The organism is Anabaena sp. FACHB-83 (assembly GCF_014697485.1).
Lineage (GTDB): Bacteria > Cyanobacteriota > Cyanobacteriia > Cyanobacteriales > Nostocaceae > Nostoc_B.
Genome location: NZ_JACJRY010000015.1, coordinates 57,672 through 115,342, shown reverse-complemented (window position 1 = coordinate 115,342; position 57,671 = coordinate 57,672). Strand labels below are relative to the sequence as shown.

The 57,671-nt window shown below is 41.2% G+C and carries 50 protein-coding genes (1 of these 50 only partly in view); 31 read left to right on the top strand and 19 right to left on the bottom strand.

The window, feature by feature from the left end:
- On the bottom strand, positions 1-1,076 hold the 5' end (the start) of the coding sequence (locus H6G79_RS18845; protein WP_190592712.1) for a cation-translocating P-type ATPase. The gene continues 1,951 nt to the left of window position 1, outside the view; 1,076 of the gene's 3,027 nt are visible here — the first part of the coding sequence; the start codon lies at positions 1,074-1,076; its stop codon lies beyond the left edge, outside the window.
- An 836-nt stretch (positions 1,077-1,912) separates the two neighbouring features.
- Here H6G79_RS18845 and H6G79_RS18840 point away from each other — a divergent pair.
- From H6G79_RS18840 to H6G79_RS18825, 5 genes are all read left to right on the top strand, one after another.
- Positions 1,913-2,365: a pyridoxamine 5'-phosphate oxidase family protein gene (locus H6G79_RS18840; RefSeq protein WP_190592713.1), complete on the top strand. Its 453-nt coding sequence runs from the start codon at positions 1,913-1,915 to the stop codon at positions 2,363-2,365.
- Positions 2,366-2,398: 33 nt separating this feature from the next.
- A complete protein-coding gene (locus H6G79_RS37750) occupies positions 2,399-2,536 on the top strand; it encodes a ChaB family protein (RefSeq protein WP_199331661.1) in 138 nt (45 codons plus the stop codon).
- Positions 2,537-2,806: 270 nt separating this feature from the next.
- Complete coding sequence (locus H6G79_RS37370; protein WP_277877274.1) at positions 2,807-2,941, top strand: hypothetical protein; 135 nt, start codon at positions 2,807-2,809, stop codon at positions 2,939-2,941.
- 704 nt (positions 2,942-3,645) lie between these two features.
- A complete protein-coding gene (locus tag H6G79_RS18830) occupies positions 3,646-4,011 on the top strand; it encodes a Mo-dependent nitrogenase C-terminal domain-containing protein (protein ID WP_190592714.1) in 366 nt (121 codons plus the stop codon).
- Between the two features lie 22 nt (positions 4,012-4,033).
- A complete protein-coding gene (locus H6G79_RS18825) occupies positions 4,034-4,306 on the top strand; it encodes a cupin domain-containing protein (protein ID WP_190592715.1) in 273 nt (90 codons plus the stop codon).
- Between the two features lie 229 nt (positions 4,307-4,535).
- Here H6G79_RS18825 and psaK read toward each other — a convergent pair whose 3' ends face one another.
- Positions 4,536-4,796, bottom strand: coding sequence for a photosystem I reaction center subunit PsaK (psaK, locus tag H6G79_RS18820; protein WP_190592716.1), 261 nt, complete (start codon positions 4,794-4,796; stop codon positions 4,536-4,538).
- Between the two features lie 593 nt (positions 4,797-5,389).
- Between psaK and H6G79_RS18815 the strand changes: the two genes are divergently transcribed.
- Positions 5,390-7,114, top strand: coding sequence for an ABC transporter ATP-binding protein (locus H6G79_RS18815; protein WP_190592717.1), 1,725 nt, complete (start codon positions 5,390-5,392; stop codon positions 7,112-7,114).
- Positions 7,115-7,164: 50 nt separating this feature from the next.
- Here H6G79_RS18815 and H6G79_RS18810 read toward each other — a convergent pair whose 3' ends face one another.
- From H6G79_RS18810 to H6G79_RS18800, 3 genes are all read right to left on the bottom strand, one after another.
- Positions 7,165-8,553 (bottom strand): CHAT domain-containing protein, encoded by a 1,389-nt coding sequence (locus H6G79_RS18810; protein ID WP_190592718.1) that lies wholly within the window; start codon positions 8,551-8,553, stop codon positions 7,165-7,167.
- Between the two features lie 209 nt (positions 8,554-8,762).
- The gene (locus H6G79_RS18805; RefSeq protein WP_190592719.1) at positions 8,763-9,485 is read right to left on the bottom strand and encodes a peptidylprolyl isomerase; all 723 of its coding nucleotides are present in this window, start codon (positions 9,483-9,485) and stop codon (positions 8,763-8,765) included.
- A 108-nt stretch (positions 9,486-9,593) separates the two neighbouring features.
- Positions 9,594-10,370, bottom strand: coding sequence for a hypothetical protein (locus H6G79_RS18800; protein ID WP_190592720.1), 777 nt, complete (start codon positions 10,368-10,370; stop codon positions 9,594-9,596).
- Between the two features lie 367 nt (positions 10,371-10,737).
- Between H6G79_RS18800 and H6G79_RS18795 the strand changes: the two genes are divergently transcribed.
- The 4 genes from H6G79_RS18795 (at position 10,738) to H6G79_RS18780 (ending at position 15,299) form a co-directional block, all read left to right on the top strand.
- Positions 10,738-11,961 (top strand): HhoA/HhoB/HtrA family serine endopeptidase, encoded by a 1,224-nt coding sequence (locus H6G79_RS18795; protein WP_190592721.1) that lies wholly within the window; start codon positions 10,738-10,740, stop codon positions 11,959-11,961.
- Between the two features lie 612 nt (positions 11,962-12,573).
- Positions 12,574-13,437, top strand: a complete 864-nt coding sequence (locus H6G79_RS18790; protein WP_190592722.1) for an alpha/beta fold hydrolase — start codon at positions 12,574-12,576, stop codon at positions 13,435-13,437.
- 311 nt (positions 13,438-13,748) lie between these two features.
- Positions 13,749-14,210, top strand: coding sequence for a pentapeptide repeat-containing protein (locus tag H6G79_RS18785; RefSeq protein ID WP_190592723.1), 462 nt, complete (start codon positions 13,749-13,751; stop codon positions 14,208-14,210).
- A gap of 651 nt (positions 14,211-14,861) precedes the next feature.
- Positions 14,862-15,299 (top strand): CAAD domain-containing protein, encoded by a 438-nt coding sequence (locus H6G79_RS18780; RefSeq protein ID WP_190592724.1) that lies wholly within the window; start codon positions 14,862-14,864, stop codon positions 15,297-15,299.
- Positions 15,300-15,536: 237 nt separating this feature from the next.
- On the opposite strand, the gene H6G79_RS18775 is transcribed toward H6G79_RS18780, so the two are convergent.
- From H6G79_RS18775 to petH, 3 genes are all read right to left on the bottom strand, one after another.
- Positions 15,537-16,628, bottom strand: a complete 1,092-nt coding sequence (locus H6G79_RS18775) for an S-layer homology domain-containing protein (protein ID WP_190592725.1) — start codon at positions 16,626-16,628, stop codon at positions 15,537-15,539.
- Positions 16,629-16,856: 228 nt separating this feature from the next.
- Positions 16,857-18,146, bottom strand: a complete 1,290-nt coding sequence (locus H6G79_RS18770; RefSeq protein ID WP_190592730.1) for a homoserine dehydrogenase — start codon at positions 18,144-18,146, stop codon at positions 16,857-16,859.
- A 419-nt stretch (positions 18,147-18,565) separates the two neighbouring features.
- Positions 18,566-19,840: a ferredoxin--NADP reductase gene (gene petH, locus H6G79_RS18765; RefSeq protein WP_190592731.1), complete on the bottom strand. Its 1,275-nt coding sequence runs from the start codon at positions 19,838-19,840 to the stop codon at positions 18,566-18,568.
- 1,042 nt (positions 19,841-20,882) lie between these two features.
- On the opposite strand from petH, the gene H6G79_RS18760 reads away from it, so the two are divergent.
- From H6G79_RS18760 to H6G79_RS18745, 4 genes are all read left to right on the top strand, one after another.
- Positions 20,883-21,887 carry a phosphoribulokinase gene (locus H6G79_RS18760; RefSeq protein ID WP_190592726.1) on the top strand — a complete coding sequence of 335 codons (1,005 nt, stop codon included), beginning with the start codon at positions 20,883-20,885 and terminating at the stop codon, positions 21,885-21,887.
- Positions 21,888-22,275: 388 nt separating this feature from the next.
- Positions 22,276-22,959 carry a 2-C-methyl-D-erythritol 4-phosphate cytidylyltransferase gene (ispD, locus tag H6G79_RS18755; RefSeq protein WP_190592761.1) on the top strand — a complete coding sequence of 228 codons (684 nt, stop codon included), beginning with the start codon at positions 22,276-22,278 and terminating at the stop codon, positions 22,957-22,959.
- A gap of 250 nt (positions 22,960-23,209) precedes the next feature.
- Positions 23,210-23,764: an SMC-Scp complex subunit ScpB gene (gene scpB / locus H6G79_RS18750; protein WP_190592762.1), complete on the top strand. Its 555-nt coding sequence runs from the start codon at positions 23,210-23,212 to the stop codon at positions 23,762-23,764.
- Positions 23,765-23,970: 206 nt separating this feature from the next.
- Positions 23,971-24,318 carry a DUF760 domain-containing protein gene (locus H6G79_RS18745; RefSeq protein WP_062287000.1) on the top strand — a complete coding sequence of 116 codons (348 nt, stop codon included), beginning with the start codon at positions 23,971-23,973 and terminating at the stop codon, positions 24,316-24,318.
- A 57-nt stretch (positions 24,319-24,375) separates the two neighbouring features.
- Here H6G79_RS18745 and H6G79_RS18740 read toward each other — a convergent pair whose 3' ends face one another.
- Positions 24,376-25,581 carry an HhoA/HhoB/HtrA family serine endopeptidase gene (locus H6G79_RS18740; protein ID WP_190592763.1) on the bottom strand — a complete coding sequence of 402 codons (1,206 nt, stop codon included), beginning with the start codon at positions 25,579-25,581 and terminating at the stop codon, positions 24,376-24,378.
- A 390-nt stretch (positions 25,582-25,971) separates the two neighbouring features.
- Between H6G79_RS18740 and H6G79_RS18735 the strand changes: the two genes are divergently transcribed.
- The 4 genes from H6G79_RS18735 (at position 25,972) to H6G79_RS18720 (ending at position 32,221) form a co-directional block, all read left to right on the top strand.
- Positions 25,972-26,184: a hypothetical protein gene (locus H6G79_RS18735; protein ID WP_190592764.1), complete on the top strand. Its 213-nt coding sequence runs from the start codon at positions 25,972-25,974 to the stop codon at positions 26,182-26,184.
- The gene (locus H6G79_RS18730) at positions 26,171-28,120 is read left to right on the top strand and encodes a sensor histidine kinase (RefSeq protein WP_190592765.1); all 1,950 of its coding nucleotides are present in this window, start codon (positions 26,171-26,173) and stop codon (positions 28,118-28,120) included. Before H6G79_RS18735 ends, H6G79_RS18730 begins: the two co-directional genes overlap by 14 nt.
- Before the next feature lie 12 nt (positions 28,121-28,132).
- Positions 28,133-31,504, top strand: coding sequence for a PAS domain S-box protein (locus tag H6G79_RS18725; protein ID WP_190592766.1), 3,372 nt, complete (start codon positions 28,133-28,135; stop codon positions 31,502-31,504).
- A 339-nt stretch (positions 31,505-31,843) separates the two neighbouring features.
- Positions 31,844-32,221, top strand: coding sequence for a response regulator transcription factor (locus H6G79_RS18720; RefSeq protein ID WP_190592767.1), 378 nt, complete (start codon positions 31,844-31,846; stop codon positions 32,219-32,221).
- 626 nt (positions 32,222-32,847) lie between these two features.
- Here the strand turns inward: H6G79_RS18720 and H6G79_RS18715 are convergent.
- The 5 genes from H6G79_RS18715 to H6G79_RS18695 form a co-directional block, all read right to left on the bottom strand.
- Positions 32,848-35,157: a tetratricopeptide repeat protein gene (locus H6G79_RS18715; RefSeq protein WP_190592827.1), complete on the bottom strand. Its 2,310-nt coding sequence runs from the start codon at positions 35,155-35,157 to the stop codon at positions 32,848-32,850.
- Positions 35,158-35,229: 72 nt separating this feature from the next.
- Entirely contained in the window at positions 35,230-35,688 is a 459-nt protein-coding gene (locus tag H6G79_RS18710; protein WP_190592768.1) for a hypothetical protein, read from the bottom strand.
- Positions 35,689-35,942: 254 nt separating this feature from the next.
- Positions 35,943-37,322 carry an LLM class flavin-dependent oxidoreductase gene (locus H6G79_RS18705; RefSeq protein ID WP_190592769.1) on the bottom strand — a complete coding sequence of 460 codons (1,380 nt, stop codon included), beginning with the start codon at positions 37,320-37,322 and terminating at the stop codon, positions 35,943-35,945.
- 44 nt (positions 37,323-37,366) lie between these two features.
- The gene (ssuD, locus tag H6G79_RS18700) at positions 37,367-38,503 is read right to left on the bottom strand and encodes an FMNH2-dependent alkanesulfonate monooxygenase (protein ID WP_190592770.1); all 1,137 of its coding nucleotides are present in this window, start codon (positions 38,501-38,503) and stop codon (positions 37,367-37,369) included.
- 320 nt (positions 38,504-38,823) lie between these two features.
- A complete protein-coding gene (locus tag H6G79_RS18695) occupies positions 38,824-39,579 on the bottom strand; it encodes a dienelactone hydrolase family protein (RefSeq protein WP_190592771.1) in 756 nt (251 codons plus the stop codon).
- A 172-nt stretch (positions 39,580-39,751) separates the two neighbouring features.
- Between H6G79_RS18695 and H6G79_RS18690 the strand changes: the two genes are divergently transcribed.
- The 4 genes from H6G79_RS18690 (at position 39,752) to H6G79_RS18675 (ending at position 43,320) form a co-directional block, all read left to right on the top strand.
- Positions 39,752-40,117, top strand: a complete 366-nt coding sequence (locus tag H6G79_RS18690) for a VOC family protein (protein ID WP_190592772.1) — start codon at positions 39,752-39,754, stop codon at positions 40,115-40,117.
- 3 nt (positions 40,118-40,120) lie between these two features.
- On the top strand, positions 40,121-41,143 hold the full coding sequence (locus H6G79_RS18685) for an NADP-dependent oxidoreductase (protein WP_190592773.1): 1,023 nt from the start codon (positions 40,121-40,123) through the stop codon (positions 41,141-41,143).
- A 313-nt stretch (positions 41,144-41,456) separates the two neighbouring features.
- Positions 41,457-42,473 carry an iron ABC transporter permease gene (locus H6G79_RS18680; RefSeq protein ID WP_190592774.1) on the top strand — a complete coding sequence of 339 codons (1,017 nt, stop codon included), beginning with the start codon at positions 41,457-41,459 and terminating at the stop codon, positions 42,471-42,473.
- A gap of 70 nt (positions 42,474-42,543) precedes the next feature.
- The gene (locus H6G79_RS18675; RefSeq protein ID WP_190592775.1) at positions 42,544-43,320 is read left to right on the top strand and encodes an ABC transporter ATP-binding protein; all 777 of its coding nucleotides are present in this window, start codon (positions 42,544-42,546) and stop codon (positions 43,318-43,320) included.
- Between the two features lie 78 nt (positions 43,321-43,398).
- Here H6G79_RS18675 and H6G79_RS18670 read toward each other — a convergent pair whose 3' ends face one another.
- Entirely contained in the window at positions 43,399-45,591 is a 2,193-nt protein-coding gene (locus H6G79_RS18670; protein WP_191049367.1) for a hypothetical protein, read from the bottom strand.
- A 998-nt stretch (positions 45,592-46,589) separates the two neighbouring features.
- Positions 46,590-47,618, bottom strand: a complete 1,029-nt coding sequence (locus H6G79_RS18665) for a 1-acyl-sn-glycerol-3-phosphate acyltransferase (protein WP_190592777.1) — start codon at positions 47,616-47,618, stop codon at positions 46,590-46,592.
- A 239-nt stretch (positions 47,619-47,857) separates the two neighbouring features.
- Here H6G79_RS18665 and H6G79_RS18660 point away from each other — a divergent pair, with 239 nt between their 5' ends.
- A complete protein-coding gene (locus H6G79_RS18660) occupies positions 47,858-48,334 on the top strand; it encodes a hypothetical protein (RefSeq protein WP_190592778.1) in 477 nt (158 codons plus the stop codon).
- 35 nt (positions 48,335-48,369) lie between these two features.
- On the opposite strand, the gene H6G79_RS18655 is transcribed toward H6G79_RS18660, so the two are convergent.
- Complete coding sequence (locus H6G79_RS18655; protein ID WP_190592779.1) at positions 48,370-48,768, bottom strand: nuclear transport factor 2 family protein; 399 nt, start codon at positions 48,766-48,768, stop codon at positions 48,370-48,372.
- A 145-nt stretch (positions 48,769-48,913) separates the two neighbouring features.
- On the opposite strand from H6G79_RS18655, the gene H6G79_RS18650 reads away from it, so the two are divergent.
- Positions 48,914-49,366, top strand: coding sequence for a hypothetical protein (locus H6G79_RS18650; RefSeq protein ID WP_190592780.1), 453 nt, complete (start codon positions 48,914-48,916; stop codon positions 49,364-49,366).
- A gap of 58 nt (positions 49,367-49,424) precedes the next feature.
- A complete protein-coding gene (locus tag H6G79_RS18645) occupies positions 49,425-50,402 on the top strand; it encodes a DUF4437 domain-containing protein (RefSeq protein WP_190592781.1) in 978 nt (325 codons plus the stop codon).
- 75 nt (positions 50,403-50,477) lie between these two features.
- Here the strand turns inward: H6G79_RS18645 and H6G79_RS18640 are convergent, their stop codons facing one another.
- Complete coding sequence (locus H6G79_RS18640) at positions 50,478-51,272, bottom strand: aspartyl/asparaginyl beta-hydroxylase domain-containing protein (RefSeq protein WP_190592782.1); 795 nt, start codon at positions 51,270-51,272, stop codon at positions 50,478-50,480.
- A gap of 270 nt (positions 51,273-51,542) precedes the next feature.
- Here H6G79_RS18640 and H6G79_RS18635 point away from each other — a divergent pair, with 270 nt between their 5' ends.
- The 3 genes from H6G79_RS18635 to H6G79_RS18625 all read left to right on the top strand — a co-directional run bounded on the left by H6G79_RS18635 (position 51,543) and on the right by H6G79_RS18625 (position 54,511).
- The gene (locus H6G79_RS18635; protein ID WP_190592783.1) at positions 51,543-53,021 is read left to right on the top strand and encodes an amidohydrolase family protein; all 1,479 of its coding nucleotides are present in this window, start codon (positions 51,543-51,545) and stop codon (positions 53,019-53,021) included.
- Positions 53,022-53,297: 276 nt separating this feature from the next.
- Entirely contained in the window at positions 53,298-53,996 is a 699-nt protein-coding gene (gene plsY / locus H6G79_RS18630; RefSeq protein ID WP_190592784.1) for a glycerol-3-phosphate 1-O-acyltransferase PlsY, read from the top strand.
- Positions 53,997-54,247: 251 nt separating this feature from the next.
- A complete protein-coding gene (locus tag H6G79_RS18625; RefSeq protein ID WP_313933929.1) occupies positions 54,248-54,511 on the top strand; it encodes an element excision factor XisI family protein in 264 nt (87 codons plus the stop codon).
- Between the two features lie 7 nt (positions 54,512-54,518).
- Here H6G79_RS18625 and H6G79_RS18620 read toward each other — a convergent pair whose 3' ends face one another.
- Positions 54,519-55,193, bottom strand: a complete 675-nt coding sequence (locus H6G79_RS18620) for an N-acetylmuramoyl-L-alanine amidase (protein WP_190592785.1) — start codon at positions 55,191-55,193, stop codon at positions 54,519-54,521.
- A gap of 18 nt (positions 55,194-55,211) precedes the next feature.
- On the opposite strand from H6G79_RS18620, the gene H6G79_RS37365 reads away from it, so the two are divergent.
- The 3 genes from H6G79_RS37365 (at position 55,212) to crtC (ending at position 57,563) form a co-directional block, all read left to right on the top strand.
- Positions 55,212-55,337: a hypothetical protein gene (locus H6G79_RS37365; protein ID WP_277877271.1), complete on the top strand. Its 126-nt coding sequence runs from the start codon at positions 55,212-55,214 to the stop codon at positions 55,335-55,337.
- Between the two features lie 707 nt (positions 55,338-56,044).
- Entirely contained in the window at positions 56,045-56,653 is a 609-nt protein-coding gene (locus H6G79_RS18615) for a hypothetical protein (protein WP_190592786.1), read from the top strand.
- A gap of 37 nt (positions 56,654-56,690) precedes the next feature.
- Positions 56,691-57,563, top strand: a complete 873-nt coding sequence (gene crtC / locus H6G79_RS18610; protein ID WP_190592787.1) for a cyanoexosortase C — start codon at positions 56,691-56,693, stop codon at positions 57,561-57,563.
- Positions 57,564-57,671: the final 108 nt, after the last annotated feature.

The window sequence follows — 57,671 nt, the reverse complement described above, 5'->3', positions numbered from 1 at the left end:
ATACCCATACTGATTAATACCAACTGGCTACCTACTTGGTCTAGTTGTTTGGCCAGGGGTGTTTCCATTGCGGTGGCTTCGCCTACAAGTTGCTGAATATGTCCCATTTCGGTATTCTGTCCCGTGGCGACAACCACCGCCAGTCCTTGACCACCTGTAACAAAAGTGCCTTTATAGGCCATGTTCAAGCGATCGCCTAATGGGATATCCTCACCTATAAGTAAATCATCTGTTTTCGTTACAGGCAGACTTTCACCTGTTAAGGCAGATTCATCAATACTCAGATTATCTGCGGCAATTAATCGCGCATCTGCGGCTATATAACTGCCCGGTTTAAGGGTTAAAACATCCCCTAAAACAACATTTTCTGTAGGGATTTCTTGCGGTTTACCGTCTCTAATTACCCATGTTGATGGTTGGTCTCGATTTTTTAGGGAATGAATGATTTTTTCTGATTGACTTTCGGTGGTGTAACCAATAGCAGCATTGAGAATTACTACACCTAAAATTACCGCCGCGTCAATCACTCCACCCGTGAATATTGATACTCCCGCCGCCACACCGAGTAATGCCACCGGTAGAGATTGAAATTGCTCAACAATAATGCTTAAATCAGAGCGAGTTTCTGTTTGCGCCAGGACATTAGCACCATATTTATGCAGATTGGCACTGGCTAATTCACTGGATAATCCCCATGTTGGTGAGGTATTTAATTTGTGAACAACTTTATCGGACGGGATTAAATACCAGTCTGCTTGATTTTGTTTTTGAAGATTATTAACAGTTGGTTTGTGAGTTTTTAAGTTTTTCTCTTTTTTCTTGGTGGGAATTAACTTATTCTTACCTGGATAAGTGAATAAAACACTTTCGATAATAATTGCTATATCTTTATAGCTTTTTTCTTGATGAAAATAGACTAAAACTTTGCTAGTTAAAGGATTAGCATTCACAAACTTGATTTCTGGATAATTTAACAGCGATCGCTCCAGATAATCTTTGAGTTCTGCTGAATTGTGAAGTTCTTCTACTTTATATCTAGCTCTGCCTTTAACTTTGGTATGTACTGCTTGAATCACTGCAATTTTTGCCCCCGTGCTTGCTCTTGCAAAACTGCAATTTTTATATATATCTCCATTAGCAAAATTATAGGATATGTGACTCTATTTCTGTTAATAGAAATGTTAAGCCTTTCAAAGCCTATAACTTAATGAAGTAGGCAAAATAGATTAATTTTTATTTATGTTGATTGATTTTGATTTCTCAGCATCGTTAAGTTTTATGAAACTATAGGAATCCGGTTTGATTTCTGAATTTATTTGTGTAGTTAGGGAATAGGGAATGGGGAGTCGGGAGTAGGAAAGAAGCCTGATCTGAGTGTACTATTAACCGTAAATCAGCCGCACAGTTAGTTATTTTATAAACATCGGTATTAAAATCTGAGACTATATTTAACGCCGTGTGCAACTTTCTCTCAAACCTAACCCCCAACCCCTTCCCTACAAGGGAAGGGGAGCAAGATTCAAAGCCTCTCTCCGCTTCGGGGAGAGGTTTGGAGAGGGGTTTCAAGAATAAGTTGCACATCGCGTTATTTAACAAATCTTTAGCGATCGCTGATTGACCATCAACTAAGACTGCTATAAAAGCGTAGTCAAACTCTCAACTGTTTCCATCATCCGAAAGTCACAGAGAAAATTTTAAATTTATATCTCAAGTATTAATTATATTTGCACAATTCAGATCCCTGACTTATCTAATAAGTCGGTAATCCATTAGTATATACAGCAAAATTATGTCTTTAGACTCAAGCTATAAATTAAGGTAAATGTTAAGAATAAAAAATAGATTGCGCCAGAATTTAATATTGGCTGTAATCAGAAAAATATCCCAACAGTTAACAGAAACATCTAAGGTTATGACAATTTCCACAAACAGCGATCGCCAAATTCAACAACTGCAAGAATTAATCCAAAACATTGACTCTGGAATGTTGACCACAGTCAATGATGATGGTAGCTTGCACAGTTGCCCTATGTACTCAATCAAAGAAATAGATTTAGAAGGAAGAATCTGGTTTTTTACTAGTTCCAACTCCCATAGAGTCAGTGAAATTGAACATAATCAGCAGGTAAATGTGAGTTTTTCTTCCTGTGAACAGCAGCTTTACGTTTCCATTTCTGGTACAGCACAACTCCTCAAAGACCGCCAAAAAATGGCAGAATTATGGAAACCAGAATTAGAAACTTGGTTTTCTCAAGGCTTAGATCAGCCAGATTTAGCATTACTCCAAGTCAATATTAAACAAGCCGATTATTGGGATAGTAGTTCAAGTTATCATCCCCAAACCATCAATTTTTCTTCCCTATAGCAATCCTAAATAATTTACAAATATCTCTCTATCTTGTCTACCCTGTCCTCCTTGTCTTGGCTGTTCACATATCAGAAAAGTGCTTTTAAAGTTGCTTGGAGTGCAGTAAAGCGCGATTACGAAAAAGGCGAAGATGGGCAGTGGCACAAAAGCCAAATAACTAATGTGTGATCAATTCTACTATTGAGCCAATTAACTGCAAAAAACCTATTTCTTTAGTTAGACGCTAACACAACTAATATAAAGATATTTTTCTTACTGGCAGTAGTAGTAAACTTCCGTCCTGGGGATATAAGCAAATCACAGTCAAACTCTTGATTATTCAAGATGAATAGCTGAAAGTTTGTCATATTCCCAGGTTATTTCTTAGGTGAAAAATTACATTATGGGACTAATATTTGATAGTCAATTTGAAGCGGCATTACAGTATTGGTAACAGGCATGAATTCATGGATTGGTATAGAAGCAGAGTTGAATCTTATACCAATTCACGAAATTACTGATATAAATCACTTCCTCTGCTTGCGATCGCCGAGTAGAGTTAAGGCGCTGCTTGTTTATTTGTCTCATTTTTAAAGTGAAACGGTATTAGTTTTAATTACACAAAACTCAAGCAAATTATTTGAAGATTGTGTGAAGATAGCATAAAGATTTTATTCGGTGAGTATTTATATTGATTGTAAATCCGGCAGTTCTTCAGCATTCAAAAATTAGAAATATGCTGTACTTTACGTCCCTGATGTTCTGTTTGGTTACCTACGCAACATTATTAGTCTTTACTTATCAAAGGATTTTAAGTAACTAATTAAATAAGATTGGGGGGACTTATGTAGCGTATATAACAATTTATTTGATACTCCATATCCTACAATCATTTAGCCTAAAAAGCTCATTCCTGATAAGTCTAGCTAAAGTCAGAATATTACTGCGTTTTAGCTCACCAAATTCAATCTACGGATACTATACAGTTTCTGTACGTATCATCTAAACTGAATATATGAAATTGCTATTTCCGGTATCAGCAATCAATAAGTTAAAAAAATCCCACTTTTATCTTTTCTTTGTTATTTTGTATTTAACGGGACAGTTCTCCACCATACGGTGAGTTTAAATATCAATTAAGTCAACGTTTCCCCGCATTTTGTAAACCAAATAAGCATTTTGTGCTTACAGCAACTTATGTCTGCAAGCGCCACATATCTTACTGGAATAAATTGCGTGGATAGACTTAAATGTGCAGCCTACTAGTATATCAACCTCAGAAACAATTACTAACGATTATGCCTAAAACTACTAACTTATCTATTATTCTTCCTGCTTTCATTCAAGCTGAGACTTTTGAGCATACCACAAATTTAGCCAGCCAAAATTTCTTAGGTAAATCTCGTTATGATGTTCTAAAACCATTACGTCAATGGTTAGATGAACTCGAAATTCAAAATCGAGAACTAGCACACTTTATTGCAAAATTGATTCCAGCCCAATGTCCTTTTGAGCGTGATATTGTGTTGTTCGGTCGTACCATAGCCCACATTCCCCCTATGTGCAAACTGAACCCCCTTTATGACCAATTTGTTGGCTTGCGTTTTCGGGCTTTGTGTTATTTAGTAGATCAGTGTGGCGAAGATATTCAGTCATACTGTTAAACGCAAACTGAGAACACAAAATATGGCAATTAAAATTGAACATCAACCCAGTCAAGAATATCTAAACAATTTGGGTGTGTTCACATGGGAGATTTGGGAAAAAGAAGTATCTCAATTTCCCTGGACTTACGATACTGAAGAGACGTGCTATTTTTTGACAGGTGATGTCATTGTTACGCCGGATGGCGGACAAGCAGTGCAGATGGGTAAAGGAGATTTGGTAACTTTTCCGGCTGGTATGTCCTGTACTTGGGAAATTATCAGCAACGTAAGAAAGCATTATTACTTTTCTTAATATACGGTGCTGTACACTGAGCGCACTTGTACTGAGCGCAGCCGAAGTAGCCGAAGTGTGAGTGCTGAGTGATATATTCTCTCACTACATCTCTGCGTCCTCTGCGCCTCTGCGTGAGATAAATCCTCCCGCATTCTTGCAGATACGAAAGAGCCAGAAATACTAATTTCTAGCTCAATAGCGTTGAGACAAAACAATACGGAACTAAAGGCAAACTGAGCTATAGAGTTTAGAATCTACCCAGATAATGCAATCCTAAGATGATGCCTACGCCTAAAATGTGACCAAAGGCTGTAGTGGCTAGTAATGCAGGTAAACCAAAACCACCAAAGAATTTTGCTTCGGGTAAAGCTGGCTCGGAACTGTAATGCTGAATGCTAGATTTGCCAAAGGCGATGGCGATGATGTTAGCAACAATCATGATAAGGCCGATCGCGGGACTCCATTGTAGAGGGGCAGTGGCAGCAGCCAGTAAAGTGGAAGTCAGCACTAGATTTTGCTCCTGAATGTGTGAATGATTAGAAAATATCATCGGGAAATCTAGGAAGATTATTCAAGAAAATTCCCCGTTTTGCAGCAATATTTAACAGTTATTTTCAATCCTTAATATAAACAACTATCTGGCTGTGGCTACTGATAGTTTAATAGTGGGAGTCAGGAGTAGTTTACGCTACTTTTATCTTTAATTGTAAACTTTGTTTAATTGGAACTGCCTTTTGTCTCATCCTGTAGAATTTATATAGGAATACGGTTTAATTCCTGAATCTAATTGTGTAGGCAGGGAGTAGGGAATGGGGAGTAGGGAGTAGGAAAGACGGCTGATATGAGTGTACTGATTTTTTTCCCAAATCAAATATTAGTCCCATAGTCTCTCTTTAAATGTGATGCTATTTATTTTAATAATGGTAGTTAGAATTTTTACTACAGAATTTACTTGTAGCCAGATAATAACTCTCTTTTTTTAGCGATCGCCACAGTCAAGCTATGTTAAAAGCGGCGATCGCTTTTAAAATGAGGTGAATTGCAACTACACAAAAGTTGATAGCGTCAAATAGAGTAAAATCACATTCTGGAAGTCATAGCTTGAAGAACCGTTCTAATTACTGGCAACTACAGCCATATATCAAACCTCAATGGGCAAATATTATCAAAGGCTTGATCGGCATTATCGGATATGTGCTGGCGACACTGACGTTAATTAATCTTGCAGGTAAATTAGCCGCACCTTTTGGACAAGGTAATGTAGTAGCGATCGCCCAACTAGCCGGGATTTGTGCTTTGGTGTTTCTGGTGCGTGGCTTTTTTCAGTCTGTGCAAGATATCTACATGGCTAAAGTGGCTTTAAGAGTGGCTTATGGTCTCCGCAAGCAAGTATATAGTCATTTACAAAAATTAGATTTAAGCTATTTTGAAACAGCCAAAACAGGTGATTTAGCTTACCGCCTCACAGAAGATATTGACAGGGTTGGGGAAGTTGTCAATAAATTGCTACACGATTTTATTCCCTGTGCGTTGCAATTGATTGCCATACCGATATATATGATTTATTTGAATTGGCAACTCACACTCGCCACAATTGTGATTGCACCATTAATGGGGGTGTTAATTGGCTGGTTTGGGGAAAAATTGCGTATATATTCCCTCAAAAGTCAAAATCGCGTGTCGGGTTTATCAGCAATTTTGACAGAAGTTTTTAGTGGGATTCGTCTTGTTCAAGCATTTGCAGCCGAAAATTATGAAATCGCTCGTTTTGGTTATGAAGCTGAACGTTCTTTAAAAGCCAAATATTCCGCCGAACGCCTCAAAGCCATTCAAATTCCCATCATCGGTTTTTTAGAAGCTTTGAGTGCTTTATCTTTGCTAATGGTGGGAGCATGGCAAATTTATCAGCGTAATTTAACAGTGGGGGATTTTTTCAGTTACCTGGCTGCGGCGGCATTGTTAATTGACCCCATAGGACACACCACAACAAATTATAATGAGTTTAAGCAAGGGGAAGCATCGGTAGACCGAGTGTTTGAATTAATGGCAATTCAACCAAGGGTAATAGAAAAAACAATTGCGATCGCTCTGCCCCCAGTCAAAGGTAAAGTAGAATATCGCCACATTTCCTTTGCTTACAAACCTGGTGAACCAGTCCTGCAAGATATTAGTTTACTAGCATTACCTGGAGAAGCGATCGCCCTAGTGGGTGCTTCTGGTGCGGGAAAAACCACCTTTGTGAATCTCCTCCCCCGCTTTTATGATCCTGATGCTGGGCAAGTTTTGATTGATGATATTGATATTCGGGATGTCAGATTACATAGTTTGCGGCGACAAATTGGCATTGTTCCCCAAGAAACGGTGATGTTTTCGGGGACTATCGCCCAAAATATTGCCTTTGGACAAGATAATTTTGATATGGATGCGGTGATAGCAGCCGCGAAAATTGCTAACGCCCATCAATTTATTACCCAGTTACCAGAAGGTTATCAAACTTGGGTAGGGGAACGGGGGGTAAATTTATCCGGTGGACAAAGACAAAGAATCGCGATCGCGCGGGCTGTACTGCTCGACCCACAGATATTAATATTAGATGAGGCGACATCTGCATTAGATTCTGAATCAGAAGCGTTGGTACAAGAAGCCTTAGAACGATTAATGCAAAACCGCACAGTATTTATTATTGCCCATCGTTTGAGTACAGTGAGGCGGTGCGATCGGATTTTGGTTTTAGAAAAAGGGCAAATTATGGAATCAGGGAATCATGAGGAATTATTAAGGCTGGAAGGTCGCTATGCTAGATTTTATGCCCAGCAATTTAGTTAGTGGTTAATGAGAAAATACCTGTGAAGTGCGATCGCCAGCCAGTCGCCATACTACCAAGGATTACCAATTAATGTAAATCCAGCCCAATAATAAGGATGAGATAATTCATCCTCATCAAGCTCACTCAACTCATGTAACTCTGAAGAAGCAGCACCACGAATGCGGGGATTATCTTCCAAACTAACACGCTCTTTGAGCATATCAATTTGAGCTTGTCGTAGGGCTTCTGACTTAACTGGATTAGTTTTTAGTTTTCCGTAAAATTGCAGCATCAAAGCCAATGTTCCGCCATCACTCACCTCCCAAAGACTTGCTAAAGCGGCTTTTGCGCCTGACTGTACAGCTAACCCAGCAAACCCCAGTTCAGCTTGAGGATCACCCAACGCCGTACGACAAGCACTCAATACTAATAACTGCACTGGAGGGTTATTGAGTCCGAGAGTTTTCAGTTCATCTAAGCGAATTTTTTTATCCCAAAACTGGATATAAGATTTATCCACAGAACCCTGAGCAAATTCAGCATGGGTAGCAAAATGTACTATTCCAAAAGGATATTTCGCACGTTCTTTTTTCAAGTTTTTGAGAGTGAAGTCTTGGTTTAATAAAGACTTACCCTTCCAGTTATTGTTAACAATATTAGATAATTCTAAGGGAACAGCAGGTAAAGGTTCTAGGTTTTGAAATTTTGATGCTCCCATTGCTAAAACCTGGGTTTTTGTAATATTGGTTAGTTGAAAATCGAGCAGACTAAAAGCCGGAATAATCGTTAAACTATACTTTTCAATTAAAAATGTTTTACCATCAGAAATCGCCGCTAAAGGAACAGTCCGTAAGCCACCTCCTAAACAAAATATAAGATTATTAATACCTTGTGTTTGTAATTCAGATGCCAAAGGAGTAATTAGGAAGTCATATATTTTCTTACCGGAAGCTAGATACCGCTTGCGCGAAGAACTGGGATTAGTAAGATCATTACGGAATTTTGTAACTAAGTTAGTCAATACTTCTTTTTTAGCTTCGGGGATACGTTTGTGAATTGGTGGTTTATCCGGTAATACCAAGATTAAATCGAGTTGGTCAGCAGTTGGTACTGCATATATTAAGGCACTTTTTTTCCCAACTTTTTGATTAATATTCTTGAGAGTTTGACTGATTTTGTTGACTTCAATAACCTGATTTGAAGGTAATTTTACCTGCATATATTCATCATATTGCTGCTTCCAACCCCTTTCAATATGGATAACAGCCGAGTTAATATCTTCCCTGTCTAGTAATTTTTTAATAATATCCGGCTGCAACCGAGATACGGGAAGTTTAATTTGTTTTTCTATTGGCGGAACGGCTTGGATTTCTGCTTGGCTAAACTTTAGCAAGTCCAGCCCAATTATGAATAAACTGAGGGTTGAAAGAGCTAATAAGTTTAGCCTAAGCTTGTTCATTTTTTTATGAAAAAATATTATTAATAATTCTGACTGGATTAAGAGAAATAAGTCAAAGTTGTGTTATGCAGAAATCTTAAATGATTTACAACTATTTCTCTACCTTGTCTCCCTTGTCCTCCTTGTCTTTTGTGTCTCTCTGCTTCACAACTTATTTATGATATCTGCACTCTTATGTTCAAATCATAACCTAAATTTCTAGGTGTTGATTAAGAATTAGATTGGATTTGCTTTTGCTGTTCTTGTAGCCAAGCTTCAAACAGTTCATTCAATAATCTTGCTTTCATCTGCTCATCGAGTTGGGCTGGGATGAGTTTTTCTAGGCGCAAAATCACAACCCATTCGGTTATTCTGGCGGGAGGTAAAACTTGACCGGGTTGACTGCTAGATAGCAACTGTACCATTCCGGGATGAATTGCTTGTAGTTCAACTGGGCCGACTAGTCCGCCAGTTTGGGCTTCTGGGCCTTGGGAGTATTCTTTGGCTAGTTCTGCAAATGACTGTTCTTTGGCTTGGAGGCGAAAGTAGAGTTCTTGGACAAGTCCGATATCTTGAGTACGTAGTAGGGAATAAATGACTTTATCTAACTTGGCTTTGTTTTGAAAGAAGTATGATTCGAGTTTGTTACCCCAAGTAGCAATTTTGAATTTCTCGATTTTCAGTTTCCGAATTGTGACTGATTCAAGTTGATTGACTGTTATACCGTGATAAGCCATCCAGGCTTTAATGTCTGCATCAGTTTTTAACTGTCGTTCTAGGTAAAACTGCTGTTGAGCGCGAGTAATTTCTTCTGATGTACATTCTACAGATGCGATCGCTTCATCGATAATTAATTCCCGAATTAGCTGTGGCAACATTTGGTAACTTGCCAGTAAGGGAACTAGCTCAGTAGCCTGGATTGTACGGTTGCCAATTTGGAGAGCTTCTGTCATTTTTTATCCCAACTGCGATCGTCTCAGCCAGCAATTATTGTTACATATCTAGCTAGTAATTTTTCAATCAACATCATCAACTTTAAAACTTCCACTGTATTTGAATTGTTATGCTATTACACGGCTGGGTACAGGAAGCATATTCCGCCAATAAAATGCCTCTTGAGGTAAAACTACAGCATCAATTCTTTCAAAATCTAAACGAGTTGGATGGAAATCTGAAGTTGAGTCATCGTAAAGGTGTGGTGTCTCACTCAGGTCTGGAATGTAAGCTCCATAATACCGGAGAGTTGCATCTAAAAATCCATACTCCTCCACTGTCGCCTTCTCCATCACTTCCAAAGACATTCGCATTTCTTGTTCAGTCACCAATCTCGTTGAACTTTTAAACAGATGTCTATAACAGGCTGGAAAAGAGCTTTTAGGATTGATACATTCCTGAACAATTTCCAAATCTAAGTATCCCATCCCAAAAAATCGCTCACCACGATTCCCATCGCCAGAATCATCAAATCCAAAAAGATAGTATTCAACTAATTTATCGTGTTGAAACATCTTGAACTCACTCCAACCGCTTGTTCCTTGATAAGAAAGAATTATCGTTTTAGTTTCAAGCAGGAGTGAAAGAGCAAACGCTATCTCTTCCGATGCGAAAGCCCACCATATTGTCCAGTTATGTCCAATATATTGCCAAAGTAGCCGATGTTTGCCTCGTTCATTAAATGGTATTGGAGAAATATCGGTGTCACACTCAGCATTAAAGTAACTACACAAAGCCGAACTAACAACGTCAATTGGCGCTTCTACCAGAACTATACCAAAATGGTTCCATAAACCACCAGTTAAACCAAACCCTCGCTTTTTTGCAAGATTCACACTTTGCATAGACAAATCTAGCTCATTGCTCTACCAACAATCATGCTACTTCCTGGTATAACTCAACTGTCATATCAAGGCTCCCCAAGAGGTTTGAGTGTTATAAACTGGAGTTTCCCATCAATTTGCCGTTGTAAAACGATACTGGTGATATCCGAACCTTTACAGGGCCAATGTCCGTAATAGCTATCAAGGGAAATTTTCAATTAATTTAAATTACAGGTAGTGTATACCATGCTTTAGTACCAGTATTGAGTATCTAAAGCGATAACAATAAAGTTAGTACACAGGAATTTCATCCTAGCTGTAAAAATAACTTTAGAGAGATTTGTCACGACTAAGCAAAAATTCGGCTTCTAAAATTTAGGTTGTGATTATGCGATTGTCCAAAATAACCCGTTCTATACGTAGACTTAGTACCCATATTTTCGCCATATTTTTGGGAGTCTTGCTCACTGTTAGCACTTTGCAGGTGTTACCTTCGCAAGCGGAACCCGCACCCAGTCCAGTGAAGGTTGATGATGCACCAGAACTGATTGCCCAAAAACAATCACCGGCGACTGCTGCTATCGGTAATAGTAGTTTTGTGACGGCGGCTGTGAATCGAGTTGGTCAAGCAGTGGTGAGAATTGACACGGAACGCACAATTACGCGCCGCCGTGTTGACCCATTTTTTGAAGACCCATTTTTCCGGCAGTTTTTTGGTGATGGTTATTCTCAACAATTACCACCAGAACAACTGCGTGGTCTAGGTTCTGGATTCATTATTGATAAAAGTGGTTTGATTTTAACTAATGCCCACGTTGTAGACAAAGCCGATAGAGTTACAGTCCGCCTCAAGGATGGTCGTACCTTTGACGGTAAAGTTCAAGGTATTGACGAAGTAACAGATTTAGCGGTGGTTAAAATTAACGCTGGTAAAGATTTACCCGTTGCAACTTTAGGTTCTTCTAATGCTGTACAAGTAGGAGACTGGGCGATCGCAGTTGGTAATCCTTTAGGTTTTGATAATACAGTTACTTTGGGTATTGTCAGCACCCTCAAGCGTTCTAGCGCCCAAGTGGGAATTTCGGATAAACGCCTAGATTTTATTCAAACTGACGCAGCCATTAACCCTGGTAACTCTGGTGGCCCTTTGTTGAATGAACGCGGTGAAGTAATTGGAATTAACACCGCGATTCGTGCTGATGCGATGGGTATTGGTTTTGCAATTCCCATTGATAAAGCTAAAGCGATCGCTACACAACTGGAAAAAAATGGTAAAGTAGCTCACCCCTATCTAGGCGTGCAGATGGTCACATTAACCCCAGAATTAGCGAAACAAAATAACAGTGACCCAAACTCTACATTTGAAATTCCAGAAGTAACCGGGGTTTTAGTGATGCGAGTTGTCCCCAATTCCCCAGCCGCTAAAGCTGGTATTCGCCGTGGTGATGTCATCCTGCAAATAGATGGCCAAGCTATTACCAATGCTGAACAGTTGCAAAACTTTGTGGAAAATAGCACCCTTGGTCAAGCTTTACAGGTAAAAATCCAAAGAGGTAGTCAAACACAACAGTTATCAGTACGCACTGCTGAGTTACAAAATGCTACTTCGTAAGTGCTAATTTTTGATATCTGAAAAATGGGGATAGGCTTAGGCTTATCCCCGTATTTTTTTGAGTTATGGCAGCTTTGATATAGTATGTCCGGGTAATGACTTATGAACTATAGGAATACGGTTTGCTCCCTGAATCTAGTTGTGTACGCAGGGAGTAGGGAGTAGGGAATGGGGAGTCGGGAATAGGGAATGGGGAGTCGGGAGTAGGGAATGGGGAGTCGGGAGTAGGGAATGGGGAGTCGGGAATGGGGAGTCGGTAGTAGGAAAGAAGCCTGATCTGGCCCGGATTTCTCACCACACCTTTCAAAGCCTGTGCAGGGGCGCAGGGGAGCAGGGGCGCAGGGGAGAATGAAGGTACTCTCTCAAGAGCCCCTCCGCACCTCTGCCCCTCTGCCCCATCAAACGCCTGAAGCTTGTGAGAAATGCGGGTCTGGGTGTACTGATTTTTTCCCAAATCAAATATGAGTCCTAATAAATTTCACACTTCAGACTTTTATTAGCATTTTCTGACATTACTACCACCTCAAAAACTGCCCTTTAACAGATGTTAGGGATAGTAATCTGATACATAATTCCACAATAGCAAGATTACTTATTTAATAAATACAACAAATGTCTGACCTTAAAAATGCTTGGGAACATAAATATATCACTACCAATGGTGTAAAACTGCACTATGTCACCCAAGGAACAGGCCCTTTGATGTTGATGTTACATGGGTTTCCTGAATTTTGGTATTCTTGGCGGCATCAAATACCAGAATTTGCGGAAAATTTTCAAGTTGTGGCTTTAGATTTACGTGGCTACAACGATAGTGAAAAACCCAAAGCACAATCAGCTTATATTATGGGTGAATTTATCAAAGATGTTGCGGGTGTAATTAAAGGTTTAGGTCACGAAAAATGCGTTTTAGTTGGGCATGATTGGGGTGGTGCGATCGCTTGGTGTTTTGCTCATGCTCACCCAGAAATGTTAGAGAAACTAATCATACTTAACTTACCACACCCTGCCAAATTTTCTCAGGGATTATCAACTCCCCAACAGTTACTACGTAGCTGGTATATGTTCTTATTTCAACTACCAATCATGCCAGAATTTCTCCTGCAAACTTTTGACTATCAGCCAATTGCTCAGATTATTCAAGGCACAGCAGTTAATAAAAATGCTTTTACTGCCTCTGACCTAGCAGCTTATAAAAATGCGGCTGCTAAACCCGGTGCTTTAACAGCAATGCTCAACTACTATCGCAATGTATTTTCTCACTTTTTACCCAACAAAAATTGGGGAATTTTAAATATTCCTACACTGATGATTTGGGGTGAAAATGATACTGCCCTTGGGAAAGAGCTTACCTATGGAACTGATACCTATGTCAGCAACTTGCAAATTCAGTATATTCCCCATTGTGGGCATTGGGTACAGCAAGAGGAACCGGATCTAGTGAATCGATACATGCGTGAATTTACGGGAATTTAATATACTAAAAAGTAGAATTACTGAGTGCCAATTAATAATATAAAAATTCCGGTTAACAACCAATGACAAATCAAAATAAATGCTTGTATTTCTTAAAAAGATTTAACAAGATAAAGATTGGTAATTTTAGGTAAGTTTTGTGAGCGATCGCCAGCCCAAAACCCGCATCCACACTGTTTTTATGTCTTTGACCAAACTATTAAACATCACCTTGATTTTGTGAGTTAAATCAACATTGTCCAGAAAATTAGTGAGATAATAGAATCGTGAGGAAAAGAACGGTTACAACTTCAATACAAAGGGGAAAGATTATGAAATTCAAGCTAATTGCCGCTATAGCCTTAGCAACCACTCCCCTCATTTTTGCCACCTCTGTGAAAGCAGGGAATTCGCAAGATTTACAAAGGCTTTTATCTACTGGGGAATGTCAGAGGTGTAATCTAGCTGGAGTTGACCTCAGTGGCGCTCATTTAATTGGTGCAGATTTACGTGGTGCCAACCTTTCTAAAGCTAACCTTGCAGGCGCAAACCTCGAAGGTGCAGACCTCACCAACGCAAATTTGAAAGGAGCTAACCTATCTTCAACTTTTGTCACCAACGTTAACTTTAAAAAAGCTAATCTTGACGGCGTGAATTTTACCCGCGCTCAAATTCATGACTCCAACGTCTACGGCGCATCAATGGACAATATGAATATCACCGATGCAGATATTTTCAACACGGGCATCGGTGTTGGTGGTGAAGAAGGCGCACAAATGCCAGATTGGGACTAATTTGAACTTAAGTAGACTCGTTTCCCATAACTGTGGAAATTGGGTGTAGGGGTGAAAGGGTATGGGGCTTCGCCGTGAGCGTTAGCCGAACGGTGTAAAGGTTTTGAAGACATACACCCCTGTACCCCGACACCCTTACACCCATTCTCATCAGACAACTGTTGTGTGTCAGCCCTGATTTATCAAAGCCAGATACGTGAATACAGAAGAACTTTTATTAAGTATTCATATCAATGACCAATGGATTCATTGACGAATCTGGCTGAAGATAGCTTTAATATTCAGTTAAAATCGGCGATTAACCTTGTATAAATGAGAGGTGATCTGATTTTTGCATGAATTGTACTTGCAGGAGTACGATTATCAGCAACTGATACGGCATAGGATAATCTCATCCTGAAGGTTGCCGTTGATTGAAAAACACAAAACACAGATAGATGTAGTAACACAGCCTACAATTTTTGGCTTCTGTCCTTCTAGTGACTGTCTACCTTGGAGTTGATGCAGTAGAGGTTAGAGGCATTTATGGTTATAGGGAATACAATGTGTTACCCATCTAAGTCTGATCAACTTGTGCCTTGTCCAATCACAGCCTTTTGGTTGTCATTGTCCAGATAAAAAAACCCAACTGTCAAATTTATGGAAATTAAGATGCCAGAACCAGAATTCGCAGAAACAAAATCCACAGAAGCAGCAGTGCCAGATATCAACAGCCAAACAGGTACCATTACTAAACTCCAGCCTCCTGCTCAACCTCAAGAGGAATGGGTGAAGTACGGCGAACAAATTTCTAGCTTTTTAGCATCACTGCCTGAGTACCTGGGGAGCTTGTTCAGCAAATATAAGCAACCCTTAGTTGTTGTTGGCGCAATTGTGACAGCACTTGTCGCAGTTAAGGTACTTTTGGCAATATTAGATTCTTTGAATGATATTCCTTTAGTAGCACCTACCTTTGAGTTGATTGGGATTGGTTACTCTGCTTGGTTTATTTACCGCTATTTACTCAAGGCTTCAACCAGAAAAGAGCTAACTAACGAAATTACAACACTCAAATCACAAGTTGTTGGTAAAAACGCTCCTAGCGCATAATATAGCAGGAGGCAGTGGTTCGGCTACTTCGACTGCGCTCAGTACAAGTTCGCTCACCAACCAGGCAGAAGGCAGGAGGTAAAAGTCTTACTATGCCCGACTGCTATAACTGACTCTCGCTGCAATTTAATTTCAAACACAGAAGAGAGGGTAGTGCAGAACACTGTCCTCTCTTCTAGTAAATTCAACTTAATGGCTGAAACTCCTGAGAATACTGAGTTATTACTCAGCACTTTGCTACGGTTCGTTGGCTAATTTATTTTCAGAGAGTGAAGTTTGTTCAGGTAAGCGCACAATATTCTCAGAAGAGATTTTATCTAGTCTTCCCAGTTTAACTAAAGCTTGATGCACCATTGCTGCTACTTCTGCTCTAGTGGCTGCTTGATTGGGAGACAAGAATTGAGGGTTAGCATCGGTAATTACCAAACCATTGGCTGTGGCAGTCGCTACCTTAGCCACGGCATATTTAGGAATTTTTTTGGCATCTTGATAAATACTTAGCACCTGTGCGGGTTTGGCTGGTTGTTTGAGATTTAACCCACTTACCAGCGCCACTAAAACTTGTACACGGGTAATTTTTTGGTTGGGTTTAAAAGTTTTGTTGGGAAACCCCTTTAAAAAACCTGTACCCACAGCGCGGTCAATTGCTGGTGTTGCCCAATATTTACCTGAGACATCTTTAAAGGGTACAGAATTTTTACTCAGTTCTGTGTCAAAAGCTTTCTGGAGAATGGCTGCAAATTCCGCGCGATTCACAGGCTGATTTGGTCTAAACGTGTAATCTGGGAAACCTTTGATAATTCCACGCGCCGAAAGTGCATTAATAAATCGAGCCGCCCAAAAATTTTTCGGCACATCATTAAAGGCAATAGGTGGTGGAATAATTGATTTTTGTTCAGCAGGGGTAACTAAGGGTAAGGGCGATGAGGTAACTGATGACTCTGGATTTTTAGACGTAGAAAAAGGTACGGTTTTTGGTGTTGAATTAAGTGGAATTACTTGGACTGGTGGCAGGATTTGAGGGGAATTTGGGCTGGGTTCGGGGACTACTTCTTTGGGAGATACAGGTGCAGCTTCAACTTGAGGATTAGTGCTTGGCTGCACCTGGGAAGCTGGAGCAGTAACGGCGGGAGTTGGTTGCGTTTGGATTGTGGAAGTTGGTGTCGGCGACAACACTATATTGAAGTTCCAGCCAGCATCTCGGCGAGAAAATGACCACAAGAGAATCCCCCCGATCGCACCGAAGGCAACTAAAATGGCAATAAATTCATCAAAGCCAAGGGCTGTTTTTTCAGATGACTTGGGGTCGGAAGGAGGTAAGTTGGTCATCGTATTTTCCCTGAAATTGCAAAGTTCCCACTCAAAAATCAACAAGCTTGGGCGATAGAAGCCGCAGCTATCTAAACAAAACCCGCACTTCGACTACGCTCAGTGACCGCATTTCGGCAAGCTCAGTGAACACGCTTCGACTTCGCTCAGTGAACACCTATGCGGGTTTACAGCTAATTTTCAGATATCATCTCAAAGCATTTATTTCATCCTTCATACTTCATACTTCTAAAGCACTCTTAAAATGCTGGGAATGCTATCAATCGCTTCCAGACTGCGAATTTCTTCTAAAGCTTGGCGGAAGTCGCCTTCTTTCACATCATGGGTAACAACCACAATTTCTGCTAATCCTCCCTGAAAGCCAGTTTGCACCACAGATTCTAAACTTACACCATGATTACCAAAGCAAGTACCTAGTTTACCAATGACACCAGGGTGGTCTTTGGTGAGAAAGCGGGCGTAAAATCTGGTAACTAATTCCGAGATGGGGGTAACTTGGCAGTAATCTTCATGTCTACAAGTGAGCAGGGGATTTGGTGCGGTTGTATTACTCTTGAGGGCTGCTGTCACACTTAAAATATCTGAGGTGACAGCACTGGCTGTTGCACCTGCACCCGCACCGGGGCCAAAAAACATCACTTGGCCGATGGGTTCACCTTCTACAAGAATGGCGTTATACACACCGTTAATACTAGCCAATGGGTGAGATTTAGGTACAAAGGTGGGATGTACTCTCACAGATAACTGGGAGTGGTCATTATTTTGGTATTTAGCGATCGCTAATAATTTAATCACAAAGCCCAATTTTTCAGCGTATGTAATATCTGTCTTGCTAACTTGACGGATACCCTCACAATAAACATCTGGTAAATGAATGCGTCCACCAAAACCCAAAGATGCCAAAATCGCAATTTTATCGCCTGCATCTAAACCATCTACATCGGCTGTCGGGTCAGCTTCAGCATAACCCAAGCGTTGAGCATCAGCTAACACATCCCCAAAGTCACTGCCTTCAGTTTGCATCCGGGTGAGGATATAGTTAGTCGTACCGTTAACAATGCCAATAACAGTGTGAATCCGGTTAACACTTAAAGCTTGCTTCAGGGGTTGAATCACGGGAATTCCCCCACCAACAGCCGCTTCTAACATGACATACACCCCGGCTTCATTGGCGGCGTTGAAAATTTCTGCCCCAAATCTGGCGATCGCTGCTTTGTTAGCTGTGACGATATGTTTACCATTTTTGATTGCTTGGAGAATGAGCGATCGCGCCGGTTCCAATCCTCCCATCACCTCAACTACAATATCCACAGCCGGATCATTGACAATCGCAGCTAAATCGGTTGTGATGACTGACTCTGGTAATTCTACAGCACGGGGTTTGTCAGGCGATCGGACACCCACCCGATAAATTTCGATTTCTCCCAACAACGGATGACGGCCAACAGCATCTTGTAGTAGTTGCACCGTACCTGTACCTACAGTACCTAATCCCAATATTCCTAGCTTTACACCCACAAACTTTTCATCCATCTTAGTGCTGAGTGCTGAGTCACCGAAGTTTGCAAGGGCGGGGGAAACCCCCGCACGCAACTTCTCGCTGAGTGCTGAGTGGTTATGTATAGCAGTCGAAGTATAGGTTAGGAAATTTAAAAAGCATGAATGCTAGATATAGTAAAACTTTTACCTCCTGCCTCCTGCCTTCTGCCTCCTGCCTCCTGCCTCCTGCTATAACCACCAGAACTCTTCTTTCAGCAAGTATATATACAAAACAATTGTAGGGTGAGCATCGCCCACCCTACAGATTATCCTGCTTCAGTTATATTTTGTCAGTTGTCTTAATCTATTGACTAATGACCCTTCGGGTGAGCCAGTGAGGGAGTCGGGGAACCCGCCCAACGCACTGGCTCACCAATGACTAATGACTAATAACCAACTTAGTAAGTTTCTACGTGCCAACGACCAGCTTTCTTGATTTCTTTTTGGTAATCACTCCAGGTTACACCTTCTTTGGCAGCCGCAGCAGTTAAAGCTGCATCAATGCCATCTTCCATACCGCGTAAACCGCAGATGTATGTGTGGGTTTTTTCATTTTTAATCAATTGCCACAATTCATCAGCGTGTTCTGCTACGCGGTCTTGAATGTACATTCTGCCGCCTTGAGCATTCTTTTGTTCGCGGCTGATAGCATAAGTCAAGCGGAAGTTATCAGGATACTTCTGCTGTATTTCTTCCAACTCTTCTTTATAGAGAATGTTGGGAGTTGTTGGCACACCAAATATCAACCAAGAGAATCCTTTAAACTGATAATCTGGGTTAGCTGCTTTTTCTGCATCTTTAAACATCCGCCACAAATATGTACGCATAGGCGCAATACCTGTACCAGTTGCCATCATAATCACATTAGCTTCGGGGTCGCTGGGTAACAACATCTCTTTACCCACGGGGCCTGTAATCTTAACTTCTTCCCCAGGCTTTAAGAAACACAGATATGTAGAGCAAACACCATATACTGTTTCACCAGTTTCTGGATGCTTGTATTCCAACTGACGAACACACAATGAAACTGTCTTATCATCAACATCATCACCATGACGAGTTGAAGCTATAGAATACAGTCTGAGCTTTTCTGGCTTACCGTTTTTGTCCACACCAGGGGGAATAATCCCAATACTTTGACCTTCGATGTACTTCAAGTTACCACCAGACAGGTCAAATTTAATATGTTGAACAATACCAATTCCACCTTCTCCAACCAACGGCTCATTAGAGATACACTTACCGATAAATGGAGCATTGGGACGGTAGGTATTTACGGGAACGTCAGCATGGGCTTTTTTGGCTTGTGCTTGAGTCATGGTGTTGCCTTTTGTGTCCTTACTATTGGCTTTCGCAGGTGTGGCTTGACCATTTTCCCCACTGTTAGCACTCACTGTAGGTACAGCACTGGCAAACGCGGCTTTGCCATTTGCTTGCTCTAAAATGCTTGCGGGTAGAATGCTAACAATTTTGCCGCCGAGGCGAGTGATACGTCGCATTTCTTGGTTCATGCGGTTGTAAGGCACTCTGATGAACACACTGCCACTTTTACGAATTGGGTAGTTCGTTTGATCAGTTGCTTCGTTCTGACGCAGACCCACCACTTCGTACACGAAGACGCGGCTACCTGATTCTGTGTTGGCAGCACCCTCAACAGTACCTTGATTGAACATTCTGTCTATCACTCCGATATTACTTAACCGTTTTTCAAAAACAACTATTCCCATCACTTAGCCAGATTTTAGTTTATCGGATTTTGGGATACCAAAACTAGCGCGTTGGGAAAGAGGCATCAAAAAATGATACCTTGCTAAGTACACTCGCTCCAGACAAGCAGGTATTGGAATAAACACACCTGTTCATCCTCTAAAATAGAGGATAAGTCCCTGACAGAATGTTAACCATGAGTCAATTTAATCTTTTTTTCGTGAATTATTTTTGATAAAATCACTGCTGACGACCTCAACAAACCCGAAGCAAACACTTTTGAGCAGCTACAACTAATGCTTGATAGAGGCGAATTCTACTCTGTACTACTTGGCTTTTGTTGCTGATTTCTTTATGTTTTTTTTAACAGTCCTGCTGAAAAATAAAGATAACATAAACTATGACCATGAACTTCACTGAATATCCAACTTAGATTAACTTCAATCAGTGGGAGTTCAGGTTTATATTTATACTTTAAATATTTACTCAAGATTACGATTCAGCACATCAGGCTAACTGCTCAATATCTACTCCTTCTTGCGGTAGATTTTCAAGATGAATGTTGCAAATGAGAGTTAACACCACTTACGCAACTGTAAATCTCCGAACTTGGCTTTCATCACAAAATTATACCCGCTCCTACTGGGAAGATAGCTATCTCACAAAGAAGATGGGTGAAGAACAAAATTTGTGCTGTGTCGAGAAAACTTATGTTTAAATGATTAATCTGACAGTAGCACCACAAGATTCATCCTGATATCAAATCTTGTATAGGATTACCCATTCTGTTAAAATTAAGTATACCACTAGGATTAAATACTTACTAGCTGCAAAATAAGGCAATCTCAGACGAGTAACAGCCGCTAATTTGGTTGTACACCCGTCTGATAATAGTTATGTGGCTGAGTAGCAAGAACACAGGAAAAACCAATGGGGTAGACTCCTGGCTTCAAAAATCTGCTGTGTGAAAAATTATTGATTGACACATTTAGTATTTAGAGGAGATTTATGACAAGTAAGCCGGAACGCGTGGTACTAATTGGAGTAGCCGGAGACTCCGGGTGCGGCAAATCTACTTTTTTGCGTCGTTTAATAGACTTGTTTGGCGAAGAGTTTATGACAGTTATCTGTTTGGATGACTATCATTGCTTAGATCGCAAACAGCGCAAAGAAACTGGGATAACTGCACTTGACCCCAGGGCAAACAATTTTGACTTGATGTATGAGCAAATTAAAGCTCTCAAAGAAGGTCAAACCATTAATAAGCCGATTTATAACCACGAAACCGGCCTGATTGATCCCCCAGAAATAGTAGAACCAAATCACATTATTGTGGTTGAAGGTCTACATCCTTTATATGATGAACGGGTGCGATCGCTCCTTGATTTCAGCGTTTATTTTGATATCAGCGATGAAGTTAAAATTGCTTGGAAGATTCAACGCGATATGGCAGAAAGAGGCCATCGCTACGAGGATGTTTTAGCTGCTATCAACTCTCGTAAACCTGACTTTACAAAATATATCGAACCCCAAAGAGAATTCGCTGACGTAGTTCTCCAAGTACTGCCCACAAACCTCATCAAAAACGACACCGAACGCAAAGTTTTGCGGGTACGGATGTTGCAACGCGAAGGTAAAGAAGGATTCACTCCTGTTTACTTATTTGATGAAGGTTCCACCATTAACTGGACTCCTTGTGGACGCAAGCTTACCTGTTCCTATCCAGGTATGCAACTGTACTATGGTTCCGATGTTTACTATGGCCGCTATGTCTCAGTACTCGAAGTAGATGGTCAATTTGACAACCTAGAAGAAATCATCTACATCGAAAACCATCTCAGCAACACATCCACCAAGTACGAAGGTGAAATGACTCACTTGTTACTCCAACACCGTGAGTATCCTGGTTCTAACAATGGAACTGGTTTGTTCCAAGTGCTGACAGGTCTAAAAATGCGTGCCACCTACGAACGTTTAACATCAAAGGAAGCAAAACTAGCAGTTCAAGTCTAAACAAAACAGCAGTGTTTGTGTCAAATTTTTTGGGGGTGCTTCCGGGGGCATCCCCTTTTTATTTTTGTAGTGATGGGACTAGGAAGCAAAAAGGCTGAAGTCTGAAGTCTGAAGTCTGAAATGAAAAAACCCTGATAGTGCGCTTTTCAGAAATTTTTAATGGGTGCTTTATTTTCGCCGATTTGTACTATAGCAGTTCTTACTTGCTTGTAATACAGTTGGAACCCCACCCCGCATTTGCTGACGCAAACGCTCCCCTCCCCGCTTGCGGGGAGGGGTTGGGGGTGGGGTTGAAATGTACCTCATCCAACCGAGAACCGCTATAGATTCAAAACGTCTCTAAGTAACCTGTAACCTCTAACCTTTAGTTTTCTCATCGAGGACGCTTGTGTATTTATTAATTCCTGCTGCCGGTGTCGGTAAAAGAATGGGTAGTAACCGCAATAAACTTTTTCTTGAGGTACAGTCAAAACCGATTATTGCTTGGACTTTGTTAGCGGCGGAAGCAGCAAGTTCTATTAGTTGGATAGGAATTATTTCTCAGCCTAGTGACTGGCCTGACTTTAAAAATATCATTGCTGATTTGTCGCTGACTAAACCTGTGGAATTTATCATTGGTGGTAGTACTCGGCAAGAGTCGGTTTACAACGGCTTGCAAGCGTTACCACCAGAAGCAGAACAAGTATTAATTCATGATGGTGCTAGATGTTTGGCTACACCAAATTTGCTGAATGCTTGTGCAGCAGCAATTCGCCATTGTGCTGGGTTAATTGCAGCTATACCAGTGAAAGACACGATTAAAATTGTTGATGAAACTGGCATAATTCAAAGTACGCCTGACCGACAACATTTGTGGGCTGCCCAAACTCCCCAAGGATTTAATGTCCAGTTATTGAAACAGTGCCACGCTGAAGGTATTCGTCAAGGTTGGGAAGTGACTGACGATGCAGCGTTATTTGAAAGATGTGGTATTGAAGTGCGAATTGTTCCAGGTGAGGAGACGAATTTAAAAGTTACTACTCCCCAGGATTTAGCGATCGCTGAATTTATTATCAGTCATCGGGGAGGGTGAGGGAGACAGGGGGACAAGGGGGACAAGGGAGATTAGGAGAATGTGAAGAATTGTTAAGGAGATTTTTGACTTTTGCAACAAAATAAAGTATAATCCCACACACTTGTGAATCGTCAGTTACTAGTCATCAGTTGTCAGTGACCAATGACTAATAACTATTGACTATTGACCCCTTCGGGGTTCGCCAGTCGCTCATAGGGGGAACCCCCAAGACCGCGCTGGCTCACTATTGACCATTGACTCACACCCAATGAAAACAGCCACCGCGACCAAGACAGCGACTAAAATTGAAGCAATTCTCTATTTGAAGGGTAAGCCTTTATCTCTCAGTGAAATAGCCGAATATGCAGCTTGCGATCGCGCCACTGCCCAAGAAGGCATAATCGAACTGATAGATAGTTACGCCCGAAGAGATAGCGCCTTAGAAGTTGTTGAAACCACAGATGGTTACAGCCTGCAACTAAGAACTGATTTTCAAGATTTAGTACAAACACTGATTCCGGTAGAATTGGGAGTAGGCGCATTGAGGAGTTTAGCGGCGATCGCTCTCAATAGTCCAATTTTGCAAAGCGACTTGATTAACCTCCGGGGTTCAGGTGCGTATCAGCATGTTCAAGAATTAGTCGAACTTGGTTTTGTCAAGAAACGCCGAGATAACGAATCCCGTTCTTACTCGCTACAAGTAACACCAAAATTTCATCAGTACTTCCAAATCGAACAACTCCCCCAACCATTTGACACTAAAGAACAGCAACTAGAATTAGACCTAGCTATTGAAGATGAGGTAGAAGAGGTAACAGGTTAGAGGTGACAGGTTAGTAGGACTTAAGGGGTATAGGGGTGTAAGGGTGTAGGTTTTAAAAACCCTTATACCCCTATACCCTTACACCCATTCTTCACATACAACCTTGGCGCTAAGTCCTGGATATAAAACCCATACCTGTGGAAAAGACGCTACCCTTGTACTATGGTTTAGAGTAGAATTAGCAACTAAGCTAAAAAAGACTGCCAATGGTGTTTGACCCTGACTTTTTGAATGACAACTCCGAGGAACACCCGAATCAACTTCTAGGCGAGAACTTTGAGGAAAATCCCAATCAGTTACTCCAGTATTTGCAGCATCAGTCGCCTGATGTGTTAGCGCGTGTCGCCCAGTCTGTCAGCCCTGAAATTAAGCAAATAATTTCCCAAAACGTCCAAGGGCTAGTGGGAATGCTACCCGCAGAAAACTTCAACGTGCAAATTACGACAGACAGAGAAAATCTGGCTGGGCTATTAGCATCAGCAATGATGACGGGGTATTTCTTACGGCAGATGGAACAAAGAATGCAGTTAGATTACTTGTCTGAGGGGCAATAGTCAATTTTAGATTTTAGATTGGTGAAAAGTCCAAAATCTAAAATCTTGGACGATTGACTATTTTTTCGGATAGACACCTGACTGCACTTTTAAAGTCTGTATTTTGCCACTGCGGTTGATTTCAAGTACGAGGATATCGCCGACTGTGCTGGATTCTACTAGCTTCTGCACTTGGGCGGCTGTTTTAACTGGTTTTGCGTTCACTTTTTGAATTATGTCACCAGGAAGCAGACCAGCCCGTTTTGCTGGCGAGTTATCTAATACGCCCTTAATCACCACGCCAGAATCTTGTTTGATGTTGAGTTTGTTTTCGAGATTAATTTGCTGCTTTTTAGTGGGGTTTAAGTCTGCCATTTCAATTCCCAAAAAAGGATGATCTACCCGCCCTTTAGTAAATAATTCTTTAGCCACACGGGCGGCGGTTTCAATTGGAATGGCAAAACCTAATCCTTGGGCATCAGCACGAATGGCGGTATTTACGCCGATAACTTCACCTTGGGCGTTTAACAATGGCCCGCCAGAATTGCCAGGGTTAATAGCTGCATCAGTTTGGATGAAACTTACACGTTTATCTGGTACACCAACTTGGGCGCTGGTGCGGTCAGTGGCGCTGATAATGCCGATGGTAACAGTGTTATCTAAACCCAGAGGATTGCCAATAGCGATCGCCCATTGTCCAGGAATCAAATTTTGCGAATTGCCCAGCTTCACCGTCGGCAATTTATCACCAGGAATTTTCACAACCGCTACATCTGTAATCGTATCAATACCTATAACTTTGCCCTCAAAAGTCCGACCATCCTTGAGGGTGACTTGGACTGTATCTGTATCAGCAACTACATGGGCATTTGTCAGTAATTCACCTTTTTGACTCAAAATAAATCCTGAACCTGTGCCGCGTTCAATCCGTTCCTGGGGAATGGCTTGTTCTTCATCACCAAAAAAGCGGCGCAAGAGGGGGTTTTTTAAAGCGTCAGAGATGGGATTTGCGACTTTTCGAGTTGCATTAATGCGGACTACAGCCGGGCCGACTTTCTGCACTGCTGTAGCAATAAAATTCACATTATCTCCACCAGTCGCTCCCAAACTACCACTAGGGGCAGAGGGAGTGGCAGATTCTGGAGGTAAAGCTGCTGTTACATTTCTTAACTCTCGAAATGAGCGATTTTGCGTCAGGAGATAGCGACTACCAAATAGACCTGCACCACCACCAACCAATAGTAAAGATAAGTAAATAGCCAGTTGCTTCAAAGATAAATTCATAATAATTACGCTTAAGGACAGCAATGCAGTTGCTAATTTCTAAGTGTAGTCAAGCAATTCGTAAGTGGACAGATAAATTTAACATCAAGTTGCTTAATAAATATTAAAATTCAGAAATCGGTGATTAACAAAGAGCTTGACTGCTGGGAAAAATCATCAATATCTACCTAATAGTTATACAACTAACATTTCTGGGAAGACTAGTCTTAATTGAGCAAGATGAGATCCCTAGACGGTGATGAAAGTTCCTAAGTATATCAATGGTCAAGTTGATGCAACGGTGCAAATTACTGACTAGATCATTGCTAGGAAGATTGATGCTGGGGGTCGTACTTTAGTTGATCGGGTATTCGCTGTGCTGACTAATTCCCCATTGTTTTCCCACAGTTTATGGAAGTATTTACACGCGATCGCCTGACAATTCTCAAGAACTTGTACATTCAAGGCTTGATTTTTCCCAAAAATGTACACCTTGAACGAAATATCCAACTGCTACAAAGCAAAAACTTAGCAGCAGGATTGGCTAAAATTCCTCACTTGCTTGGTTGGCTCACGGGTAAATATCCAAGTTCTTTAGAGGAGGTGAGATATGTCTATCATTAGCCTAAGAAAAATTCTGAACAAAAAAGAATTATTATCCCTGCTTCAGAACTTAGCCAATCAACTCAACAGTGCTATTCAGATTGAACTGTTAGATGGTACACCATTGCTCAGTATTGGTACGCAAACGACAAACAACCGGTATCCGATTGAGATTGCTGGAAAAAACATTGGTTGGGTAGTTGGGACAGAACAAATACATACAGTTGCAGCCTTACTGTCGCTGTTAGCCAAACAAGAAGCCGAAAAAAAAGAACTAGCGAAAGAATTACTAGAGCGATATCAGGAAATTGATTTATTTCAAGATATATCGACACAACTAACAACGAGTTTAGATACCAAACAAATTGCCCAACTCGTGCTTCAGGAAATAAGTCAATTAATTGAATCATCTGCGGGGACGATTTTACTGCTGAGTGAAGATGCCGCAACTTTAGAAGTAATTGCCCAATTTGGGAATTTATTTGAGCAGAGTCTAATTCCCTCGACCACAGGCATTATTGGTCACATTATCCAATCTGGGCGTGCAGAACTGATTAATGATGTGCAAGCTGATCCACGCTTAGGAGATGAGAAAAACATTCATGGGCTGATTTGTGTTCCCCTGCGTGCCAAAGAACGGATACTAGGTGCGATCGCTCTGGGGACAAATCAAATCGACGCATATACAGCTGGACATCTGAAATTGGTGAGTATTTTTGCTTCTCAAACCGCAGTCGCCATTGAAAAAGCCGTGCTGTATGAACAAAGCACCCAAGCAACCGCCCAAGCCAAAGCCCAAACAGAAAAACTCCAGCAGGCTTTACAAGATTTACAACTGGCGCAAACCCAGTTAATTCAAAGTGAGAAAATGTCCAGTTTGGGACAACTAATAGCCGGCGTTGCCCACGAAATCAACAATCCGGTTAACTTTATTTGTGGCAACTTGCGCTGTGTTTCTGAGTATGCAGAAGACTTACTGCACTTATTACAAGAGTATCAGAAGAATTTTCCTGTGGTGTCGGCTGAGTTGGCATCAGAGGTTGAAAATATCGATGTGGAGTTTATCAGTGAGGATTTGCCCAAACTACTAGATTCTATGAAACTAGGGAGCGATCGCATTGTAGAAATTGTCAAATCCCTGAAAAACTTCTCCCGCCATGACGAAGCCCAAATCAAAACCGTCAACATCCACGACGGTATAGAAGGGACGCTGATGATTCTTCGCCATCGCCTGAAAGCGACTTCCCATCGCCCAGAAATTCAAGTGATCAAAAACTATGCCCAACTTCCCCCAACAGAGTGCTATCCCGGACAGTTAAATCAAGTGTTTATGAACATCCTGGCAAATGCCATTGATGCTTTAGAAGAATCAATTTTCCACAGTCAATTAACTCAACCTCAAATCACCATTCACACCCAAACCCTAGACCATCAGTGGATTGTGATTCGCATTGCTGACAATGGCCCAGGGATGAAAGAAGAAATCATCCAACGAATTTATGATCCCTTCTTCACCACCAAAGAAATTGGTAAAGGCACTGGCTTAGGTATGGCCATCAGCTACCAAGTCATTGTTGAGAGACACCAAGGAATTCTCCAGTGTCATTCTCAACCTGGACAAGGCACAGAATTCTGGATTCAAATTCCAATTAATTCTTTGGTAGCCCATGCTGAGAAGTATCAAGACATCACAGATTTTGCCGTGAACAGTGTTGTCCAAAAAACCAAGATATCCCCAGCAGAAGGTTTCATTTCCTCTCCAAACAATATGCTCAAATCCCATGAAATGCTGATTCGCCACAGTCAAATCATCCGGCGACTGTCACGGCAAAGTCCAGATGTCAGTACAACTTCCGCCAGTGAAATTTATCAAATTTTCCAACGTCATCCCATTGCCTTAAAGCTTTACTCCACCTTATTGTCCTGGTTTGCTTGTCCCGCCCCTACCCACAATTAGGAAACTCTCAATATGTCTAGCCAACTTGACGAATTTAACCGTCATCTCTTGGAAAAATGTCCCGTTGGTCTGGTACTCTACCGCACAGATGGGACTTTAATTCATACCAACTCCGCCTACGCTGAGATTTTGGGGCGCACTGTTTCAGAAACTCTCCACCTCAACAATTGGCAGATCACTCCTGAGAGTTATATTGCCACTGAGCAAGCCATTATCGAAAACTTAGCAAAAACTGGTCGCCACGGGTCTTATGAGAAAGAATACATCCACAAAGATGGACATTTAGTGCCGGTGAGAATCTCTGCGGCCATAGTTGAACAAGATGGAGAGAAGTTGATTTGGTCGAGTGTGGAAGATATTACTGACCTCAGACAAACTCAAAAAGCATATCAGGAATCTGCAAAAATCTTAAAACAGAGTGAAGCACGATACCGTTCTTTGATTAAAGCTAATACGCAAATTGTCTGGGTGAGTTCACCAGAGGGAATTTGCTTTGAACTTACCGACTGGATAGCTTACACAGGGCAAACTTTAGCAGAAGCCGAAAACGGCGGTTGGATTGATGCCGTTCATCCCGACGATCGCGGCTACACTGGAGAAGCTTGGGGTATTGCTGTTGCCAACCTCAGCCAATATCAAATTGAATATCGCATTCGTGGTGAAGATGGCAACTATCGCTACTTTTGGGTCTGGGGTGCGCCTGTCATTGAAGATGATGGTAGCGTCAAAGAGTGGATTGGCACTTGCACAGATATTCACGATCGCAAACTCGCAGAAGCAGAAAATCAAAGATTAAAAGAAAAATATCGCTCTTTAGTCGCCGCTACTTCTCAAATTGTTTGGGGCGCAACAGCCGAAGGTTTAGGGATTAGCAGTGAAATGATCACTTGGATTGCTTATACAGGGCAAACTGAAGAAGAAGTTGCTGGTTGGGGTTGGATTGATCCGATTCATCCTGATGACCGTAGTCAATCCCAAGCCGCTTGGAATGCAGCCGTAGCGAACGGCAGTATTTACCAAACTGAATATCGTTTGCGGGGGAAAGATGGAGTTTACCGCTATTTCTCCGTTTGTGGCGCTCCTGTTTTCGCCGCAGATGGTAGCATTCGGGAATGGATTGGCACTTGCACAGATATTCACGATCGCAAACTCGCAGAAGCAGAAAATCAGCGTTTATTTGATATGCTGAATCACTCCAGTGATGCGATTATTATCCGGGATATGAGTGATAAAGTCGCCTACTGGAATCAAGGTGCCGAAAGGCTTTACCATTGGACGCGAGAAGAAGTCAAAGACCAATATATTTATACCTTCCTCAAAAAAGTTTTTCCCAAACCCAAAGCCGAAATCACCGCCGAGTTATTACAGCAAGGCCATTGGGAAGGAGAAGTCCAACATATTACCCACGATGACAAAATTATTACTGTCCAGAGTCGATGGACTTTGCAACGAGATGCAGCTGGTGAACCTTGTGCAGTATTAGAAATTAATACAGATATTACCGCCCGCAAACAAGCCGAAATTGCGCTGCGCCAACTTAATCAAGAACTAGAAGCCAGAGTTGCGGAACGCACAGCCGCCTTACAAGATACCCTAGCGGAAGCCCAAGGGTTAAATGCGATTTTAGATAACTTAGCAGATGGTTTGTTGGTGGTAGATATATCAGGGCAAATTACCCATTTCAATCCTGCCTTTTTAGCCATGCAAGGATTGACAGCCAACATGCTCCAAGGCAACTATCAAGAACTAGCGATCGCAGGTTTAGCACATTTAATAGAACAAACTCAATCCCATCCCCAAGAAGTTTTTGCGGCGGAAATTTCACTGGCGAAAGAACGCATTGGTCAAGCCGTCGCCACCGCCATCTTTAAACAAACCACAGCTAACGAGCCTGCAACTTGTTTTGGTTCTGCATTGCTAATTCGGGATATCACCGCCGAAAAAGAAGTGGACAAAATGAAGACCGATTTTATTTCCACAGTTTCCCACGAACTGCGGACACCTTTAACTTCAGTGTTGGGGTTTGCCTCGATTATCAAAGAAAAACTCGAAACCGATGTCTTTCCGATGCTGACTAGCGAAGACCGCAAACTGCAAAAAACCATTAAGCGGGTAGGTGACAACCTCAACATTATTGTCTCGGAAGCAGAACGGCTGACATCCTTGATTAACGATGTTTTAGACATTGCCAAAATGGAAGCCGGCAAGGTGGAATGGCACATGCAGCCCCTTGATCCTGGTGAATTATTAGATTGGGCGACTACAGCCACCGCCGCCTTGTTTGAAACCCATAACTTGCAACTAGTCAGCGAGATTGATTCTGGTTTACCGCAAATAGTGGGCGATCGCAACCGTTTATTGCAAGTCCTGATTAACTTAATTTCCAATGCTGTGAAATTTACTCAAACTGGGACTGTTACCTGTCGCGTCCAACAACAGCACGAAGGTGTTTGCATTAGCGTAATCGATACAGGTATTGGTATTGCCCCGGAAGACCAACCAAAAGTTTTTGAGAAATTCCGCCAAGTTGGTGATACCCTCACCGACAAACCCAAAGGTACAGGATTAGGATTACCAATTTGCAAACAAATTGTTGAACATCATGGCGGCAAAATTTGGGTAGAAAGTGAACCAGGAAAAGGCAGCACTTTCTCGTTTTTGATTCCGATTTACACTAAAGATGACCAAAACAATGGACAAATTAATTTAGAAGCCCTCGTCAAACAACTCAAAGAACACGTTATTACCAGCAATGCCGTATTCAACGAAAACCGCAAAACCATTTTAGTAGTAGATGATGATACCAATATTCGAGAATTACTCCGGCAGCAATTAGAAAACGAAGGCTACAAAGTGCGAGAAGCAAAAGACGGTATGGATGCAATTCATCAAATCAAAATTGCCCGTCCCGATTTAATTCTTCTGGATGTAATGATGCCACAAATTAACGGCTTTGATGTCGCAGCCGTCTTGAAAAATGACCCGCAAACGGCAGATATTCCCATCATCATTTTGTCAATTATTGAAAATAAAGAGCGTGGCTACCACATTGGTATTGACCGCTATCTCACCAAGCCCATCAATACAGAACAACTCCGTAATGAAATTGGTTCACTACTTTCTCAAGGAACTTCCAGCAAAAAAGTATTGGTGGTTGATAAAAATGCCTCAACCTTAAAAACCTTATCAGATGTCCTGCAAACTCAAGGATACAGCGTGATTGAAGCCTCCGACCCCCAAGAATGTCTGCACAAAGCACGAGCCGCTAAACCTGACATGATTATCATTGATTCCATCTTTTCCACAGAAACCGACTTAGTGAAAACCCTACGGTTTGAAAAAGATTTAGAAAATGTATTTTTTATCATGTTGGCTGATCATTGAATTAAGAGGGGCTAGAGGCTAGTACAACAAGGCAAAAGGAAAAAGGTGAGCCATTGCGGTGGACGGGTTTCCCGGCATAAAGGAGACAGTGCCGTGGGCGGGTCTCCCGACTTGAGGCAACTGTCGTCAAATGGTGAACCCGAAGGGCAAAAGGAAAAAGAAAGAATAACGATACCTCAAGCCTTTTAGCAATTCCAGATAGTCTGTTTATTTACGCCGACCTGTACTAGTGTTGTTACACTTAAAAACTGGTTTTTATAATCTTTTATCTCTAATCCCTAGTCCCTAGCCTCTAGCCTCTAGCCTCTAGCCTCTACAAATATTAAATTGGATTACTCTATGACGCAAAAAATTTTGATTGTTGATGATGAACCTAACATCGTAATTTTACTGGAACAAGCTTTAGAAGCTTTAGAAGATGAAGGTGTTGAAATCTTAACAGCGAGAAACGGCGAAGAAGCACTTGAAACTATCAAAATAGAGAAACCAAATCTCGTTTTTCTTGATGTGATGATGCCAAAGATGAGTGGCTTAGAAGTTTGTCAGATAATTAAGCATGACTTAAAAATGGATGATGTCTACATTGTGATGTTGACAGCAAAAGGACAAGAATTTGATAAACAAAAAGGTATAGAGGTAGGTGCTGATTTATATCTGACTAAACCTTTTCGCCCGAAAGAAGTGCTAGAAAAATCAATGCAGGTATTGGGATTTTGAATAAAAACTGACTACCGCTATATCTCTCAATTCTCACAAGCGATCGCTCATAGCGTTTGTTTTAAGCGATCGCCACTCTCAAAACAAACCCGTTATACTCCACATATCGCCCGTGAATTTACTTGATGATGCTCCTGACTTTTCATGGGATCTGGAAAACCTCTCCCCTACAACTTTCTACGGTGTACAGACAAGTCTAATAACCTAGCCCCATAACGTTTTGATCCCCCCTAGCCCCCTTAAAAAAGGGGGAACAAGAATCAAAGTCCCCCTTAAAAAGGGGGATTTAGGGGGATCAACCCATATTTTGCACCCAGCACAAAGATGTGCGTACACTGTAGACACCTTCAAAAAAACCATCATTTGAGTTCAGAACTAGAAAATTCTCTTTTGCAGCAAGAACGTTCTCACTAGAAACAGGAAAGTTCTCGTTTGAAACAGAAACATTCTCGTTTAGAACAAGAACGTTCTCACTGGAAACAAGAATACTTTAGTTGAAAACAGGAACATTCTCGTTTGCAGCACAAAAGTTCGAGTTCAGAACATGAAACTTTGTGTTCAAAACAGGAAACTTGGAGATAAAAGCTAGAGTGATGAGGTTGGGAAGGTAAATTTTCGTGTTCTCATTAGAGATAATCGCGCAAATTTGCTAAAGTCTCATGCACTCTCACAGTATGAGGATGATTCCCTCCTAAACTTTGCTCGAAAATATTCAAAGCTTGGAGATACAGGGGTTCGGCTTGCTTGTACTTTCCTTGGGATTCGTAGAGTGATGCCAAGTTGTTGAGGCTGATGGCGAAATGGGGATGATTGTCTCCCAGCAGGCGTTTACAGAGTTTTAAAGCTTGGAGATACAGGGGTTCGGCTTGGTCATACTTTCCTTGGTCATTGTAGAGTCCTGCCAAGCTGTTGAGGCTAGTGGCGACATGGGGATGATTGTCTCCTAGCAGGCGTTTATTGAGTTCTAAAGCTTGGAGACACAGGGGTTCGGCTTGGTCGTACTTTCCTTGGGATTTGTAGAGTACGGCCAAGTTGTGGAGGCTAGTGGCGACATGGGGATTATTGTCTCCCAGCAGGCGTTGTCTGAGTTCTAAAGCTTGGAGGAGCAAGGGTTCGGCTTCGTCGTACTTTCCTTGGGATTTGTAGAGTACGGCCAAGTTGTTGAGGCTGATGGCGAAATGGGGATGATTGTCTCCCAGCAGGCGTTTATTGAGTTCTAAAGCTTGGAGGAGCAAGGGTTCGGCTTCGTCGTACTTTCCTTGGGATTTGTAGAGTACGGCCAAGTTGTGGAGGCTAGTGGCGACATGGGGATTATTGTCTCCCAGTAGGCGTTGTCTAAGTTCTAAAGCTTGGAGATACAGGGGTTCTGCTTGGTCGTACTTTCCTTGGGATTTGTAGAGTAATGCCAAGTTGTTGAGGCTTTGGGCGACATCAAGATGATTGTCTCCCAGCAGGCGTTGTCTGAGTTCTAAAGCTTGGAGATACAGGGGTTCGGCTTGGTCGTACTTTCCTTGGGAATGGTAGAGTAATGCCAAGTTGTTGAGGCTATCGGCGACATGGGGATGATTGTCTCCCAGCAGGCGTTTATAGAGTTCTAAAGCTTGGAGATAGAGGGGTTCGGCTTGGTCGTACTTTCCTTGGGAATGGTAGAGTAATGCTAAGTTGTTGAGGCTGGTGGCAAAATCGGGATGATTTTCTCCCAAGCGGTTTTGTACTATTGATAAACACTGTTGATACCAAGGTTCGGCTTGGGTATATAACCCTTGTCCTTCATAGAAGCTACCCAAGCCGACGAAAGGCGAAATTATATCTTCATCACTGACGTATTGAATGAGATTGTTTGCTACTTCAGCTATGTGTGGTGTGGCAAGGGAAACAGTGTTAATTTCTTTAAGGGTAGGAGTCTCAGGAATTTGTTTAGCAACTGCTACCATTACCTGACAAAACGATCGCTTAAATTCCTCTACCTGCTCTAAACTTGTAAACTTAGATTGGAAAAATTCCCGCAGTAGGGGATGTAGTTGATAGATTCCCTCACCTTTGCGCTGGAGTAGATGCAGATTCAATAATTTATCATCCCGAATTTCCTCTAACTCATCCTCATCTTTTTCTGTTAAGCACTGTTCTACTAATTTCCAGGGTATGGGGGCGGCTGCAAATAAACTGAGTACACAGCCTAATAACTTATCATCCTCTGCTAATTCCTGCCAACTCAACTCAAAGGCGGCTTGCACTCCCAATTGTGCTGTCATATCGGCTTCTGGGTTGACAGTTGCAGGTTGTTCTAGTCGCTTTTCCTTTAATCGCCCCATCATTTTCGATAGGGATAAATCTTGTTTTTTCGCCAAATATCGCCCCACCAACTCTAAACCCAAAGGCAAAAACCCCAGCCATTCGCACAACTGTTTTGCTACATCTAATTCTCTCTCAATTCGCCCTGGTGTTTCTGCCAGCAAAGACCGTAACAACTCCAACGCTGCATCTGGTTGTAATACATCTAAAGATAATTGCTTGATGGCTGCACCCAACTTTTTGCGCGTAGTCATCAACACTTTAAATCGGGAAGATGCGCCCTGTAGGTAAGGTCTGATTTGCTGGTAATCTGTAACATCATCCACCACCAGCAGCACATTACCCTCACGCCAATTCCGCCAGCAGTATTGTACTTGTGCAGGTAAATCAAATTCTTCTGGTGGCTTTAAATCAAGCTGAGTTCTGGCAAACCGCACCACTTGAACCCCCACATCCTCCACTTTCGCCTGTAACCAGCACAGTCCACCTTGGTAGTTTTCGCGCTGAGTCATGGCATATTGCAAGGCGAGTTCTGTTTTACCCAGTCCACCCATTCCCAAAATAGCCGCAATGGCTACTTGATTATTTTTCTGCAAAAGTTCATGGAGTTCTTGCAGTTCTTCATCACGTCCGACAAATTTCACCACCCCACTCAGGGGTAAATTTTGCGGTATTTCAGGATTTGACTTTACCCATTCCTGTCCGGGCGACTGTAGTCAGTTGAATGTGTTTTGCGGATTATTAATTGTGATTTGTTGGGCAACCATTGACCCTTTTTCAGCTTGGATACTTTCTGCTAACTTGGCAAAGTTATTAACAATTGCTGGCTGCGCTTGAATTTCTGCGGCTAATTTTTGAATTTCCTCAGCAGTCTGGGACTGATCTTGATTGATTGTGGCTTCCACTTCCCGCACTGATTGAGCAATTTCGGTATCTGTATCAGCTGCGGCTTTCAACTCCAACACAGCTTGACCATAATCTAACGCCTGCTGTGTGTCTTCCTGTGACGTATTGGCTAACAAGGGCAGCTTATTTTTCTGGCGTAGCTTGGCGATTAACTCGTTACTTTTTTCTAATGCTGCTTCCCCCAGCTTTTCGCCTGTTTTTTCTAAAGCCTTAGTTAAAACTATAGTAGCGATCGCAGTTCCTACGGCTGTTAAGGTTACTGGTTCCATAACTTAACAATAATATTCCGAGATTATACTTATTTTCCTGAGCATAACAGATGTGCGACTTATTTTTTAAACCCCTCTCCAAACCTCTCCCCGCAACGGAGAGAGGCTTTAATTCTTACTCCCCTTCCCTTGTAAGGAAGGGGTTGGGGGTTAGGTTTGAGATAAAGTCGCACATTGCGTAAAGAATGTAATCTAATTAAAGATAGAGGGGCATACATCTGTATACCCCTCTGCTTGAGAAATTAAGAGATTGATCAAACAGAAGCAACTGCTACAGTTTGAGAATTAACTTGCGTTTGACTAAACTGGTTAACTGGACGAGGTAACTCAAGATGTTCACGCAGTGTCCAGCCTTCGTACTCAGTGCGGAATAGTCCCCGGCGTTGCAATTCGGGGATGACCAAATCTACAAATTCATCTAAGCCTCCCGGTAGCCAAGGCGGCATAATATTAAATCCATCAGCCCCACCATGAATAAACCAATCTTCTAATTGGTCAGCAATTTGTTCTGGTGTGCCGAGAATTTGCCGATGTCCGCGTGCGCCAGCTATTGATAAATACAGTTGTCGAATTGTTAAATTTTCTCTGCGAGCGAGGTCTGTCAACAGTTTTTGACGACTTTTACCACCGTTTGTCTCTGGCAATTCTGGTAATGGCCCATCTAATGGGTAGGCTGATAAATCAAATCCACCAATCATTCCTCCCAACAAATTCAAGCCAACCACGGGATCAATTAACTCTTGAATTTGCTCGAATTTATCCTTGGCTTCTTGTTCAGTTCTACCAATGACGGGGAATACACCGGGCATAATTTTCAGATGTTCCGGGGAACGTCCATATTGGGCGAGTCTGCCTTTCACGTCAGTATAGAAGGCTTGGGCTTCTTCTAGGGTTTGTTGGGCAGTGAAGATGACTTCTGCGGTTTGGGCGGCAAGATTTTTACCATCTTCTGAGGAACCCGCTTGAATAATGACTGGATATCCTTGGATGGGACGCGCGACATTCAACGGGCCGCGCACCGCAAAATGTTCGCCTTTGTGGTTGGGAACGTGTAGTTTATCTGGGTCGAAGTAAATACCTGATTCTTTATCTTGCAAGAAAGCATCGTCTTCCCAACTGTCCCAAAGTTTGGTAACAACATCAACAAACTCACGGGCGCGTTCGTAGCGCAAGGTATGTTCCATGTGCTGTTCCCGATTGAAGTTCAATGCTTCTGATTCGGTGGCGGAGGTGACGAGATTCCAACCAGCACGACCACCACTAAGATAGTCGAGAGAAGCAAACTTTCGGGCGAGGTGATAAGGTTCGTTGTAGGTGGTGGAGACTGTCGCGGTTAACCCAATGCGTTCTGTGACTACAGACAAGGCTGAAAGCAGGGTAAGTGGTTCAAAATGGACAAGTTTCCCATTCCGGCTTAAAACTTCTGTACTTTGACCGCGATCGCGCACAGATACTCCATCAGCAAAGAAAATCATATCAAATTTGCCCCGTTCTGCGGTCTGAGCAAGGCGTTTAAAATGCTGAATATTCAAACCACCGTCAGCCTGAGCATTTGGATGCCGCCATGAGGCTAGGTGATGCCCACTGCTGGATAAAAATGCACCCAGTTTGATTTGTTTTTTTGGCGTACTCATTACTTTTATCCTTATGGTAGAAACATAAATGCGATCGCCTGCAACTAAACAGGCTGGGGTTTGAGTAAATCTGTCTTGGTGACAAACTCGTTAAAGGGTGTTGGTAACTGCTGTGGTATGGCGATTTGCGAAGTTTGCAGTGGTAAGCGAGGGAAAAGTAACTCAGCGACGCGATAAGCTTCTTCTAAGTGGGGGTAGCCGGAAAATACAAAGGTATCAATCCCCAAATCAGCATATTCCTGGATTCTGGCGGCTACTGTGTCTGGATCTCCGACTAAGGCTGTACCCGCACCACCCCGGACTAACCCGACACCAGACCATAAATTCGGGCTAATTTCTAAGTTGTGGCGACTACCGTTATTTAGCTGCGCCATCCGCCGTTGTCCTGCTGATTCTGACTGGACAAAGCGTTTGTGAGCAGCTGCAATTGTGTCATCATCGAGATATTTGATTAGTTCGTTGGCTGCATCCCAAGCTTTTTGGGTGGTTTCCCGGACAATAACGTGCATCCGAATGCCAAAACGGACTGTTCTACCTTGTTCTGCTGCTAATTGGCGGACTTTAGCAATTTTTTGGGCAACTTGGTTTGGTGGTTCGCCCCAAGTTAAATAAACATCGATGTGTTTGGCTGCAACTTGCAAAGCCGCATCAGAAGAACCGCCAAAATATAAAGTCGGGTAAGGCTTTTGGACTGGGGGGAATTGTAATTTAGCACCCTCAACTTGCAGGTGGCGACCTTTGAAGGTTACGTCATCACCTTGCATAAGCGATCGCCAAATTGTTAAAAATTCATCAGTCAATTCATAACGCTGGTCATGGTCTAAGAAAACTCCATCTTTGGCTAATTCTTTCGAGTCACCACCAGTCACCACGTTTAAAATAATCCGACCGTTAGAAAGTTGGTCAAAGGTAGCCGCCATTCTCACCGCTAGGGAAGGTGACATAATGGCTGGACGAAACGCCACCAAAAACCGTAAGCGTTGTGTAACCGGAATCAAAGAAGCAGCGACAATCCAAGTATCCTGCTTTTGTCCCGTCCCAATTAACATTCCACCGTAGCCTAATTTATCCACAGCTTGGGCGATTTGCTGCATATAAGGATAATTGGCTTGTCGTCTACCAATTTTTGTCCCTAAATATCGTTCATCGCCTTGGGTCGGTAAATACCAAAATATTTCCATAATCTTATCTCTGGCTAATAGTTTTTGGTGTTATCGCTGCATATTGTTCGGTAGTTAGCGTTGCTGCTTTCACATCAATGTTTGTTTTTTTAAGTTTCGGAAAAAAGCTAGACACGACAAATTGAAGTCAGTTTTCACTGACTTAATAAATTGCCCAAAAATTATTTTTCGTTCTTGGGTTCGTAAATTGGTAAACATCTACACAAGTAAAGACTGGCAATTGGGAACTAATAATTAATTACCAATCACCAAGTCAGTGAATTTATGGCAGAGGTTATTTATGCGGTAGGGAGGAGTTATGTTTAATAGGCAATTCAGGTTTAAACTGGCTGCAATTGTAAATTTTTCTGAAATAGTTCTAAAACTTGCTTCCAAGCATCAGCCGCAGCTTCGGCATTATAGCTGGCGCGATGATTGCAGAAAAAGCCATGTTCTGCACCAGAATAGCGGAAAATATGATGGGGAATGCGGTGTTTTTGTAATTCCGCTTCTACTTGTTCGGTTTGTTCTAAAGGAATACCTTTATCTTCTGTACCAAAGAAGGCGTAAATTGGGTTTTTAATCTCTGAGGTACGGGTAATTGTCGGCTCTCCACCACCGGGCGTAGAATTAGGAATTCCCCCACCGTAAAAGGAAGCTGTGGCTTTGATATCTGGTAAGGTGGCTGCTAGATAAACAACATGACCCCCAAAACAGAAACCAATAGAACCGATCGCATCTCCTTTGACATTTGGTAGAGTTCTCAAGTAAGCGATCGCTGCTTGAATATCACTCAGTATCTCTTCGGCTTTTGTCTGATCCTTGGCCGCGCGTCCACGCTGAATATCATCAGGGGTATAACCAGCATCAAAACCAGGCGCAGTTCGTTGAAACAATGCTGGTGCGATCGCTACATACCCCTCATTCGCTAGTCTTTCTGCAACTTCCCGAATGTGGATGTTGACTCCAAAGATTTCCTGAATCACAATCACGGCGGGAAATTTCCCTTCTTTGACAGGTTCCGCTAAATAAGCGTCAATCTGTAAATCTCCGTTGGGGACTTTAACTCGATTAATCCGAATTCCTGGGTTTGTCATCTTAAGAATTAGTCCACAATTCCTTTGAGGACAGGATTTTTATGGTTTATCTAAAAATACTACTAAATCTTTACCGATTTATCGTACTTTAAGAGTAGTATTCCACAAACATTGTTGAATAGCAAGTATTTTTTCTCAACCCAGTGACATTTATATCAACAGGAGAATGGAGATGCGACTTGAGGCAGTTCATCATATACAAGTAACCTATCAGCGAGAAGTTGAGGAGGCGATACTGTTTTTTTACAGTCAAGTTTTGGGATTAAGCGAAATTAACCCACCTGAAGCCAGTAATTCTGGAGGGTGGTATTTGTTGGGGAATACAGAAATTCATGTAAGTCCAGAAGAAAACACCCATAATCAAACATCTAGACGACATGTTTGTTTTCGAGTCAATGATTTGCATGGGTTCGCCGAACATTTAAAAGCCTATGATGTGGAAATTCTGCCAGGAACACCAATTCCGGGATTTAATCGCTTTTTTATCCGTGATCCTGGTGGAAACAGAATAGAAATTGCCGAATTTAGCAAGGAATAACTCATGTCTGATTTAATTAACAAACAAATCTTGCTCAAAAGTCGCCCTGTTGGTGAACCAAAAGCAAGTGATTTTGCCTTAGTCGAAGCGCCAATTTCGGAACCCGGCGAAGGCGAAGTTCTCAGCCGCACAATTTATTTATCTCTAGACCCTTATATGCGTGGGTTAATTAGTGCGGGAGAGTCTTATGCAGCAAATGTACAATTAAACTCAGTCATTGTGGGTGGTACAGTTAGCCAAGTCATTCAATCAAATCATCCGCAATTTCAAGCCGGGGATTTTGTTCTGAGTGGTAATGGTTGGCAAACTTATGCAGTAGCCAAAGGCGAGACATTGCGGAAACTTGATCCCAGCCAAGCACCTTTATCTTATAGTTTGGGTGTGTTGGGTATGCCTGGACTAACTGCTTACGCGGCGCTGTTAGATATTGGTCAACCCCAAGCAGGCGAAACAGTAGTGATTTCTGCTGCTTCTGGGGCTGTGGGTGCAGTTGCAGGTCAAATTGCCAAAATCAAAGGCTGTCGAGTGATTGGTATTGTTGGCAGTGATGACAAGCGAGATTATCTAGTCAAAGAACTAGGCTTTGATGTGGGGATTAATCGCAAAACCCAAGAACTTGATGCAGCATTAAAAGCCGCAGCGCCTAATGGTATTGACATTTATTTTGACAATACGGCTGGGGTGATATTAGAAACAGTGTTGCAGCAAATCAACTTAGGGGCGCGGATTCCCTTAGTCGGCTTGATTTCCGAATATAACGCCACATCCACGCCTCCTGGGCCAAACTTAAGACCTTTGTTAATCAAACGTGCGTTAATCAAAGGTTTTTTAGTGCGTGACTACCAACATCGCACCAATGAATTTGTGAGTGATGTGGCTGGTTGGTTAAAATCTGGTCAACTGAAATATAAAGAAGATGTGGTAGTTGGTTTAGAAAACGCGCCCCGTGCTTTTATTGGCTTATTGCGGGGTGAAAATTTTGGCAAGCTGGTTGTGAAAGTCAGTGAAGACCCAACGGTAATTTAGGGAGGACGAGGGAGATAGGGGAGATGAGGAGGACAAGGAAGACAAGGGAGATGAGGGGGACAAGGAAGATAGTGGAGGATTTAGGTAATAACATTCTGAGTGCTTACGTAATAGGACAAAAAATCAAGAGTTTGAAGTTCAAAACCTTACACATATTCTCAATACACAACCTTTATGCGTAAGTCTTAATTCACTAGCTTTTTCTCTCTTATCTACCTTGTCACCTTGTCTACCTTGTCCCCCTTGTCTCCCACGTCTTCCCTATCTCCAGATGATGGGATATTTTTTAATTGGAAGTCCCTAAAGTCTATTAATGAAAATTCCTTTATCAGCTGCTGTTACCAAAAACCGCATATTCTGGGCTGTGTTACTCATCAGTACAGCACTAATCATGACTCTAGTGCTGTCACTGTCTCAAGGTGCAGTCCCCTTGAGTTTTTCGCAATTGTGGGAGGCGATTTTGCATCAAGGCGACCCCACCAATCAAACTATTATCTGGGATTTACGGCTACCGCGAATTGTGGCTGCGATGATTGTGGGTGCAGCTTTGGGAATGTCTGGCGCACTACTGCAAGGAATGTTACGCAACAGCCTAGCTGACCCTTTTATTTTAGGGATTTCCGCAGGTGCAGGATTGATTGTGATTGTGATGATCACTTTGCAATTTTTCCCCATTGCTATTCCCTTTGCGGCGTGGCTGGGTGCAATTTTGACCTCAGCCATAGTGATTTTTTTGGGTCGCGCTGGTTCAGGAATTTCCATTGAACGGCTGATTTTGGGAGGGGTCGCGGTCAGTTCTTTATTGGGTGCGGTGCAGAGTACATTATTATTACTTGCTGAAGATGGTCGCATTCAAGTGGCGTTGAGTTGGTTGGTGGGTAGCTTGAATGCTAGGGGATGGAAAGAAATTACGACAGCAGGGCCTTATATTATGGTGGCGCTGCTATGTGGATGGTTGCTGGCGCGGTCTGTGAATGTGCTGGCTTTGGGTGATGATTTGGCTGTGGGTTTGGGAGTATCATTAACGCGATCGCGTTTATTAATTGGTGGTGTTGCAACTTTACTCGCCGCAGGTGCAGTTAGCATTAGTGGTTTGATTGGCTTTGTGGGTTTGATAGTACCGCATGGAGTCCGCTTGCTAGTGGGTACAGACCACCGTTTTGTTTTACCACTGTCAGCACTGGCGGGTGCATGGTTACTCACCTTTGCAGATTTACTCTCTAGACTAGGTGCAGTCGAATTACCAGTAGGTTCTGTGACTGCTTTATTAGGTTCACCTTTATTTATTTGGTTGCTATATCGTCGTTCTTCTGGATTAGGCAAATCGTAAAAGCAGAATTCAGAATAGACAAGCTGTTAAATCTGTAACCTCTAACCTCTAACCTATCACCTAATATAAAATGCCTCTAGAATTACAAAATCTCACTGGTGGTTACACCGCAGAACCAATTGTTCAAGATATTAACCTCACCTTGCAAACCGGAGAATGGTTAAGTTTAGTTGGTGCGAATGGTTCTGGGAAGTCAACATTACTCAAATTATTAAGTCGAATTTTGACACCCCAAAAAGGAATTGTCTTACTGGATGGTAAAGCAATTCATTCTCAACCGCCGAATGTAGTAGCGCAGAAATTGGCATTATTACCACAACAACAAACTGTCCCAGTAGGATTGAATGTGCGGCAATTAGTCAGCTTAGGACGCACACCGCATCAACCTTGGTGGCAATGGGAATTAACAGCCCAAGATTGGCAAAAAGTTGATTTGGCAATTCAAAAAACCCAATTAGAAAATAAGTGCGATCGCCCAGTCGAACAACTTTCTGGTGGTGAAAGACAACGCGCCTTTTTAGCTTTAGCACTAGCACAAGAACCCAAAGTTTTATTATTAGATGAACCAACTACTTATTTAGATATAAATTATCAACTGCAATTATTAGAATTGTTAAAAGATTTAAATCAACAACAGGAATTAACGATAGTCACAGTGTTACATGAATTAAATTTAGCTGCACGCTATAGTTCTCGGATTGCCTTATTAAAACAAGGAAAACTTTGGGGAGTTGGTACACCGAAAGAAGTGTTAACACCCCAGGCGATCACACAAGTTTTTGGTGTAGACGCTGTAATTATACAAACACCAGTTGGTTTACAAGTTTGTGCCATTTCTGCTGTATAAAAAAATGGGCGAGAAGTTTTTTGTTACCTCTCAACCCATATATAGCTAAAGATGAAAGCTTAAAAGTATTGCCGAAGCTTACACATCATTTTTCTTGTTAACTTTCTTCAGTTTGAATGTACAGAGACCAAACAAGCCTAACGCAGCTAATGTACTAGGTTCAGGTACCTTCTTTGGCTGAGGCTGAGAAGCAGGTGGTTGATAGTAAGTTGTGGGAGATGGAGATGGTGCAGGCGCTGGTGCGGGTACTGGTGCGGGTGCTGGTACGGGTGCAGGCGCTGGTGCGGGTGCTGGTGCGGGTGCTGGTTCAGGCGCGGGTGCAGGCGCTGGTACTGGTGCTGGTGCAGGCGCTGGTACTGGTGCTGGTTCAGGCGCGGGTGCAGGTGCAGGTACTGGCGCGGGTGCAGGTGCAGGTACTGGTGCAGGTACTGGCGCGGGTGCTGGTACTGGCGCGGGTGCAGGTGCGGGTACTGGTGCTGGTGCTGGCGCTGGTGCTGGTGCTGGTGTGGGTGTACCAGACTCCTTCTCCGCCTTATCACACTCTACTTTCTTGTTGTAAGCCTCAGACTTTTTATTGTCAGAATGTTTCTGAGCCTTGTCACAATCATCCTTCTTGCTCTGAGCTTCTTTCTGAGCCTTGTCACAATCATCCTTCTTGCTCTGAGCTTCTTTCTGAGCTTTATCACAATCAGCTTTCTTTGTCTCAGCTGTTTTCTTTGATTTCTCGTAATTAGCTTTCTTTGTATCAGCGTCTTTCTGAGCCTTGTCACAGTCAGCTTTCTTACTTTGAGCTTCTTTCTGAGCTTTATCACAGTCAGCTTTCTTTGTCTCAGCTGTTTTCTTTGATTTCTCGTAATTAGCTTTCTTTGTATCAGCGTCTTTCTGAGCTTTGTCACAGTCAGCTTTCTTACTATCAGCTGTTTTCTGTGATTTTTCGTAATCAGATTTTTTGCTGTCTGCGTCTTTCTGAGCTTTGTCACAGTCAGCTTTCTTACTATCAGCTGTTTTCTGTGATTTTTCGTAATCAGATTTTTTGCTGTCTGCGTCTTTCTGAGCTTGTTCGTATTCGGCTTTCTTGTTCTCAGCTTCTTTTTGCTTTTTCTCTTTGTCTTTGTTTGAAATGTTAGGTTTGTTGGCTTCTTTCAGGGCTATATCGTACGCTGCTTTTTTGCTGTCAGCTTCTTTCTGGGCTTTGTCACAATCAGCTTTTTTGCTGTCTGCGTCTTTCTGGGCTTTGTCGTAGTCAGATTTTTTGCTGTCTGCGTCTTTTTGGGCTTTGTCGTAGTCAGATTTTTTGCTGTCTGCGTCTTTTTGAGACTTGTCGTAGTCAGATTTTTTGCTGTCTGCGTCTTTTTGATATCTGTCGTATTCAGCTTTATCGTCGTCTGCGTCTTTCTGGGCTTTGTCGTAGTCAGATTTTTTACTGTCTGCGTCTTTTTGAGACTTGTCGTAGTCAGATTTTTTGCTGTCTGCGTCTTTTTGATATCTGTCGTATTCGGCTTTGTCGTCGTCTGCGTCTTTCTGAGATTTTTCGTAGTCAGTTTTTTTGCTGTCTGCGTCTTTTTGATATCTCTCGTAGTCAGTTTTTTTGCTGTCTGCGTCTCTCTGATATCTCTCGTAATTTGATCTAGCTGTTTTTGAGGTTTCTTCTGCTTCGTCTGCTTCAACAACTAATGTGTTGTATTGCTCTTTGAGTGTTTGTATTGGTGTTGGTGATGGTGTGGATGTTTTTGTTGCTATCCCTGCTAGTTTGCTACTTCCTGCTCGACTGGAGTCTGCTACTCCTACACTGGTTGCTCTTAAGCCAAATTCTTGACCAAAAAATTGATCCAGGCTTAAGGCTGCTTTATCGTGTGATAAGACGAAGGTGGCTGTGCGGAAGTCATCTGCTCCACCTTTTAAACCGTTCTCGCCAATTTCGATCCCAAAATCAAATTTATGGGTGTTGCCATCTCCATTGAGATTCGCTTGACCGACGCTTTCTAGTAGTCCTGCGTTACTGTAGGCTGTTGTTGTGATGTCTGTTCCACCTAATCCTGTGACTTTTAGTCCTGATAGAAGGTAGTTGTCTTTAATGTCGAAGAAGACTCCGCGAATGTCTCCAATATTTTTATAGGTTGAGTCGGTGATAAATTCTACTTTAAACTGAACTTTCCCTGCTCCTGCTATGCTGTCATCTAATGTATATTTGGCTTGTAGGGAACTACCTGTAAAGTTTGTGCTTGTGAAGCTCATGGCTGCTGCGTTTGCTTGGGACGTTTGTCCTGCCATGACTACTGCTAATGATGATACGCCACAGGTTATGTAACCTATGAGTTTTTTTGATTTCATTTGTGTCACTTTTTTTAATTCTCCTTTTCGCATCTAAAAAGTTTCATAAAAACACTTGGCCGCAGAAACTCTCCTTCAAAAGTAGATTTTGAAGCCATTACGCACTAAGCCTATAAATTGCTTTGCGAAAGCTAATCGATTCCTGCAAATTAGTCAGTATTCAATCCTGGGTTAGCTCACTGAGTTATCTAACAGCAATTTCTACTTGCTAGCGAGTTCAATGGAAGATGCACCTAAAGTCAATCTCTGAATTGTTCTTCTCAGTGATTGATAGATATAACTTGGCACAGCAAGTTCCTAAGAGTCTATAAGTTTCTTTATTTTTTATCAGAACTTTAATTTCAGGAATGAAAAGAAGATTTTTTATGTATTTATATATATATGCAGTGTTTATACCCAAATGTTCAAAAAAAATTGCTACATCAAGACAAATTGGCAAACTTTTAATCTATGGGATTGCGGATTTATTGATGATTTACAATTCTGACTTCTAAGGTAAATCAACAAGAACTATAGGAATCCGGTTTGATTTCTGAATTTATTTGTGTAGGTAGGGAATAGGGAATGGGGAGTCGGGAGTAGGAAAGAAGACTGATCTGAGTGTACTGATTTTTTTCCCAAATCAAATATCAGTCCTATACTATGAAGCTAGGAATTAGATTTAACAATAAATTTCAGTTACATTTACCCTTTCAATGGTTTCTAATTTATGCAGATATATTCAACATTTTAGGCAATATTCTTGTTGAAGAATAAAGGAAGAAATCAGAATAAGAGCCTGTGGCCAAGCATCGCACTTATTTGTAGACTGCTAATTTAAAATTGAGTTTGGTATTGCAGAACTGATTCATCCATAACTTTGTCAAAAGTCATCTTGAATTCTGACTTTTGACTCCCAAATTATACTTAGATAAGCTTGAGAAGTAATTTGAGTATTTCTACGAGTTTACATTATTCAACATTCGAGTAACTTGAGTTTGCAATTTATTTCTCAATAGTTGAGCTTTTTGATAAATATCAGCACGGTCTTTACTTGTATGAATCTGCTGTTCTAAGGGTTGAATAAAGTATTGTAAGCGTGTTTTCATTGCCCAAACTCCCATTGAGGGAAATAATAGCAAGATAAACATTAATGGTGATATGGGTAAAAATGGTAGTTTGATGATGCGTTGTAACTTTTTACTATTAACAGTCCAAGGGTGTAAAGATTCGCTACCGATGCAAATTACTGGCATAATCGGAATTTGATAACGATCGCTCAACTGAATAAAGCTGATATCGAATTTTTGCAGTTGATAGCGTTTCTGCCAACCTTTACCAGGCCCGCGTATGCCTTCTGGTGCATACAGTAAAATTCTACCATCTGCGATCGCTGTCTCGAAGTCATGAATTTCTGCTCGCACTGCACCTAATACCTGCGACCATTGGGATGGTAGCCACCAAATCATCCAAGGATGTTCAAATAAAGAGACATTGGCTAATGGTTGCACTACCCATCCCCGTGTTTCACTCAATAAATAACCCAAAGTCAGAAAATCCCAAGGGAAACACATCCCCGCATGATTCATCGCCACAATCATTGGCCCTGTTGGCGGCAAATGCTCAATGTTTTGCAGTTCTCCCTGAAAATAATATTTCACAATTGGGGCTAAAATTTCTTGCCGAAAAGCTTGTTGATATTTGGGGTTAAATTCTCCAACTTCTTTTCTGGGAGGACGACAACCCAAGCGCAACCATCGAATTATTAGTGCTAAATAAAACCCGCCAGGTATCAGAAATAATATATACTCCAACCAATTCCAACCATCTGGGTCACTATGATAATGTTGCCAGTGACGGTTAAACAAAACTAACCATCCTGGCGGATACCACAGACAAACCCAATCAAAGCAACTAAATTTATAGCTTTTATCGGAAGATGTTTCTAGCGTTTGGTGAAAGACATTCTCGGATTGTTGATTAATCACGGTGGTTATGCGGATTAGACAACGGTATACTTAAGTATGTATTTTAAGTTCTGAAATTTAAGCTAGACATCCTGCTGTAGATGTAAAATAATTGACATTTGTGGCTGAAGTTTAGCAATATTTGTAGTTAGTAGTATTTTTGTGAAGACAAAGAGCGATCGCCTGATATTTAAATTAATTCAATCCAGTCTACGCCAGTGATACAATAATGTAAGTACGCACTGAAATTTCCTCTGTAAATGAATAAAGTATTGGATGAAACTTTTTCGTTAGCAATTGCTAAACGCATTAAAAGTAAAGCAAATAAAACTTTTGATAATGCTTACAAAGCAGCATTAGCAACAGAGGGGGCAATTTATGTTCAAGGTTTCTTAGTGTATGCTGGTAAACCATATCGCCCTGTGGAACATGGTTGGATTGAATTAAATGATACCTCTGGGGAAGATGCAATCACACGCATCATTGACCCCAACTTACCCCACATCAGTAAAGCTAACCAAGAACTTTGGTATTTTGCCGCACAAAGTTTAAACGCTAAACAACTCAAAGCCATCATCGAAGAATCAAAAGAAGATTATCCCGAAGATGATCCCTTACCAATTTACGGCACAACACCTTATGAATACTACGGTGATGTAATGTTAGGAGGTAAAGAATATTTAGCAGCTTATCAAGCCGCCGAGGCTAAATGTCAAGAATTAAAAGAACGCAATTAACACTATTTATATATAGGTTATTAACTCTTGACTAATTAATAAGATTTCCCATCACTGCCAAAATATTCTCGATAAGCACAAATTTTATCGCCGCGCACATCAAAAGACACAGCAACACGATTTTTGTAAGGTTGTCCTAATAATAGACCTTCGTCACGGAACTCAAAAACGACTGTTTGATCATTACTCGTAACACGGTCAACCGCAGTTAAGGTAATTCCCGAACCAAAAGATTCTGAGACATATTGAAAAAACTCTTGGGCGCGTTCTTTCCCCTCATTCAAACCATGAAACTTACCCATCGGAAACCATAAAGTAAAATCTTCTGTCAGCATATCGAGAAACTTTTGCCATTCTCCTGTCGCTAGACCGTATGTAAAATTTTCAAATGCTTGGTGAGCAACTTTTAATGTATTTGCAGGGTCTTGTTTCATTGTTCTCAACTAGTTATACACTCAGCATTAACTCTAAACTATATTTGTTATCTCACATAAAAACGTCTTATTCAGACTTGATGTATAAAGTCATCATTCTCTAGCGAGAGATATTAAAATTTTTATATTTTAATACCTCTCCTAAATGTTAATTAACATTGTTGTCGAGCAAAAAAGACAAATTGAGCGTTTAGGAAAAAGTCTCAAAGAAATTTATTTACCACTCAAAACTTCCGACACATTAGTAGTGGAGTATCGCAAGTGGTTAGATAAATTTGGTCAAGGATTGCCATTTTATCAAGGTTATGACTCAGAGAAAAACTTTCATAGCGATGAGCTACAGGAAAATTCCCTGACCTTGGATAGATTATCCCAACATACTCAAATTTGTAGTTCTTGCAATCAAGTTTATCGGGTAACAAACTTCAGCAAACAAATTTTCATTGGAGTAGCGATCGCACTTGCAGCTTTAGCTATACTTACAGATAACTCTTGGGTTAAACCTGTAGCTGTAGTGGGTGGTTTATTAGCAATAATCTTAGCCTTTGCAGCACAGCAATTAAAAACTAAATTTGAACGTGCCTATACTCGTCATTAGTTTTTTAACTAAATCTAACTTTTGTAACTCATCAATACAATGGATGTCGCAAATAAATATGGTGCAAGCATACGAAGATAATAAAAGTTCATATTTACAACATCAAAATGTGAACCTTCCAGAGAAAGACACAAGTAATCAAACTTGGATAGGACGCAAGCATGTTGAAACAGAAGCATCACTCAACTCAGTGATTAACTTCCCGCAAGTGTTGTTTGAGGTAAAAAACTTTGTCACTGCTGAATATGGTACAACTCAGATTTTATCCATCAACGACAGTACTGGTGAATCTACACAACGAGTCATCCTCAAACAAGGTTGGAATGCACCTATTGGTCATTTCACCACAGATGTAGAACTTTTCGTCCTGACAGGTACACTTTGCCAAGGAGGTTTTAAACTTCGCAATCTCAGCTACTCATATATCCCGGCTGGTATACCTACAGGCCCTTGGAAAACCGAAGAAGACACAATTCTGTTGTGGATGCCAGATGCTACCCCCACTTATATTACAGAAGATTATGCCAGCCTAGAGCAAATCCCCGCCACTTCTTTATACCACGGGAATATGCAGACGCACCCACGAATGGCTGAGTATGTACCATTGCAAGAACTCCACGCCATGAAATGGGAAAGCACAACTTTCTTACCGCCTGGTTCAGCGCGTAAAAGTTTGTATACCAACAAAAAAACTGGACGCGCCACCTGGGTTCTTGGCTTAGTACCAATGTGGATAGAAGGTAACTTTTATGCAGGTCATCCCACTACCGAAGAAGCTTATGTCATCAGTGGAGATGTACTAGGACATTGGTCGATGAGCGATGATCCATTTAATAGACGTTATGCAGCAATGTGCAAAGATGGTTATTATTGGCGACCTGCCCATGTTCCCCACGGCCCATTCTGGACAGAAAGTGGCGCACTACTGTTATTTCGGACGAGCGATCGCTTAGATTGTTATTGGATACTGCATAACCCAGATATTACTCAGCAAGACGATGCACGTCTTCAGTCTGCACTGAATCAGCACAAGTAAATAGTCAATGACAGGCAAAAGTCTAAAATTTAAAATTAACAATCTATTTGACATTTGCCTGTGAATTAATTCCACTTACAAAGCCTTATCCCATTCTAATTGATGAGCTAAACCATACTTGATAAAATCTTCGACTGTTGCCTGATCACTCTTACCAAACACACCTAAACTGTAAGGATTATCTTGCATACGTTGTGTAACTTGTTCTTGTTCAAATTCTCTGACTTCTACTCTAGGTTTTTCTGGCTTAAAAAAGTCTACAACCAAAACAGTTCGATCATAATCAGTATAATTGTGTGGACAGTGGGGATAGCTATGATCTAAAATCAAAAACTTACCTTCATTCCAATAAAGCTGGTCATAGCAAATTTTCATAGCCACATCACCCTCCGGCACAATCAAGCCCAAATAACCGCGATTCATGTGTGGGTTATAGTTAACATGCAGCTTGATATCTAAGCCTGGATGAAATGTCCCAAAATAAACATTTCTCAGGATATTATCTTCACTAAAGTTAACTTTTTCAATAGCCTTCGCCAAATTTGGGAAATATTTATTTCTTAAGCTTAAAGCTTTTGCTGCTGCCTCCTCTGTGGCATAATCTGGATATTGGATTTGATGTAATTGAATATATTCTTCAATAAATAACCCTTGAAATAAAATTCCAAAGGCACTATATTTTGAATCACCTTTGGTTTTAATTGTTTTACTCTTAGGCCCCAAAACATCGTAAGCAAATTTTAACTCTTCAGTTGATGCCTGCTGCCTAAAGCGCATAAATTCATCCCTAATGACTTGCCATTCATCTTGAAGACTTTGGAGAAACGGAAATTGCTGGGGGTCGAGATGATATTCATTAAAAGTTGCCATTGTTTTTATCCTGAAGTTAATTGAATAAAAGATGTCAGAATTCAGAATCATTGATAAGTAAAGGTTTTACTAGACAGAGGTTCTCGTAGCCTCAAACTACAAGTTATCCAAATGTGATCACTTCTTACTTTTGTATTCTTTATTCTGAATACTTACTAAAAACTATTACATAATCATAGTTTTTAGCCGAGGTTCCAGTAATATATAAAAATTTCTGGTTAAACCAGCCAGAATTTAAGCTGATATACTTATTTTAGTCTGAGGTCTACTGTGTCTGAACCTCCCTTATTAGATAAAGTTATTAAAAATGTGCGAGTTGTTCGCCCTCATCAGGATGCAGTCGAACTAATGGATTTAGGCATTAAAGATGGTAAATTTGTGGAAATTGCCCCTAATATTAGCGCCACACAAACCAAAGAAATCTTCGATGCTAAAAATTTACTCGGCTTTCCGGGGGTTGTTGATGCTCACATGCACATTGGTATTTATCAACCCCTCAATCAAGATGCAGTCACAGAAAGTAAAGCCGCCGCAATGGGGGGAGTCACAACTAGTTTAAATTACATTCGCACTGGACAATATTATCTGAATAAAGGCGGTTCTTACCAGGATTTTTTTCCTGAAGTATTGGCATTATCCGCAGGTAATTTTTTTGTTGATTATAGCTATCACGTTGCACCCATAGCCAGCCGACATATCGACGAAATACCTTTATTGTTTACAGAACATGGGGTATCTTCATTTAAAATTTTCATGTTTTATGGCGGTTATGGGTTGCATGGTTTGTCAGACCAGCAAAACTTGTTTTTGATGATTAATCAAGAAGAACGCTACGACTTTGCCCATTTTGAATTTATCATGCGTGGGATAACTCGTTTGATGGAAGAATATCCCACAGCACGAGATACTATTAGCTTAAGTTTGCATTGCGAAGTTGCCGAAATTCTCAACGCTTATACCAAAATAGTCACCAATGATTCTAACCTGACTGGACTATCTGCTTATAGTGCAGCACGTCCGCCTCATTCTGAAGGTTTAGCAATTTGTATTGCTGCTTATTTAGCACATGAAACTAACTGTGCAAATATCAATTTATTACATCTGAGTTCGCGCAAAGCAATGGAAGCAGCGTTGACGATGCAAACTGCTTTTCCTCATATTAATTTTCGGCGAGAAGTGACAGTAGGACATTTACTATTAGATGTTGATAGTCCTAATGGTACTTGGGCAAAAGTTAACCCGCCAATTCGTCCCCGTGCTGATGTGGAATATTTATGGCAAGCGGTATTAGATAATCAAGTAGATTGGATAGTGAGTGACCATGCTTGTTGTTCTGCGGAACAAAAACGTAGTGCGAAAGACCCGAATAATATTTGGTTAGCCAAGTCTGGTTTTGGCGGTACAGAATATCTACTTTCGGGTGTAATAAGTGAAGGTAGTAAGCGGGGAATGTCTTACAACCAGGTTGCTAAATTGCTATCTTGGAACCCATCGCGGCGTTTTGGTGTATTGCAAAAAGGAGATATTGCAATTGGTTATGATGCAGACTTGGTGTTAGTAAACCCTGACGAAAGTTTTGTGGTACATGCGGCTGAGTCAGAATCACAACAAGGTTACACACCATTTGAGGGGATGGAGTTAACCTCAAGGGTGAAGAGTACTTTTTTGCGAGGAAATTTGATTTATCACAACGGACAGGTTGTAGGTTTACCGACTGGGAGTTATTTAAAACGCTCTATATTGGGATAAATTCAACAGCAGAAATTTAATAGACAACTTTTATGCGTCAGTCCTAATCATAATCCAATACAGTTCAGTTAAGACTAAAAAGCAATTCTGGTGTAGGTTGGGTGGAGGAACGGAACCCAACAGAGTATTGAGAATGTTGGGTTACGAGATCGCTACACCCAACCTACTATTCTCTTAACTGAACTGACTAAAACTAAAGAACCCCACCCGGCCGATCGCGCTATCAAGGACACAATTGTTTAAACTATTGACTACGGACTCTTGTGTGGATGGTTTATGGCTATTTGGTTAAGTTTGTGTGCAGCGATTTTCGTAGTGGCTTACTTGCTGGGTTCCTTTCCCACTGGCTATATTGCTGTGAAGCAGCTAACAGGTATTGATATTCGAGAAGTGGGTTCTGGTTCAACAGGGGCGACGAATGTATTAAGAACCTTGGGTAAAGGGCCGGGAGCGTTTGTTTTAGGAGTTGATTGCTTAAAAGGAGTATTAGCGATCGCTTTAGTTTACGCTTTCTTGAATTTTGCCGCTACTTCCAACTTGATTCCCAAAACCGTAGATTTGCAATTATGGCAACCCTGGATGGTGATATTAGCGGGTTTAGCTGCAATTTTGGGACACAGTAAATCAATATTTCTGGGCTTTACTGGTGGTAAATCTGTGGCTACCAGTTTAGGGATATTATTGGCAATGAGTTGGCAAGTTGGTTTGGCAACTTTGGGAGTATTTGCCATTGTTGTTGCTATTTCTCGAATTGTATCCTTAAGTTCAATTTCTGGTGCGATCGCTGTTTCTATTTTGATGTTAGTTTTCCACCAACCATTACCTTATATTTTATTTAGTATTCTTGGCGGTTTTTATGTAATTATTCGCCACCGCAGTAATATAGAGCGCCTTTTAGCGGGAACTGAACCCAAAATTGGACAGCAGGTAGTTACAGAAACCGAAAAAACAGAAAACACAGAACAAACTGTTTAATGCTTGATGGTAATAGCAGGAGAAATGTAGGTTGAGTGAAACAAAGTGGAACCCAACAAAGCCTACTTGATGATGTTGGGTAATTAAAAACTTTTCATTCTCTCTGTGCCTTTGTGCCTCTACGTGAGAACATTTAGAGCTGATTCGTAAAGAAAATCTAAAACACTTCTAGGTGAGAGGGAATGGATTTTAAGCTAGAACCAGTGAGATAGTTGTACTAACAATGACACGTCTGCCAGAGATTTTTAATTGTGGACGAATCAAAGGCTCATTACATTTGGATGAATCTTGGTTGGCAAAATGGCGATGCCTGCGGCAACCCCTGTAGGGAACGCATTTCTGCTATGACTGTCTATGTGCGGATTCGTGATGATAAGTTCTGCATCGAAGAAGATTGGACGGAAAACGGTATTGCAACTGATTTGGTGCGTGCTGGTGTTCCCAAAGAAGAGATTGTTTTAGCATTTCATGAGCCGAAGATGAGACAGTATACAAATTTTGCTGTAGTTTCTTGACAGCATTTTAGGGTTTAACGCTTCTCAACCACTCAGTAATACCCTCTGCTAAAGTTTTGACTAACTTCTTCTGTTCCTGGGGATTTGTCGCCTCCTCAAAGTCGTCAGGGTTACTCATAAAACCTAATTCCAATAATACTGATGGTGTAGTATGGGGACGAGTCAGTGCTAAATTTTGCCAATACAAACCATAAGAAGGCCTACCCAAATCATTAACTAAGCGGTTGTGTAGTAAGACAGCTAGACTATGGGCTTGGGGATGATACCAATATGTACTGATACCCCTGGTATTTTCCGCATCACCATCATCTGGGAGGGAGCGATAGTGAAAAGTAAGAGCGATCGCAGGTGATTCTTGCTCTATAATTTTCTGACGTTCTACCAGGGATAAGTCTCGATCATCTTCCCTAGTCATCACCACAATTGCACCCCGCCGCGCTAATTCATCTCGCAATAGCTTGGTTACTTGCAAATTCAAATCTTTTGCTAACAAACCAGTAGCCCCGACTGCGCCCAATTCTTTACCACCATGTCCAGCATTGAGTAAAATTTTGATTCCAGATAAGGGCTTTTCAACAGAAAAATTAGCTAGATTTGGAGTTTTATCTTGCGCCCAAGTGACGGGAGAATTGGTGAGAGAATTTAAAACTACTAATCCTATCAGTAGTGGGATGAATTTCACTTCATTTCCGGTTATGGCTTGCCAACCTATATAAATACCAAAGGCGATCGTACTCCCAATAATACACCTAGTACAGTACCAAATACAGCAATTACTCCGGTTAATCCCACAATTCCTGGTAAAACCAGAGAAGAAGCAAAGTAAGAAGCCTGATTAGCAACAGTAACCCGACTGTTAGCAATGGTTTTAACTGTATAACAGATAGCAGAAGCTTTAAGTTTATTAATTGAGCAAGTTCAGCAAGCTGCTACTCAGTATACTGGTAATTTATAAAAGTTTTCTTAATAAAATTGATGGTTGTAGTAGTTAGCAAATATCAGCATTGATTGATGATAAGCTAATAATTGCTTGACTAAAGAGTTAACTATTAGCATATACAAAAGTATCTCTAGAGAATGGGTATCACCTTATATCTACAGATGGATGAACTTTCATTCATATTTAAGTAAAAATTTGTAGAGAAATGTTGAAGTGTTAGTAAAAAACAAATAAACATTACCCAAAATACTTTAGACTTGACTTATGATGTAGAAACTTTGCGGAGTTAAAATTCATCCATAAAGTCAGAGCTAATTCGTAAACTCAAGTTCAGTAATCATCTAGTAAGGGTTTAAATTAAGTATTTATTCCCAGGAACCCAATACTAGTAATTATTTGAATTTCCTTAATATTTTCTTTATGAATTAGCACCTAAGTATAATCAAGGAATATTTTTTGTTCCTGATTAAAATAATTGCCAACTAGGAATTTTCCCAATCAGATGGATGAATTATAGCTGGTATATCACTACTGCAATTATCACCAATTGCAGAGATTCATCCTGTCAACATTTGTTAGGAGAAGAATAATTTATGAAAGTTAAAACTGTATATGCAAGTATGGCGATCGCTACATTGATCGCTACAGGTATGATATCTGTTACCCCAGATAATGCACTAGCTCAAAAAAGTGCAAACCAAACTGAACAAAGCAGTTCAAGAGGTTCAAAGTCTTTAGAAATTCAATGGCTTTTAGGGTTTATACCCTGGCCTACATGGAATACACATTCTAAGCGTCCCAGAAGCCAAAATTTAATTGATGATGCTACCTATGCCAATAACCCAAATCGTCCAATACAAACAAATCTAGGTGGTTCAGGTAGACACACACCAAACGGTACAAATCACCCGTCTAAAGATGACGCAAATCACCCACATCATCCGATACCAATAAATACAGGCGGCTCAAATATACACACGCCAAACGGTACAAACCACCCGTCTAACGATGACGCAAATCACCCACATCATCCGATACCAATAAATACAGGCGACTCAAATATACACACACCAAAAGATCCAAACCACCCGTCTAACTATAAAGAAGTTCCTGTTCCCTTATTAATACCAGGATTAACTGCTTTTGGAGTAGGGTTAATTCGCAAACATCGCCAAGAGCAGAAGCAAATAAAGATGCAATAGATGAATTGATTACCTGTGAAAGTCAATAGTTATCAATATGAGTAAAAAACATAATCTCATTGTTTGGTGTGGTTTGATTGTGGGTTTTTACTATTACTTATTTTTTTGGTTAAAAACGCTAGTACAGTTTTTAATTGGTGGTAGCACATTTCCATTATTAACTATTACTGCCGGTTACTTAGCATTACAAGAGTTATGGCAAAATAAAGCTAAAATTGTGAGATTCAGGGCTACCAATATTCAGAGAAGATTAGGTCATATTTTGATAGGATGTGGAATTTTATTTTTCCCATTCAGTCTGGATAAAGGGTGGAAACAAGCATTAGTCTGGTTAAGTATCTTCGTCGGTATTGTGATTAGCACTTGGGGAATCAAGTTCTTTAAATACTATCTACGCCCAACTTTTTTAATCATTTTCAGTATCTATCCTGGCATTAATGTTTTACCGGGATATATATGGCAAGCGTTGACTCCCGAAAGAACAATGGATCAAATTCAAGCTTGGAGTGTTAATTTAGCACTTCACACTATGGGTTATCCCAGCAACATAGATGGAACATGGGTAAACTTGCCTACAGGTAGCGTCAATATAGGATGGGGTTGTAACGGATTTGATTTGATGGTGTTGATGTTGATGACTAGTCTGTTAATAGGTATGGCTTACAGACTAAAAAGCCGGCAGATATTAATCATAAGTTTATTGGGATGTGTGATTGCTTTTGTCTTCAACACTGCCCGCATTACATTGCTGGCAATTTCCGTTGCTTATTGGGATGGGCAATCATTTGATTTTTGGCATAGTGGCTGGGGCGGACAAATTTTTTCTTTAGCTATGTTTACCGCATTTTATTATCTGTTAATGCAAATGCGTTTACTAGATTTTGCTCGCAAATCTCATAGCAGTAATTAGGACTTACGTCTTTCAAGAATGGGTGTAAGGGTGTAGGTATGCAAAACCCTTACACCCCTTTACCCTTAACCCTATACACCCAGTCTCTACATAAAATCTTGGTGCGTA

Coding starts and splice junctions, on each gene's coding strand:
- H6G79_RS18840 (WP_190592713.1), top strand. CDS start 1,913: ATGACAATTTCCACAAACAGCGATCGCCAAATTCAACAACTGCAAGAA.
- H6G79_RS37370 (WP_277877274.1), top strand. CDS start 2,807: ATGAATTCATGGATTGGTATAGAAGCAGAGTTGAATCTTATACCAATT.
- H6G79_RS18830 (WP_190592714.1), top strand. CDS start 3,646: ATGCCTAAAACTACTAACTTATCTATTATTCTTCCTGCTTTCATTCAA.
- H6G79_RS18825 (WP_190592715.1), top strand. CDS start 4,034: ATGGCAATTAAAATTGAACATCAACCCAGTCAAGAATATCTAAACAAT.
- H6G79_RS18810 (WP_190592718.1), bottom strand. CDS start 8,553: ATGAACAAGCTTAGGCTAAACTTATTAGCTCTTTCAACCCTCAGTTTA.
- H6G79_RS18805 (WP_190592719.1), bottom strand. CDS start 9,485: ATGACAGAAGCTCTCCAAATTGGCAACCGTACAATCCAGGCTACTGAG.
- H6G79_RS18800 (WP_190592720.1), bottom strand. CDS start 10,370: ATGCAAAGTGTGAATCTTGCAAAAAAGCGAGGGTTTGGTTTAACTGGT.
- H6G79_RS18795 (WP_190592721.1), top strand. CDS start 10,738: ATGCGATTGTCCAAAATAACCCGTTCTATACGTAGACTTAGTACCCAT.
- H6G79_RS18790 (WP_190592722.1), top strand. CDS start 12,574: ATGTCTGACCTTAAAAATGCTTGGGAACATAAATATATCACTACCAAT.
- H6G79_RS18785 (WP_190592723.1), top strand. CDS start 13,749: ATGAAATTCAAGCTAATTGCCGCTATAGCCTTAGCAACCACTCCCCTC.
- H6G79_RS18780 (WP_190592724.1), top strand. CDS start 14,862: ATGCCAGAACCAGAATTCGCAGAAACAAAATCCACAGAAGCAGCAGTG.
- H6G79_RS18775 (WP_190592725.1), bottom strand. CDS start 16,628: ATGACCAACTTACCTCCTTCCGACCCCAAGTCATCTGAAAAAACAGCC.
- petH (WP_190592731.1), bottom strand. CDS start 19,840: ATGTTCAATCAAGGTACTGTTGAGGGTGCTGCCAACACAGAATCAGGT.
- H6G79_RS18760 (WP_190592726.1), top strand. CDS start 20,883: ATGACAAGTAAGCCGGAACGCGTGGTACTAATTGGAGTAGCCGGAGAC.
- scpB (WP_190592762.1), top strand. CDS start 23,210: ATGAAAACAGCCACCGCGACCAAGACAGCGACTAAAATTGAAGCAATT.
- H6G79_RS18745 (WP_062287000.1), top strand. CDS start 23,971: ATGGTGTTTGACCCTGACTTTTTGAATGACAACTCCGAGGAACACCCG.
- H6G79_RS18740 (WP_190592763.1), bottom strand. CDS start 25,581: ATGAATTTATCTTTGAAGCAACTGGCTATTTACTTATCTTTACTATTG.
- H6G79_RS18735 (WP_190592764.1), top strand. CDS start 25,972: ATGGAAGTATTTACACGCGATCGCCTGACAATTCTCAAGAACTTGTAC.
- H6G79_RS18730 (WP_190592765.1), top strand. CDS start 26,171: ATGTCTATCATTAGCCTAAGAAAAATTCTGAACAAAAAAGAATTATTA.
- H6G79_RS18725 (WP_190592766.1), top strand. CDS start 28,133: ATGTCTAGCCAACTTGACGAATTTAACCGTCATCTCTTGGAAAAATGT.
- H6G79_RS18720 (WP_190592767.1), top strand. CDS start 31,844: ATGACGCAAAAAATTTTGATTGTTGATGATGAACCTAACATCGTAATT.
- H6G79_RS18710 (WP_190592768.1), bottom strand. CDS start 35,688: ATGGAACCAGTAACCTTAACAGCCGTAGGAACTGCGATCGCTACTATA.
- H6G79_RS18705 (WP_190592769.1), bottom strand. CDS start 37,322: ATGAGTACGCCAAAAAAACAAATCAAACTGGGTGCATTTTTATCCAGC.
- ssuD (WP_190592770.1), bottom strand. CDS start 38,503: ATGGAAATATTTTGGTATTTACCGACCCAAGGCGATGAACGATATTTA.
- H6G79_RS18695 (WP_190592771.1), bottom strand. CDS start 39,579: ATGACAAACCCAGGAATTCGGATTAATCGAGTTAAAGTCCCCAACGGA.
- H6G79_RS18690 (WP_190592772.1), top strand. CDS start 39,752: ATGCGACTTGAGGCAGTTCATCATATACAAGTAACCTATCAGCGAGAA.
- H6G79_RS18685 (WP_190592773.1), top strand. CDS start 40,121: ATGTCTGATTTAATTAACAAACAAATCTTGCTCAAAAGTCGCCCTGTT.
- H6G79_RS18680 (WP_190592774.1), top strand. CDS start 41,457: ATGAAAATTCCTTTATCAGCTGCTGTTACCAAAAACCGCATATTCTGG.
- H6G79_RS18675 (WP_190592775.1), top strand. CDS start 42,544: ATGCCTCTAGAATTACAAAATCTCACTGGTGGTTACACCGCAGAACCA.
- H6G79_RS18670 (WP_191049367.1), bottom strand. CDS start 45,591: ATGGCAGGACAAACGTCCCAAGCAAACGCAGCAGCCATGAGCTTCACA.
- H6G79_RS18660 (WP_190592778.1), top strand. CDS start 47,858: ATGAATAAAGTATTGGATGAAACTTTTTCGTTAGCAATTGCTAAACGC.
- H6G79_RS18655 (WP_190592779.1), bottom strand. CDS start 48,768: ATGAAACAAGACCCTGCAAATACATTAAAAGTTGCTCACCAAGCATTT.
- H6G79_RS18650 (WP_190592780.1), top strand. CDS start 48,914: ATGTTAATTAACATTGTTGTCGAGCAAAAAAGACAAATTGAGCGTTTA.
- H6G79_RS18645 (WP_190592781.1), top strand. CDS start 49,425: ATGGTGCAAGCATACGAAGATAATAAAAGTTCATATTTACAACATCAA.
- H6G79_RS18640 (WP_190592782.1), bottom strand. CDS start 51,272: ATGGCAACTTTTAATGAATATCATCTCGACCCCCAGCAATTTCCGTTT.
- plsY (WP_190592784.1), top strand. CDS start 53,298: ATGGCTATTTGGTTAAGTTTGTGTGCAGCGATTTTCGTAGTGGCTTAC.
- H6G79_RS18615 (WP_190592786.1), top strand. CDS start 56,045: ATGAAAGTTAAAACTGTATATGCAAGTATGGCGATCGCTACATTGATC.
- crtC (WP_190592787.1), top strand. CDS start 56,691: ATGAGTAAAAAACATAATCTCATTGTTTGGTGTGGTTTGATTGTGGGT.